The sequence below is a fragment of the Herbiconiux sp. 320_LB genome (assembly GCF_059691755.1).
Genome location: NZ_JCAWAD010000006.1, coordinates 115,343 through 171,750 on the forward strand (window position 1 = coordinate 115,343; position 56,408 = coordinate 171,750).

Annotated in this window: 52 protein-coding genes and 1 pseudogene (1 of these 53 cut by a window edge); 29 read left to right on the forward strand and 24 right to left on the reverse strand. The window is 72.1% G+C overall.

Annotated elements, in window-relative coordinates:
• Positions 1-773: the 3' portion of an NAD(P)-dependent alcohol dehydrogenase gene (locus AC59HU_RS15865; RefSeq protein ID WP_497224390.1), read on the forward strand. It extends 271 nt beyond the left edge of the window; only the last 773 of its 1,044 coding nucleotides appear in the window; its start codon lies off the left edge, out of view; its stop codon occupies positions 771-773.
• 82 nt (positions 774-855) lie between these two features.
• On the opposite strand, the gene AC59HU_RS15870 is transcribed toward AC59HU_RS15865, so the two are convergent.
• On the reverse strand, positions 856-1,074 hold the full coding sequence (locus AC59HU_RS15870; RefSeq protein WP_497224391.1) for a hypothetical protein: 219 nt from the start codon (positions 1,072-1,074) through the stop codon (positions 856-858).
• A 177-nt stretch (positions 1,075-1,251) separates the two neighbouring features.
• On the opposite strand from AC59HU_RS15870, the gene AC59HU_RS15875 reads away from it, so the two are divergent.
• The 7 genes from AC59HU_RS15875 (at position 1,252) to AC59HU_RS15905 (ending at position 10,130) form a co-directional block, all read left to right on the forward strand.
• Positions 1,252-1,599, forward strand: coding sequence for a DUF3140 domain-containing protein (locus tag AC59HU_RS15875; RefSeq protein WP_497224392.1), 348 nt, complete (start codon positions 1,252-1,254; stop codon positions 1,597-1,599).
• 47 nt (positions 1,600-1,646) lie between these two features.
• Entirely contained in the window at positions 1,647-2,321 is a 675-nt protein-coding gene (locus AC59HU_RS15880; RefSeq protein WP_497224393.1) for an ABC transporter ATP-binding protein, read from the forward strand.
• A complete protein-coding gene (locus tag AC59HU_RS15885; protein ID WP_497224394.1) occupies positions 2,318-5,176 on the forward strand; it encodes an ABC transporter permease family protein in 2,859 nt (952 codons plus the stop codon). Before AC59HU_RS15880 ends, AC59HU_RS15885 begins: the two co-directional genes overlap by 4 nt.
• A 131-nt stretch (positions 5,177-5,307) precedes the next feature.
• Positions 5,308-6,489, forward strand: coding sequence for a glycosyltransferase family protein (locus AC59HU_RS15890; protein ID WP_497224395.1), 1,182 nt, complete (start codon positions 5,308-5,310; stop codon positions 6,487-6,489).
• Complete coding sequence (locus AC59HU_RS15895; RefSeq protein WP_497224396.1) at positions 6,486-7,559, forward strand: glycosyltransferase family 4 protein; 1,074 nt, start codon at positions 6,486-6,488, stop codon at positions 7,557-7,559. The genes AC59HU_RS15890 and AC59HU_RS15895 overlap by 4 nt, the downstream gene beginning before the upstream one ends.
• A complete protein-coding gene (locus tag AC59HU_RS15900; protein ID WP_497224397.1) occupies positions 7,549-9,084 on the forward strand; it encodes a glycosyltransferase in 1,536 nt (511 codons plus the stop codon). The genes AC59HU_RS15895 and AC59HU_RS15900 overlap by 11 nt, the downstream gene beginning before the upstream one ends.
• On the forward strand, positions 9,081-10,130 hold the full coding sequence (locus AC59HU_RS15905) for a glycosyltransferase family 2 protein (RefSeq protein ID WP_497224398.1): 1,050 nt from the start codon (positions 9,081-9,083) through the stop codon (positions 10,128-10,130). The genes AC59HU_RS15900 and AC59HU_RS15905 overlap by 4 nt, the downstream gene beginning before the upstream one ends.
• Before the next feature lie 137 nt (positions 10,131-10,267).
• Here AC59HU_RS15905 and AC59HU_RS15910 read toward each other — a convergent pair whose 3' ends face one another.
• Positions 10,268-10,723, reverse strand: coding sequence for an SRPBCC family protein (locus AC59HU_RS15910; protein ID WP_497224399.1), 456 nt, complete (start codon positions 10,721-10,723; stop codon positions 10,268-10,270).
• Positions 10,724-10,778: 55 nt separating this feature from the next.
• Positions 10,779-11,348 carry a DUF6328 family protein gene (locus AC59HU_RS15915; RefSeq protein ID WP_497224400.1) on the reverse strand — a complete coding sequence of 190 codons (570 nt, stop codon included), beginning with the start codon at positions 11,346-11,348 and terminating at the stop codon, positions 10,779-10,781.
• A gap of 55 nt (positions 11,349-11,403) precedes the next feature.
• Between AC59HU_RS15915 and AC59HU_RS15920 the strand changes: the two genes are divergently transcribed.
• Positions 11,404-12,213 (forward strand): NlpC/P60 family protein, encoded by an 810-nt coding sequence (locus AC59HU_RS15920; protein ID WP_497224401.1) that lies wholly within the window; start codon positions 11,404-11,406, stop codon positions 12,211-12,213.
• 4 nt (positions 12,214-12,217) lie between these two features.
• Here AC59HU_RS15920 and AC59HU_RS15925 read toward each other — a convergent pair whose 3' ends face one another.
• Positions 12,218-13,165 carry a cation diffusion facilitator family transporter gene (locus AC59HU_RS15925; protein ID WP_497224402.1) on the reverse strand — a complete coding sequence of 316 codons (948 nt, stop codon included), beginning with the start codon at positions 13,163-13,165 and terminating at the stop codon, positions 12,218-12,220.
• Positions 13,166-13,221: 56 nt separating this feature from the next.
• Between AC59HU_RS15925 and AC59HU_RS15930 the strand changes: the two genes are divergently transcribed.
• From AC59HU_RS15930 to AC59HU_RS15945, 4 genes are all read left to right on the forward strand, one after another.
• Positions 13,222-13,986 (forward strand): HAD family hydrolase, encoded by a 765-nt coding sequence (locus tag AC59HU_RS15930; RefSeq protein WP_497224403.1) that lies wholly within the window; start codon positions 13,222-13,224, stop codon positions 13,984-13,986.
• 173 nt (positions 13,987-14,159) lie between these two features.
• Entirely contained in the window at positions 14,160-14,591 is a 432-nt protein-coding gene (locus AC59HU_RS15935) for a response regulator transcription factor (RefSeq protein ID WP_497224404.1), read from the forward strand.
• On the forward strand, positions 14,569-14,937 hold the full coding sequence (locus AC59HU_RS15940; protein ID WP_497224405.1) for a response regulator: 369 nt from the start codon (positions 14,569-14,571) through the stop codon (positions 14,935-14,937). Before AC59HU_RS15935 ends, AC59HU_RS15940 begins: the two co-directional genes overlap by 23 nt.
• Entirely contained in the window at positions 14,937-16,727 is a 1,791-nt protein-coding gene (locus AC59HU_RS15945; RefSeq protein ID WP_497224406.1) for a PAS domain-containing sensor histidine kinase, read from the forward strand. The genes AC59HU_RS15940 and AC59HU_RS15945 overlap by 1 nt, the downstream gene beginning before the upstream one ends.
• An 81-nt stretch (positions 16,728-16,808) precedes the next feature.
• Here AC59HU_RS15945 and AC59HU_RS15950 read toward each other — a convergent pair whose 3' ends face one another.
• The 4 genes from AC59HU_RS15950 to AC59HU_RS15965 form a co-directional block, all read right to left on the reverse strand.
• The gene (locus AC59HU_RS15950; protein WP_497224407.1) at positions 16,809-17,765 is read right to left on the reverse strand and encodes a manganese catalase family protein; all 957 of its coding nucleotides are present in this window, start codon (positions 17,763-17,765) and stop codon (positions 16,809-16,811) included.
• A 168-nt stretch (positions 17,766-17,933) separates the two neighbouring features.
• A complete protein-coding gene (locus AC59HU_RS15955) occupies positions 17,934-18,341 on the reverse strand; it encodes a hypothetical protein (protein WP_497224408.1) in 408 nt (135 codons plus the stop codon).
• Positions 18,341-18,733 (reverse strand): PPOX class F420-dependent oxidoreductase, encoded by a 393-nt coding sequence (locus tag AC59HU_RS15960; protein WP_497224409.1) that lies wholly within the window; start codon positions 18,731-18,733, stop codon positions 18,341-18,343. The genes AC59HU_RS15955 and AC59HU_RS15960 overlap by 1 nt, the downstream gene beginning before the upstream one ends.
• On the reverse strand, positions 18,730-19,035 hold the full coding sequence (locus AC59HU_RS15965) for a hypothetical protein (protein WP_497224410.1): 306 nt from the start codon (positions 19,033-19,035) through the stop codon (positions 18,730-18,732). The genes AC59HU_RS15960 and AC59HU_RS15965 overlap by 4 nt, the downstream gene beginning before the upstream one ends.
• 54 nt (positions 19,036-19,089) lie before the next feature.
• On the opposite strand from AC59HU_RS15965, the gene AC59HU_RS15970 reads away from it, so the two are divergent.
• Together AC59HU_RS15970 and AC59HU_RS15975 are read left to right on the forward strand one after the other, a co-directional pair.
• Complete coding sequence (locus AC59HU_RS15970; protein WP_497224411.1) at positions 19,090-19,356, forward strand: DUF3253 domain-containing protein; 267 nt, start codon at positions 19,090-19,092, stop codon at positions 19,354-19,356.
• Positions 19,357-19,509: 153 nt separating this feature from the next.
• Entirely contained in the window at positions 19,510-19,746 is a 237-nt protein-coding gene (locus tag AC59HU_RS15975; RefSeq protein WP_497224412.1) for a hypothetical protein, read from the forward strand.
• A gap of 420 nt (positions 19,747-20,166) precedes the next feature.
• Here the strand turns inward: AC59HU_RS15975 and AC59HU_RS15980 are convergent, their stop codons facing one another.
• The 5 genes from AC59HU_RS15980 to AC59HU_RS16000 all read right to left on the reverse strand — a co-directional run bounded on the left by AC59HU_RS15980 (position 20,167) and on the right by AC59HU_RS16000 (position 27,969).
• Entirely contained in the window at positions 20,167-20,736 is a 570-nt protein-coding gene (locus AC59HU_RS15980) for a (2Fe-2S)-binding protein (RefSeq protein WP_497224413.1), read from the reverse strand.
• Positions 20,729-23,092, reverse strand: a complete 2,364-nt coding sequence (locus tag AC59HU_RS15985) for a xanthine dehydrogenase family protein molybdopterin-binding subunit (RefSeq protein ID WP_497224414.1) — start codon at positions 23,090-23,092, stop codon at positions 20,729-20,731. Before AC59HU_RS15985 ends, AC59HU_RS15980 begins: the two co-directional genes overlap by 8 nt.
• Entirely contained in the window at positions 23,089-24,228 is a 1,140-nt protein-coding gene (locus AC59HU_RS15990) for an FAD binding domain-containing protein (protein WP_497224415.1), read from the reverse strand. Before AC59HU_RS15990 ends, AC59HU_RS15985 begins: the two co-directional genes overlap by 4 nt.
• Before the next feature lie 153 nt (positions 24,229-24,381).
• Positions 24,382-25,431, reverse strand: a complete 1,050-nt coding sequence (locus tag AC59HU_RS15995) for an alpha/beta hydrolase (protein WP_497224416.1) — start codon at positions 25,429-25,431, stop codon at positions 24,382-24,384.
• 21 nt (positions 25,432-25,452) lie between these two features.
• Positions 25,453-27,969: an MMPL family transporter gene (locus AC59HU_RS16000; protein WP_497224417.1), complete on the reverse strand. Its 2,517-nt coding sequence runs from the start codon at positions 27,967-27,969 to the stop codon at positions 25,453-25,455.
• Between the two features lie 68 nt (positions 27,970-28,037).
• On the opposite strand from AC59HU_RS16000, the gene AC59HU_RS16005 reads away from it, so the two are divergent.
• Entirely contained in the window at positions 28,038-28,616 is a 579-nt protein-coding gene (locus AC59HU_RS16005) for a TetR/AcrR family transcriptional regulator (RefSeq protein ID WP_497224418.1), read from the forward strand.
• 87 nt (positions 28,617-28,703) lie between these two features.
• Positions 28,704-29,468 carry an SDR family NAD(P)-dependent oxidoreductase gene (locus AC59HU_RS16010; RefSeq protein WP_497224419.1) on the forward strand — a complete coding sequence of 255 codons (765 nt, stop codon included), beginning with the start codon at positions 28,704-28,706 and terminating at the stop codon, positions 29,466-29,468.
• Between the two features lie 74 nt (positions 29,469-29,542).
• Here AC59HU_RS16010 and AC59HU_RS16015 read toward each other — a convergent pair whose 3' ends face one another.
• Positions 29,543-30,436: an AraC family transcriptional regulator gene (locus AC59HU_RS16015; RefSeq protein WP_497224420.1), complete on the reverse strand. Its 894-nt coding sequence runs from the start codon at positions 30,434-30,436 to the stop codon at positions 29,543-29,545.
• 191 nt (positions 30,437-30,627) lie between these two features.
• On the opposite strand from AC59HU_RS16015, the gene AC59HU_RS16020 reads away from it, so the two are divergent.
• A complete protein-coding gene (locus tag AC59HU_RS16020; RefSeq protein ID WP_497224421.1) occupies positions 30,628-31,344 on the forward strand; it encodes an alpha/beta hydrolase in 717 nt (238 codons plus the stop codon).
• 60 nt (positions 31,345-31,404) lie between these two features.
• Entirely contained in the window at positions 31,405-32,298 is an 894-nt protein-coding gene (locus tag AC59HU_RS16025; RefSeq protein ID WP_497224422.1) for a DUF5996 family protein, read from the forward strand.
• 60 nt (positions 32,299-32,358) lie between these two features.
• Here AC59HU_RS16025 and AC59HU_RS16030 read toward each other — a convergent pair whose 3' ends face one another.
• Complete coding sequence (locus AC59HU_RS16030) at positions 32,359-33,090, reverse strand: DUF6578 domain-containing protein (protein WP_497224423.1); 732 nt, start codon at positions 33,088-33,090, stop codon at positions 32,359-32,361.
• Positions 33,077-33,679, reverse strand: coding sequence for a DUF1707 SHOCT-like domain-containing protein (locus AC59HU_RS16035; RefSeq protein WP_497224424.1), 603 nt, complete (start codon positions 33,677-33,679; stop codon positions 33,077-33,079). The genes AC59HU_RS16030 and AC59HU_RS16035 overlap by 14 nt, the downstream gene beginning before the upstream one ends.
• A 228-nt stretch (positions 33,680-33,907) precedes the next feature.
• On the opposite strand from AC59HU_RS16035, the gene AC59HU_RS16040 reads away from it, so the two are divergent.
• Positions 33,908-34,762 carry a FadR/GntR family transcriptional regulator gene (locus tag AC59HU_RS16040; RefSeq protein ID WP_497224425.1) on the forward strand — a complete coding sequence of 285 codons (855 nt, stop codon included), beginning with the start codon at positions 33,908-33,910 and terminating at the stop codon, positions 34,760-34,762.
• Between the two features lie 2 nt (positions 34,763-34,764).
• Positions 34,765-35,991 (forward strand): annotated as a pseudogene (locus tag AC59HU_RS16045) (alpha-hydroxy acid oxidase); the annotation flags it as partial.
• A 510-nt stretch (positions 35,992-36,501) separates the two neighbouring features.
• On the opposite strand, the gene AC59HU_RS16050 reads toward AC59HU_RS16045, so the two are convergent.
• Positions 36,502-37,593 (reverse strand): PfkB family carbohydrate kinase, encoded by a 1,092-nt coding sequence (locus AC59HU_RS16050; RefSeq protein ID WP_497224426.1) that lies wholly within the window; start codon positions 37,591-37,593, stop codon positions 36,502-36,504.
• Positions 37,594-37,782: 189 nt separating this feature from the next.
• Between AC59HU_RS16050 and AC59HU_RS16055 the strand changes: the two genes are divergently transcribed.
• Positions 37,783-38,634 carry a DUF3097 domain-containing protein gene (locus AC59HU_RS16055; protein WP_497224427.1) on the forward strand — a complete coding sequence of 284 codons (852 nt, stop codon included), beginning with the start codon at positions 37,783-37,785 and terminating at the stop codon, positions 38,632-38,634.
• 196 nt (positions 38,635-38,830) lie between these two features.
• Here AC59HU_RS16055 and AC59HU_RS16060 read toward each other — a convergent pair whose 3' ends face one another.
• The 3 genes from AC59HU_RS16060 to ddaH all read right to left on the reverse strand — a co-directional run bounded on the left by AC59HU_RS16060 (position 38,831) and on the right by ddaH (position 41,957).
• Positions 38,831-39,505, reverse strand: coding sequence for a GntR family transcriptional regulator (locus AC59HU_RS16060; RefSeq protein ID WP_497224428.1), 675 nt, complete (start codon positions 39,503-39,505; stop codon positions 38,831-38,833).
• A 221-nt stretch (positions 39,506-39,726) separates the two neighbouring features.
• Positions 39,727-41,025 carry an ornithine--oxo-acid transaminase gene (gene rocD / locus AC59HU_RS16065; protein ID WP_497224429.1) on the reverse strand — a complete coding sequence of 433 codons (1,299 nt, stop codon included), beginning with the start codon at positions 41,023-41,025 and terminating at the stop codon, positions 39,727-39,729.
• On the reverse strand, positions 41,022-41,957 hold the full coding sequence (gene ddaH / locus AC59HU_RS16070) for a dimethylargininase (protein WP_497224430.1): 936 nt from the start codon (positions 41,955-41,957) through the stop codon (positions 41,022-41,024). Before ddaH ends, rocD begins: the two co-directional genes overlap by 4 nt.
• Positions 41,958-42,138: 181 nt before the next feature.
• Between ddaH and AC59HU_RS16075 the strand changes: the two genes are divergently transcribed.
• Both AC59HU_RS16075 and AC59HU_RS16080 read left to right on the forward strand, forming a co-directional pair.
• Positions 42,139-42,567 carry an Lrp/AsnC family transcriptional regulator gene (locus AC59HU_RS16075; RefSeq protein ID WP_497224431.1) on the forward strand — a complete coding sequence of 143 codons (429 nt, stop codon included), beginning with the start codon at positions 42,139-42,141 and terminating at the stop codon, positions 42,565-42,567.
• Positions 42,564-42,983 carry a GntR family transcriptional regulator gene (locus AC59HU_RS16080; RefSeq protein WP_497224432.1) on the forward strand — a complete coding sequence of 140 codons (420 nt, stop codon included), beginning with the start codon at positions 42,564-42,566 and terminating at the stop codon, positions 42,981-42,983. Before AC59HU_RS16075 ends, AC59HU_RS16080 begins: the two co-directional genes overlap by 4 nt.
• Before the next feature lie 345 nt (positions 42,984-43,328).
• On the opposite strand, the gene AC59HU_RS16085 is transcribed toward AC59HU_RS16080, so the two are convergent.
• Positions 43,329-47,351 carry a proline dehydrogenase family protein gene (locus AC59HU_RS16085; RefSeq protein WP_497224433.1) on the reverse strand — a complete coding sequence of 1,341 codons (4,023 nt, stop codon included), beginning with the start codon at positions 47,349-47,351 and terminating at the stop codon, positions 43,329-43,331.
• A 150-nt stretch (positions 47,352-47,501) separates the two neighbouring features.
• Complete coding sequence (locus tag AC59HU_RS16090) at positions 47,502-48,056, reverse strand: acyl-CoA thioesterase (protein ID WP_497224434.1); 555 nt, start codon at positions 48,054-48,056, stop codon at positions 47,502-47,504.
• 134 nt (positions 48,057-48,190) lie between these two features.
• Between AC59HU_RS16090 and trhO the strand changes: the two genes are divergently transcribed.
• Positions 48,191-49,126 (forward strand): oxygen-dependent tRNA uridine(34) hydroxylase TrhO, encoded by a 936-nt coding sequence (gene trhO, locus AC59HU_RS16095; protein ID WP_497224435.1) that lies wholly within the window; start codon positions 48,191-48,193, stop codon positions 49,124-49,126.
• A 9-nt stretch (positions 49,127-49,135) separates the two neighbouring features.
• The gene (locus AC59HU_RS16100) at positions 49,136-49,951 is read left to right on the forward strand and encodes an isocitrate lyase/PEP mutase family protein (RefSeq protein WP_497224436.1); all 816 of its coding nucleotides are present in this window, start codon (positions 49,136-49,138) and stop codon (positions 49,949-49,951) included.
• Here AC59HU_RS16100 and AC59HU_RS16105 read toward each other — a convergent pair whose 3' ends face one another.
• On the reverse strand, positions 49,952-51,412 hold the full coding sequence (locus tag AC59HU_RS16105; RefSeq protein ID WP_497224437.1) for an LssY C-terminal domain-containing protein: 1,461 nt from the start codon (positions 51,410-51,412) through the stop codon (positions 49,952-49,954).
• A gap of 186 nt (positions 51,413-51,598) precedes the next feature.
• Between AC59HU_RS16105 and AC59HU_RS16110 the strand changes: the two genes are divergently transcribed.
• The 3 genes from AC59HU_RS16110 to AC59HU_RS16120 are packed head-to-tail and all read left to right on the forward strand — an operon-like array spanning position 51,599 to position 54,362.
• Complete coding sequence (locus AC59HU_RS16110; protein WP_497224438.1) at positions 51,599-52,501, forward strand: ABC transporter ATP-binding protein; 903 nt, start codon at positions 51,599-51,601, stop codon at positions 52,499-52,501.
• Positions 52,498-53,304 carry an ABC transporter permease gene (locus AC59HU_RS16115; protein WP_497224439.1) on the forward strand — a complete coding sequence of 269 codons (807 nt, stop codon included), beginning with the start codon at positions 52,498-52,500 and terminating at the stop codon, positions 53,302-53,304. Before AC59HU_RS16110 ends, AC59HU_RS16115 begins: the two co-directional genes overlap by 4 nt.
• A gap of 56 nt (positions 53,305-53,360) precedes the next feature.
• A complete protein-coding gene (locus AC59HU_RS16120) occupies positions 53,361-54,362 on the forward strand; it encodes an MDR family oxidoreductase (RefSeq protein ID WP_497224440.1) in 1,002 nt (333 codons plus the stop codon).
• 43 nt (positions 54,363-54,405) lie between these two features.
• Here AC59HU_RS16120 and AC59HU_RS16125 read toward each other — a convergent pair whose 3' ends face one another.
• Positions 54,406-56,397 (reverse strand): cell wall-binding repeat-containing protein, encoded by a 1,992-nt coding sequence (locus AC59HU_RS16125; protein WP_497224441.1) that lies wholly within the window; start codon positions 56,395-56,397, stop codon positions 54,406-54,408.
• Between the last annotated feature and the right edge of the window lie 11 nt (positions 56,398-56,408).

Genomic DNA, 56,408 nt, shown 5'->3' on the forward strand with positions numbered 1-56,408 from the left:
GCCCCTGGGGCTGCGGCCGCTGCCACAACTGCGCACAGGGCAAGGAGAACTACTGCACCAACGCCCAGGCCGAGGGCATCAAGCCGCCCGGCCTCGGCGCCCCGGGCTCGATGGCCGAGTACATGATCGTCGACGACGCCCGGCACCTGGTGCCGCTCGGCGACCTCGACCCGGTGCAGAACGTGTCGCTGACGGATGCGGGGCTCACCCCGTACCACGCCATCAAGACCTCCCTGCCCAAGCTGGGCGCGGGCACCTTCGCCGTCGTGATCGGCACCGGCGGGCTCGGCCACGTCGCGATCCAGATCCTCCGCGCGCTCTCGGGCGCACAGGTGATCGCGCTCGACGTCACCGACGAGAAGCTCGAGCTGGCCCGCGAGGTCGGAGCCCATCACACGGTCATCAGCGACGCCTCGGCGGCGGAGAAGATCCGCGAGCTCACCGGCGGGCTCGGCGCGAACGCCGTCTTCGACTTCGTGGGCGCGAACCCGACGATCGCCACCGCCACGGCGGTCGCGGCGGCCGAGGCCGATGTCACGATCGTGGGGATCGGCGGGGGCACGGCCCACGTCGGCTTCGGGTCGATCGCCTTCGACGCCGCCCTCCGGGTGCCGTACTGGGGCACCCGCGGCGAGCTGATCGAGGTGCTCGACCTCGCGCGGTCGGGCCAGGTCGGCGTCGAGATCCAGACCTACTCGCTGGACGACGGGCCCCAGGCCTACGAGGCGCTGGCCGCGGGAACCGTACGCGGTCGCGCCGTCATCGTGCCCTAGCCGCGGTCGCCTGGGGGGGTGCCGTCTGGGCGCCGTCGTCCCCGAGTCGCAGCGCCCCTGGCCATCAGGTCGCCCGGCTCGGTCACCCGCCGAGGGTACCCGACTCGTCGACCGTGGTCGGGACCGGCGTGCCGGTCTCGCTCGGGGTCGGCGACACGGTCTCGGAGCCGGGCATCGTGCTGTCGGGGTAGGTCTGCGCCCCGCCGTCGCAGCCGGCGAGACCGAGCACGGCCCCGGCGGCGAGGAGCGTGCCGGCGGCGAGGGTGCGGAGGCGAGCGGGTGTCAGGGATCGGTTCGTCATACTCCGAGCCAACCCCTGACAGCCGCGGATCGGACAGGGGTTGCGCGAACTCCCCGACCGCGCTCCCCCGACCGCGCGGCCACGACGGAGATTCCCTGACCGATCCCGCACCGCCCTATCGGCGCACCCGAGCCGCCGGGCGTGCCGATCGCCCCCTCCCGGCCTAGGCTCGCCCGCATGAGCGCCGACCACGATGACGACGACCGCAAGGCCACCCGGGACGAGTTCCGCCAGGCCGTGAACATGACAGCCTCCGAACTGCGCCGCTGGCTCGACACGGAGGAGTCGAAGGCGGTCGGGCAGAAGCCCTCCGGCGGCGGCGAGTCGACCGGTCACGAGAGCGGACGGCACATCATCCGCATCCTCGAGAAGAAGCAGGCCGACTACACCGACGCCGACTACGCGCACATGCGGAAGGTCGTCGGGTACGTCGCCCGCCACAGCGCGCAGCGACCCGACGGCGACATCGAGGACACCGCCTGGCGGAAGTCGCTGATGAACTGGGGCAACGACCCGACGAAGTAACCCGCCCGGAGGCCGCGAGGCCGTTCAGATCAAATATGATCGACGGCGTGATAGCCACCGTCGGTTCGCCTCCTGCTCCCCTCTCCGTGCGGGAGGTCGCGATCCGGTTCGAACGGAGCGGCGAACCCGACCTGGTGATCGTGGAAGGGCTGTCCTTCGACGTCGTGGCGGGTCAGATGCACTGCCTCGCCGGGCGGAGCGGCTCGGGCAAGACGAGCATCCTGAAGGCGACTGCCGGCCTGGTGCGGCCCACCGCGGGCGACATCGCCTGGTCGGGGACGAGCATCGGCAGCCAGAGCGACGACCGGGTCACCGCCTTCCGGCGCCGCCACGTCGGCTACCTCGACCAGGGCGGCGTGCTGATCGGCGGACTCACCGCCCTGGAGAACGTGCTCCTCCCCGCTGTCCCCGACCGGCAGACCCGCGACCGCGGCCGCAAGGCGCGCGACCTGCTGACCCGGCTCGGGGTCGGCGGGCGGATGCGCTCCAAGCCCGAACAGCTCTCCGGCGGCGAGCGGCAGCGAGTCGCGCTGGCCCGCGCCCTGCTCTTCGAGCCGCAGCTCCTCGTCGTCGACGAGCCCACCGCGAGCCTGGACCGCACCAACGCCGACGCCGTCATCGCCCTGCTGCGCTCGATCGCCGACACCGGCACGGCGGTCGTCGTCTCCGCGCACGACCAGAACCTGATCGACGCCGCCGACACCGTCACGGTCATGGCGTGAGCCGGCCCGACCGCGTGCCCGGCCCGCTGCGCCGCTTCGGCCGGCGGGGGCTGCGGATCGTCGCCCTGGGCCTGATCGGGCTCGTGCTCCTGGCCGCCTCCTTCCTGCAGTCCACGGCCGCCGAGCAGCTGAGGCAGACGCTGGACGCGAACTGGCGCGGCGACTACGACATACTGGTCACCGCCGCCGACGCCTCGCCCCTGGTCGACGGCGAGGAGACGCTGCTGCCCTCGGCCGCCCTGACCGACGCCTCGCTCGGCCACATCCCCGACGACCTGGTCTACCGGGTCGAGGGTCTCGAGGGTGTCGACGTGGCGGCGCCGATCGGCGAGATCTCGACGACGACCACCGGGGTGTCGAAGGTCACCCTGACCATTCCGCTGGACGGCTCGGCCGGCCCGCGCGCCTACCGGGCCACGACCTCGCTCACGATCGACGACGGCATCTCCCCGCCGCGGATCGTCGACCAGTCGGTCGACTTCGTCATCGACCAGTCCTCCTGGGAGGGCTTCCAGCCGGTGGGCGAGGACCACCGGAACCGGCCGGTCCGCGTCGTGAGCTCGGACGGGACCGTCGGCTACGGTCTCGAGACCGACATCACGAAGAACATCGACTTCGTCTACGGCGACAACGAGTCGCCGCAGCAGCCGCCCGCCGGCGAGGGCGTCGCCGCGCTGACCCTGCCGGTGCAGGCCGTCAAGACCGCGCACATCGTGCTGGTCGACCCGGTCGCCGAGAAGGCTCTGCTCGGCGACGCCGGCACGCTGATGGATCCGCTCATCGCGACCAGCAACCTGATCGGCCGGCTCGGCGGCACCTTCTTCACCGCCTCGAACCCGCCGGTCGAGGGCGACGACCTGTCGACCCTGTTCGACAAGGGCATCGCGCCGATGCCCACCCCCGTGCTCACGCGCACGGTCGAGACGCCGTCGTCGCAGCTCACCGTGCAGCTCGCCCCGCTGGATGCCCCCCAGTCCGCGACGGCGGCGGCCCTGCAGGGGATCGAGGACGACCAGTACGGCGTGCGCGGCGTCGACCTGTCGCAGGTCTCGGCCGCCCCCGCAGGACCCGCCACGACGATCTACTCCGGTGCTCCCGGCGACGCGCTCTCGCCCCTCAGCTTCGACGCGGTCGACATCCCGTGGCCGGGCTGGACCATCCCGGCACAGCCCTCGTACGCGCGGTACCCGCTGTTTCGCCTGACCGGGTCGCCCATCCTCTCCTCCGTCACCCCGATGGCCGACTCGATCGCCCGGCCCACCGTCGTGCCCTCGGGCTCCGACGATCCGGATGCGCCGCCCTCGGTCGAGCTGACGGCCACGGGGACGGACGACGGCGAACTGCTCTTCGACACCCAGACCCCGATCCCGAGCTTCGAGGCGAGCGGGCTCGGACCGATCGAGACCAACACCTGGCCGGTCGGGTCGTTCTCGCCCGCCGACCTGCACCCCTCGGGGGCCGGACTCGGGCAGATCGGGCTGGGGTACGACGCCGCCGATCCGCGGGTGCTGAGCGGGAGCCGCGCCGACGGATCCTATCCCGACGGGCCCGGGGCCGTTCCGCCGTCGTGGTCCGGGCTCGGGCTCAACACCGCGGGAGCCCTGGCCGTCGCCGACCTGCAGAACGCCCAGGCCCTCGCGATCGACGACCCGGTGTCGTCGATCCGGGTGCGGGTCGCCGGCGTCTCGGGGTATTCGCCGGAGGCCCAGACGCGCATCCTGGAGGTGGCGAACCGCATCCGCGATCTGGGGCTGACCGCGACGGTGGTCGCGGGGTCGTCGTTCGAGGCGGTGCCCGTGACGCTGCGGGCGCCGGCGGGGGACGCGGACGCGGCGGGCGCGGGCGCGACGGATGCGGCCGGCGCGGGTTCAGGTGTGACGGATGCGGCCGGCGCCCGTGCGACGGGCCCCACCGCTGAGGGCGCCGCGCCCGTCGTCGCCCTGGAGTACTCCCGCCTCGGTGCCGCGGCGAGCGCCGCTCAGGGCGTCTCGGCCACGAACCTCGCGCTGCTGGTGATGGCGATGCTCGCGGCCTCCGCGCTGCTGATCACGGTGCAGCTGAGCTCGATCGCCGCGCGTCGCACCGACACGGTCGTGCTGCGGCAGATCGGCTGGCCGCGGGCGAGGATCCGACGCTGGCTGCTGGCCGAGGAGGCCGTGCCCCTGGTCGTGCTGGTCGCCGTGGGCGCGGGGGCCGTCTGGCTCTCGGCGGTGAAGGACGTGACCTGGCCGCTCGTCGTGCTGGCGGTCGGGTCGAGTCTGCTGACCTCCGCGGTGCTGATCGAGCGGGGCGCGCACCCGCCCGCCCCGCCCCGCACCGGGCGCACGACCAGCCGGCGCACCCGGCTCGGCTCGCCGGCGGCGCTCGGGCTGCGACAGGCATCCACCTCTCGCGCCTCGACCGCGACGCTGGCGCTCGCCTTCGCTCTGGTCTTCCTCGCCTCGGCGACGGCCGCCGCCGTGCTGCTGGAGGGCCGGAGCGCGGCCGGCCCCTCGCGGCTCGGCGCCTTCGCGACGGCCTCGGCCCTGGTGCCGCAGGGCATCCTGATCGGGGTCACGCTCGCCTCGAGCTGCGTGCTGATCGTCGTGGTGCGGCGGCTGGGCCTGGCTCGACGCACCGCGCAGACCGGGGCACTCCGCGCCATGGGCTGGCAGCGGCGCCACCTGGGTCGCGCCGCCGTGGCCGAGGTGCTGAGCTCGGCGCTGCCCGGCTTCGCCCTGGGCGCGGCGTTCGCGGTGGTCGGCACGCTGCTGGTGCTGCCGCACACGCTGATCGCGGCCGTGCTGGCGGGCGCGGTGGTGACGAGTCTCGTGACGGCGGTGGTCATCCGGGCGGGCTTGCCCTCTCGGCGGTGACCGGGCGGCGGCGTCGGTGACCGCGCCGGCGGTGACCGCGCCGGCGCATGCGGCGCGGGACTCGCCTCTACTCGGTGCCGGGCGATCCGGCAAGTGGTTGCGTCTTTTCCGCGACCCCGTTGACTGGCAAGGTGAAGACGATTATCGCCCGGGCAGCGGAACGGGCAGCGGAGCGGACGACGGAGAAGGAGACGGCGCGTTCCCACGCACCGATCCGCGTGGCATCGGTGCCCTCGGGGCACGTCTACGTGCGGCACCTGTCGCCGGAGGGCGAACAGGATGCGGCGGGTAGCACCGAGGCGACTCCGGCCGTCATCCGCCTGGACGATCCGCATCCCGACGACCCCCGCCGCTCGGCCGTGTCGCGCTGGTGGCCCCCGGTCATGCTCGACCCCGAGTGGATCCACGATCACGCGGACGAGTTCGACGTCTTCCACCTCCAGTTCGGCTTTGACGCCCGCACGCCGGAGGAGCTCCTGGCTCTCGTCGAGGCACTCCGGGCCGAGGGCAAGCCGCTGGTCTACACGGTGCACGACCTGCGCAACCCGCATCACGCCGAGCGCGAGGCGCACGACGCCCAGCTCGACGTGCTCGTGCCCGCCGCCGATGCGCTGGTCACCCTGACGACCGGGGCGGCCGACGAGATCCGCCGGCGCTGGGGGCGCACCGCGCTCGTCGTGCCGCATCCGCACGTCGTCGACGCGGACACCATGCGGCGGGTGCAGGACTCGCCCCGTTCATCCGACGCCCCCTTCCGCATCGGCGTGCACGTCAAGAGCCTGCGGGCGAGCATGGATCCGTTGCCGGTTATCGAGACCATCGCCCGCGCGATCGAGGAGGGGCGGTTGGGAACGGCCGTGCTGCAGGTGAACGGGCACGCCGACGTGCTCGACCCCGAGGGCGCCCGGTACGACGCCGCGCTCGCCACGTTCCTCCGCGACGCCGAGGCGCGCGGAGTCCTCGACCTGTACGTGCACGACTTCTTCACCGACGACGAGCTGTGGACCTACCTCTCGTCGCTCGACGTCTCGGTGCTGCCCTACCGCTTCGGCACGCACTCGGGCTGGCTCGAGGCCTGCCGCGACCTCGGTACGGCGGTCGTCGCCCCCGACATCGGCTACTACGCCGACCAGGGCCCGGTGCTGTCGTACCACCGCGAGGGTGAGACCCTCGACGGCGAGTCCCTCGTCGCAGCGCTACTGGCGGCGGCGAGCCGCCCCCGCCCCGAGGCGGCCGACCTCGGCGAGCGCCTCCGTCAGCGCGACGAGGTCGCCGCCGCCCACCTCGAGCTGTACCGGGCGCTGCTGTCATGAAGGCGCTGCGGATCTGCCTGATCGCGTCGAGCCGGTTCCCGGTGCGTGAACCGTTCGCCGGGGGTCTCGAGGCGCACACCCACTCCCTCGCCACGGCGCTGGCGAAGCGCGGGCACGAGGTCACGCTCTTCGCCGCCCCGGGCAGCGACCCGGCCCTGGACGCGCGCGAGCTGACCATCGAGCCGTTCGAGTTCAGCGCCGCAGCACGCAACGACGTCGCCGCGCCGCCCGAGCACTGGATGCAGGAGCACCACGCCTACCTCGGCCTGATGCTGGAGCTGTCGAGCTCGGCCGGAAGCCGCTTCGACGTGGTGCACAACAACAGCCTCCACCACCTGCCGGTGGCGATGTCCGAGACGCTCCGGGTTCCGCTCCTGACCACGCTGCACACCCCGCCGACGCCGTGGCTCGAGTCGGCCATGCGGCTCACGCCCTCGGCGCGGTTCGTCGCGGTGAGTCGGTTCACGGCCGAGCAGTGGCGGGCGAGCACGGATGCGGAGGTCATCCTGAACGGGGTCGACACCACCCGCTGGCGGCTGGGAACCGGGGGCGAGGGGGCGATCTGGTCGGGGCGGCTCGTCGCCGAGAAGGGTCCGCACCTCGCGGTGGAGGCGGCGCGGATCGCCAGCATGCCCTTGGACCTCGCCGGCCCGATCTACGACCACGACTACTTCGACCGGTTGATCGCGCCCCGGCTCGACGACCGCATCCGGTATCTCGGCCACCTCGGCACCACCGAGCTGGCGGAGCGGGTCGGCCGCGCGGCGGTGGCGGTCGTGACGCCGCAGTGGGAGGAGCCGTACGGGCTGGTGGCGGCCGAGGCGATGGCGTGCGGCACGCCGGTGGCGGCGTTCGCGCGCGGTGCGCTGCCCGAGATCGTGCGGCCGGAGGGCGGGCGGCTGGCGCGGCCGGACGACCCGGATTCGCTGGCGGAGGCGATGCTCGCGGCCGCGCGGCTGCCGAGGGCGGAGGTGCGCCAGTACGCCGAGGAGCACTGCTCGCTCGAGGTGATGGTGCGGGGGTACGAGGCGCTGTACGAGGCCGCGGTCGAGCCTGCGCGTGCGGCCTGAGCCCGTGGCCGCGAGCGACCCCTCGGCCCCTGACGCGGTGACCCCTGACGCGCTGGGCTCTGACGCGGTTGGCCCCGACGCGGTGGGCCCCGACGGCCCGCCCGAGCGTCTCGGGACGGCGAAAGAGCGGTCTGACGCGGTGATCATCGTGGGGTACTACGTGCATCACGTGGGCAGCGGGCACCTCTCGCGGGCGGGAGCGATCGCGACGGCACTCGCGGGCCGTGCGGAGGTGACGGGTCTGTCGTCCCTGCCGCGTCCGGACTCCTGGGCCGGCGACTGGGTGACCCTCCCCCTCGACGCCGACGAGCATCCGGTCGAGCCGGCCGAGCCGGCCGAGCCTGCCGAGGCTGCCGAGGCTGCCGAGGCTGCCGAGGCTGAGGCTGCCGGAGCAGGCGAGAATCGCGGGGTGGCCGGGTCCATCGAGGCAGCCGAGGCAGCCGGATCCGGCGAGGCCCTCGAGGCGGCCGGGTCCGCTGACGCCCCCGACGTGGCCGGGGCCGGCGTAAATCCCGAGACCGGCGGTCGCGCCGATGTCGTCGCGCGCGACGTGAGCGCGGGCGGGCGGCTGCACTGGGTGCCGGTCGGGCACGACGGGCTGCGCGATCGGATGGCACGGATCTCGGCGTGGATCGGGGCCGCGCGCCCGGCGGTCGTCGTCTCGGACGTCTCGGTCGAGGTCGCCCTGCTCGCCCGACTGCACGGCATCCCGGTGGTCACGATCGCCCTGCCCGGTCGCCGCGACGACGAAGCGCACCGGCTCGGCTTCGCGGTGTCGTCGGCGATCGTCTCGGCCTGGCCGCCCTCCGCCGAGCACATGCTCACCGGCCTCGACCCGGACGCCCTGGCCAAGCACACCCCCATCGGCGCGATCGCCCGCTTCGCGCCCGCCGACCCTTCCCGCGCCACCCCCGCGGGCGCGACCTACCGCCTCCCGGCCGCGGACCCGTCGCCCAGCACCCCCGTGGGCCCGACCGTCACGGCCGGCGGGGGCGGGCGGCCTCGGGTGCTCGTGCTCGCGGGCAGCGGTGGCGGCGGGATGTCGGCGGCCGCGCGCACCCGCGCCGAGGCGATGTCACCGGACTGGGAGTGGGACGTCATCGGAGGCCCGGCCGGGCGGTGGGTCGCGGATCCCTGGCCGCTCATCCGCGCCGCCGACGTCGTCGTCACCCACGCCGGGCAGAACGCGATCGCCGAGGTGGCCGCGGCGCGGGTGCCTGCAGTGGTGATCGCGCAGGATCGCCCACACGACGAACAGCACCACACCGCCCGGGCGCTCGAGCGCGGGCCGTGGCCGGTGGTCACCGCCGAGTCGTTCGAGGATGCGGACTGGCCCACTCTGCTCGCCGCGGTCGCCCCCGAGAACGGGGCCGCCTGGTCGACCTGGAACGACGGCCAGGGCGCCGCACGCGCCGCCGCCGTCATCCTGAGCATCGCGCGCCCCGACCCCCGCGCCGATGTCCACGACGAGCCGGCTGCCGAGTCGAGCAACGCGCCGGTGCGCCGATTCGGGGTGGCGGGGTGAGGGGCGGCGAGGATGCGGCGGGGCCCGTCACCGCCCTGATCACAGTGGTCCACGGTCGCCACGATCATCTCCGCCGGCAGCTCGAGGCGGTGGCGCTCTGCGATCCCCGTCCCGACCACCACGTGATCGTCGCGATGGACGACCCCGCCATCGAGGCCCTCCTCCCCGCCGGCCCGAACCGCCCCCACCTCGTCACCATCGACCGCGCCCCCGCGGCCCCCGAGCAGCACGGCTCAATGGACCACCGGCCAGCCGCCGACGCCGCCGACGGTTCCCGCGGCAACGCGGGCGGAGAATCGCACGGCAGCGGCGGGGCACTGCCGCTGGCGCGCGCTCGCAACCTCGGCGCCGCGACGGCGCTGGAGCTCGGGGCCGAGGTGCTGATCTTCCTCGACGTCGACTGCCTGCCCGCCCCCACCGCGATCGGCGCCTACGCCGCCGCGGGCGCCCCCACCACCTCGGATACCTCCTCGGCGGATGCCGTCGCCGGAGCCAACGCGGAAACCTCGGAGCGACTGCTGTGTGGGCCCGTGACGTACTTGCCGCCGGCTCCGGCCGGGGGCTACCGGCTGGAGGCGCTGGGCGAACTCGACCGCCCGCATCCCGCCCGCCCCGCACCCGCGCCGGGCGAGATCGAGCTCGGCGGCGCCCACGAACTGTTCTGGTCGCTGTCGTTCGCCCTGAGCGCCGACGTCTGGCGACGGATCGGCGGCTTCGCCGAGGAGTACGTCGGCTACGGCGGCGAGGACACCGATTTCGCCTTCACCGCACGCAGTCGTGACGTCGAGCTCGCCTGGGTCGGGTCAGCGCGCGCCTACCATCAGCACCACGCCGTGTCCTCGCCCCCGGTCGAGCACGTGGCCGACATCGTGCGGAACGCCCGCGTCTTCCGTGCCCGCTGGGGCACCTGGCCGATGCAGGGCTGGCTCGACGCCTTCGAGGAACGCGGGCTCGTCACCCGCACCGACGCGGGCGGGTACGAGGTCGCCCTCGCGAACCCTAAGGCCGCCGATCCGTCACTCGTTGTCGCTACGCCCACTGCATAGCGGCAACAACTGACGGGTCGGCGACAGTGACGACCGAAGCGACGGCTAACACCAGGCACCGGTGCGCCGAGAACCCAGGCACCAGCGCGCCAAGACCCCAAGCACCGGTGCGCCGAGGCGCCAGCCGGAACCCGGGCTCAGTTCTCGACGTCGCCGCGCCAGGCACCCGTCTCGGAGCCCTGCTTCTCGATGAACTCCTTGAAGTTCTCCAGATCCTTCTTCACGGCGTGCTTGCCGAGACCCAGCGCCGCGCCCGCCTTCTCGAGGAGCCCCTCGGGCTCCCAGTCGAGCTGCACGGTGACCCGCGAGGTGTCGTCGGTGAGCTTGTGGAAGGTGACGACCCCGGCGTGCTCGGTGTCTCCGCCGACGCTGTTCCAGGCCACGCGCTCGTCCGGGTGCTGCTCGGTGATCACGGCGTCGAACTCGCGCTCGACCCCGCCGACCTTGACCTTCCAGTGCGTGTGGGTGTCGTCGCTCTGCGTGATCGACTCGACCTCGTCGAGGAAGTGCGGGAAGCTCTCGAACTGGGTCCACTGGTTGTATGCCGTGTTCACGGGCACGTCCACGTCGACCGTCTCGATGATCTGAACCATGATGCTCTCCTCGTAGTGCTAGTCGTTCGGGCCCACGACGGGGCCGCCTCGTCTTTCAGTCCACGCCCGATCCTCGCCGCCCACCACCGCTTGACAGCGGGCTTTCAGACGACTCACCGGAACCGTCGACCCGGCGGCGGGCCGAGCGCACCAGGGCGGGCCCGACGAGCCAGATCAGGATGACGAGCACCAGCACCGAGGCCGCCGCCCAGAGACCGGCCTGCGGCGAGATCACGAAGTCGAAGACGAACAGCACGATGCCGATGAACAAGACGGATGCCGCGGCCAGACAGACGATCAGGATCGCGCTGGAGGCCTGCACCAGCTCCTTCTTCGCCTTCTGCCGGAACAGCAGCCGGTGCAGCGTGACCGGCGTGAGCGCGAGCAGCGTCAGCACCACGGCCAGCACGACCAGCCCCAGGTAGAGCCCGTGGTCGAACCGGCCGAGCTCGGTGAACCGCTGCTGGAACGGCAGGGTCAGCAGGAAGCCGGCCAGGATCTGCGTGCCCGTCTGGAGCACCCGGAACTCCTGCAGCAGCTCGGACCAGTTGCGGTCGTACCGCTCGTTGGGCGATTCGTTGCGCCCGTCGGTGGGGTCGGCGTCCGGGATGTCGTCGTCGGTCATACCCCATGAAATCCCGGAGGACACCGGCCTGCAATAGTGGACGGGTGATGTGTGGATGACCGACGCCGACTACGACTCCCCGTACCGACTCCGCTTCCGCACGCCCACCGCCGACCGGGAGGCCGGGTTCGACGAGACTCCCTGGAACTCCCCCGACGCCCAGGCCGTCATCCCACGCCACGACTGGTACTCACCCGAGACGGAACGGCGCTGGGGATCGTGGGGCCCTCGCGCCCTCGCGTATCCCGCCCCTGCCGGGCGGTTCGACGGCGACCTCGCCCGCGAGCGCCTGCTGGGGGTGGCCGGTGGCCTGATCGGCCTCGACTACCAGCACCACCACATCCCCGCCTGGGATCCGCCGGCCGGCTGGCCCCACCGCGAGGTGCGCTCGGGCCGCACCGGTCCGGGCCTCGACTGCAGCAACTTCGTCGCGTTCGTCCACTCCTACGCCCTCGGCATCACCCTGCCGACCGCGGTGGGCGAGCAGGCCGAGCTGCACCGCACGGGCCCGCTGCTCGGGCCGCGGCACCACGAGGTGCGGGTCGTGCCCTCGACGGACTACGACGACTTCACCGCGCGCCTCCTCCCGGGCGACATCCTCTACCTCCGCTCCGACCGCGGCCCGATCTCGCACTGCGTGCTGTGGCTCGGCGAGGTCGGCGAGGGCCCCGACGCCACCCCGCTCGTGCTCGACTGCGCGAGCGAACCGCGGCTCGACGCCCGCCGCGTGCCCATCCCGGCCGGCGTGCGCATCCGCCCCTACCGCCGCACCGGGTGGTACGCCCGCAGCACCTCGCACGCCCACCGCATCATCGCGGGCAGCCCGGCCGAGCGACGCCCTACCGACCGCCGCCCGGCCGACTGACGCCCTACCGACCGCCGCCCTGACGACCCGCGCCCTCCCGGCTGAAGTCGAGCGACGGCTCGTCGCTCACCGCCAGCGTCAGCACCGCCCGCCCGATCAGCTCCTCCTGCTGCTCGAGCTCCCCCTCGAGCCGCCGCAGCTGCCGGGCCACGCCGTCCTCCGGCCCGTCGCCGACCAGGTCGACGGCGGCCACCACGAACAACTCTCCCGGCCCGCTGAACTCCAGGTACAGCGCGGTCACCCGCTGGATCTCGGGGTGCGCGAGCAGCGCCCGCCCCAGCTGCGCGCGATAGGCCGGGCTCGGTGCCGCCCCCAGCAGGTAGCGCCGGTTGCGGCTGATCAGCAGCAGGGCCACCCCACCGAGCAGCACGCCGATCGCGATCGAGCCCAGCGCATCCCAGATCGGATCGCCCGTCGCCTGGTGCAGACCGATGCCGGCGGCCGCGATCACGAGGCCGAGGAGCGCCGCGGTGTCCTCGAAGAACACTGAGCGCAAGGTCGTGTTCGAACCGTTGACGACGTAGTCGAAGAAGCCGCGCTCGTACCGCGCCGCGTCCCTCCGGCCCTGCCGGACCGACTGCATCAGCGAGAAGCCCTCGAGCACGAACGCCACGGCCAGCACGATGTAGTTGAGCGTGTAGTCCTCGACGGCCTCGGGCGCCGCCAGGCTCTGGATGCCGTGGTAGACCGACACCACGGCCCCCACGGTGAAGATCCCGAACGCCGCGAACAACGAGAAGATGTAGGCGTCGCGGCCGTAACCGAGCGGATGCACGGGGTCGCGCTTCTTCTCCGCGCGCCGGTCGGCGATCAGCAGGAAGATTTCGTTGCCCGCATCCGCCCACGAGTGCGCGGCCTCGGCGAGCATCGACGCCGACCCCGTGAGGGCGGCCACGACGGATTTGGCCAGGGCGACGAGGATGTTCGCGACGAAGGCGATGACGACGGTCATGGGTCACGACGATACGCCCGGGTGCCGACCGGGGCGATCGGTGGTTCAGTGGGGCCATGGCTACTCAGAGCGTTCGCGCCGTCCTGTTCGACATCGACGGGACGCTCGTCGACTCCAATTACCTGCACGTCGACGCCTGGGCGCGCGCCTTCGCCGACGTCGGTCACCCGGTCGACGCCTGGCGCGTGCACCGGTCGATCGGGCTCGACTCGGACAAGCTCCTCGAGGATCTGCTGGGCGACGACGAGGAGCGTCTGGGCGAGCAGGCGAGCCAGAAGCACACCGAGCACTACGAACCGCTCGTCCCCCGGCTGCGCCGGTTCGATGGGGCGCGCGAGCTGATCCAGGCGCTGCACGACGCCGGGGTACGGGTGGTGCTCGCCACCTCCGCGCCGCCGGAGGAGTTCGAGGCGCTCTCGCGGGTGCTGGATGTCGACGACTTCCTGCACGCGGCGACCACCGCCGACGACGTCGAGACCGCGAAGCCCGAGCCCGACATCATCGGCACCGCCCTCGAGCGGGCCGGGGTGAGCGCCGAGGAGGCCGTGATGATCGGCGACACGCGCTGGGACGCGGAGGCGGCCGGGCGCGCGGGCGTGCGGGCGATCGGCGTGCTCTCGGGCGGGATCGGGGCCGACGAGCTCCGCGAGGCGGGTGCCGAGCAGGTCTTCGACGACGTCGCCGCGATCCTCGAGGCGGTGCGGGCGGGCGGGCCCGAGGTGCTGGGGCCGGTCGAGTCGAGCCCGGTCGACGCGGATCGTGCGGCGACCCTCGACGGGCTGCGGTCGATCCGCGCCCTCGGCGAGAACCTGCACGGCTGACCGGTCGGGGGCGCCTGCTGCGCCCGCTGGACCGCGCGACCCACCGCATCCTGAACCTCGCGCACCCCCTCTGACTCCGCGACGCCTGTAGGCCCCGGACGCTCGGGCATGCGATGATGTGAGCGCTCGCACCCCGCACCGGTCGGCTGTGGGCGAGCGATGGGGGGAACGGGATGAACGACACCTGGACCACGTCGACCCGGCGCACCGCGCTCGTGGTCGACGACTCCGAGGAGCAGGGCGAACTGCTCCGCCACCACCTCGAGCGTCTCGGCCTCCAGGTCACCGTCGTCGGTACGGCCGAGGCCGCGATGACCTCGTACCGCCGCCTGGCACCCGCCGTGGCGATCATCGATCTGCTGCTGCCCGGCATCGACGGCTGGCAGCTCATCCGCACGATGAAGGACGACGTGCCGGAGTGCGTGCTCGTGGTCACCTCGGTGCTCGGCCTCGAGGCCTACCCCCTGGTCGACGGCGTGCTGCCCAAACCCTTCACCAAGGGCGATGTCGCGCGCCTGTTCGGAGCGCTGTTTCCAGAGGATGCCGGGGCGATCGCCGCGCCGGTGCAGAACGGGGGTCCTGATGAGGGTGCTGATCGCGGATGACGACGAGGATCTGCGCGACCTCGTGACGATCGCGGTCGAGCGCGCCGGCCACGAGGTCGTCGCCGCGGTCGGCGACGGTCTGGTCGCCTGGCAGCTCCTCGGCGCCGATGACATCGACCTGGCCATCCTCGACATCTCCATGCCCGGGATGACCGGGATCGAGCTGGTCGAGAAGATGCGGGCCGACGACGTGCTGCGCGAGCAGCACGTGCTCATCATCACCGCGAACGCCCAGCCGAGCACCGCGGAGGCCGTGCACGCGGCCGGGGCGAACGGCCTGATCACGAAGCCCTTCCAGGTTCGCGAACTCGTCGACTTCCTCCGCGGCGTCGCCGAGCGCGTGTGATGAGCGCCGGCAGCCCCGCGGGCGCCGGGAGCGCGAAGGGCCCTGGCCGCCCCGCGCTACGGCGCGGATCGGGGGCGTTCGGATCGTGGTCGCCGCTGCTCAAGCAGCTCTCCTCGCTGGTCGCCTTCCTGCTCGCGAACATCGTCGTGCTCTCCCCGGTCGTGGTCGAGGCCCTGGTCGCCCCCGTCGTCGCGGCCGACCTCATCGTGCTGGTCGCGGCCGGGTTCGCGGCCCTGCTGCCGCGCACCCGGTTGTCGCCGGGCTGGGAGATCGCCATCCCGATCGCGACCTTCGTGGCCGTCGCGCTGCTGCGGCTCGGCACCGGCGGCCAGGCCTCGCCGTTCAGCGCGCTGTACGTGCTCCCGATGGTGTGGATCGCCTCCGAGCCCGGCATCCGCAGCGTCGTCATCGCCGCCGCGGGCGTGACCGCGACCACCTCGCTGCCGTTCATCGTCGGGGTCTCGGTCATCCAGAGCGCCTCGGATGCGGTGAGGCTGGTCTTCACCCCGGTCATCCTGACCATCGCCGCCGTGCTGATCAACCAGATCGCGCGGGTCGTGAACCGGCGGGTGGTGCAGCTGCAGGAGTCGAACGCCGAGCGGGACCTGCTCGTGGCCTCGCTCGAACTCGCCAACAGCGAGGCCGGCAAGCGCGAGCGGCAGATCGTGCGGGCGAACCGCCTGCTCGACGAGGTCTGGACGGCGATCAAGGGCCACGCGATCATCGGCACCGACCTGAGCGGGCTGATCACGGTCTGGAACCCCGGCGCGGAGTCGCTGCTCGGGTATCCGGCCGCGCAGGTGATCGGGCGGCTCCGGATCACCGACCTGCACCGGCGGGAGGAGATCCGCGAGGAGTCGCGCCTCGGCGGGGCCGGCGGGGGCACCGTTGCTCCCGCTCCCTGGCAGAGCTCGAGCGAGGCGGTGTTCGAGGGGCTCGTCGAGACGGCGAGCAACGGGCTGCGCGACGTGCGCGACTGGACCTATCTCCGCAACGACGGCACGGAGTTCACCGCCCAGGTCTCGATCGCCCAGCGCCTGGACGAGCGCAGCGAGCCGGCCGGCTACATCTTCGTCGCCACCGACGAGACCTCGGCGCGCGAGATCGAGCGGTTGAAGGATGAGTTCGCGGGGCTGATCTCGCACGAGCTGCGCACCCCGCTCAGCTCGATCCTCGGGTACGTCGAGCTGCTGCGGGAGGACGAGGACGAGCCGCTGTCGCGGCAGCAGGCGAAGTACCTCGGCATCGTCGACCGCAACGCCCGCCGGCTGCTGCGCCTGGTCGGCGACCTGCTGTTCACCGCCCAGGTCGATTCGGGCCGGTTCACCGTCGCGACCTCGCCCACCTCGCTGCCGGGCATCCTCCGCGCCTCGCTGGAGACGGCCAGACCGGTGGCCGAGGCGACCGGGGTGCAGCTGCACTCAGACCTCGGCACCGAGGATCTCGTCGTCTCGGTCGACGCGACACGGCTGGGTCAGGCGGTCGACAACATCCTCTCCAACGCCGTCAAGTTCACGCCGAGCGGGGGCTCGGTGAGCCTGGGGCTGGAGCACTCGGACGGCGAGGTGCGGATCGTCGTGACCGACACCGGCTACGGCATCGCCGAGGACGAGCTGCACCGACTCGCCGAACGGTTCTTCCGCGCCACCACGGCGACCCAGAACGCGGTGCAGGGGGTCGGGCTCGGCCTCACGATCACCAAGGCGATCGTCACGGCCCACGGCGGGCGCATGGACATCCGGAGCGAACTCGGCTCGGGCACGACCATGGCGATCGTCCTCCCCCGCTGAGCCCTGGCGGTCCCCGCTCGCTGCGTCGGTGTGCGCTCCCCGCGTGCCGGGGCACTCCGGCGAGCGCCTTCGCGTGGCTGCCTACCGCTCTCCGGTGGGCCCGTAGAACGCCTCCACGTCGGCGAGTTCCTGCTCGGCGGTCGCCTGGATGAGCTTCAGCAGGTCGGGGTCGAGCCCCGGGCTGAACTCCTCGAGGCGCTCCGGGGCGATGAACGACGGGGTGCCGATCGGAGCCTGCTCGCTCGCGTCGAGATCGGTGCCGTCGTTCGAGGGCGACGCGCCCTGGAAGATCCGACCGGCCTCGGACTCGCCCTTCAGGTCGAACGAATACTGCTTGCTCTGCAGCCCGAGGTCGACCAGCTTCTTGACCTCGGGGAACCGCTCGGCGTTCGTCTTCGGGATCGGGAGGGTCTTCTTCCAGTCGACCCCGAGCGTCTCGAGCGCTTTGGCGTAGGCGTTCTCGTGGGCCTGGTCGCGCACGATCAGGTAGGCGATCGTCGAGCGCGCGGTCGCGTTCGCCGTCATCTCGTAGATGCGGCACTTCTGCAGCCGCCCGGTCGACTCGAGCATCAGGTTGTAGAGCAGATCGAGCACGAGGTTGCCCGAGTTGTAGACGTAGCTGCCGAGCCAGGGGTTGCCCGCGGCGTCGACCGGCATCGCACCCTGCGCACCGACCAGGTAGTGGTGGATGTTGCCGTGATCCAGGGCGATCTCGAGCGGCGTCGCGCCTCCCGCACCCGGGGTGTCCAGCGGATCGGTCGGCTTGCCCTGGTAGTTCGGCGAGCCGTCCAGCAGGCGGGAGATGGTGGTCCCGATGAGCTCCACGTGGCTGATCTCCTCGGTGCCGACGCCCTGGATGAGATCGCGGTACGGCTTCGCGGAGGGCCCGCGGAAGTTCATGGCCTGGAAGAGGTACTGCATCATCGTACGCATCTCGCCGAACTGTCCGCCGAGACCCTCCTGCAGGGCGTTGGCCGCGGCCGGGTCCGGCTCGTCCTCGGCGATGTCGTTGATCCATTCCTGAGCGTGGAAATACACGGTGAGCCTCCATCGACTGGGTGGCCCGCCGAGTGCGGGCCTGGTCCTCACCGTGCTCCCGGGCCCCCGATCACCCACCCCCCTTGCGCTTCCCGCTCGCCTGTGCGACACCCGTCGCCCGAGCCGCCGGGGCCGCGGGGCCGTCGGGCTGCGGGGCCGCGGGGCCGCTCAGAGTCGGTAGAAGTCGCCGACGAGGGCGAGGATGCACAGGGCGGGTGCGAGCACGAAGAGTGCGAGTCCGGCGCGGGTGAGCCAGGCGATCCGGCGGCACGCCCGCCGCGCGTCCCGGCCGCCGGGTGCGGCCGCCGCCGCGAAGGTCGCGACCATCAGCCCACCGAGCAGAGCGCCGGCCCAGAAGACCCGCTCCCAGCGATCGACGAGCACGCCGGCGAACCAGCCCGAGACGATGACGGCTCCGCAGACGATCGCCATGGTCAGTACCGCGCCGACGAAGAGGGTGGCCGCGTGGTGCTCGAGCTCGGCACGCCGCCGCACCGCGGTCTCGGTGATCCCCGCACTCTCCGGCGCGGTATCCGTGGAGGACGGATGCGGCACACCGCTCACCTGGTCGCCCATCAGTGCGGGGTGCTGATGTGCTGCGCCTCGATGACGAGGATGACCCGGGTCTGGTCGCGGCCGCCGTACCAGGGGTAGGGGCCGCCGGTGTACTTCTGGGAGAGCTTCTCGATGTGGTCGACCGCGCCCTCGGTCGCGACCTCGAGCACCCGCCCGCGCACCTGGTAGAAGAATCCCGGGTTCGCCGGATCGGAGACCGCGACGGCGACGCGGGGGTCGCGCTGGATGTTGCGCACCTTCTGGTGCGTCAGCACGCTGTTGATGATCACGTGCTCGCCGTCGGTGTCGACCCAGGTCTGGGTGAGCTGCGGGGAACCGGCGGGCATGGTGGTGGCGAGGTAGCAGAGCGCGGGGCGCTCGAGCAGGGCGACCAGGTCGTCGGGGAGGTTCATGCCCCGGTGCCGGTGCTGTCGGTACCGGTGCTCTGGGTGCCGGCGCTCTCGGTCCCCTCGGCCGGCTCGGCGTCGATCTCGCCCGCGACGATGGCGTCGGCGTAGGTGCGCACGTCCGGCCCGGGCTCGTAGTCGATGAACCGGTCCTTGAGGCGGCGGTTGAGCTCGGCGTAGACGGTGTCGGAGTCCTCCCCGGCGTGGGAGGACGCGGTCGCGAGGACCGCCTCCCGCAGCACACGGTCGGCGTCGTCGAGGATCTTCGCGCGGGCCTGCTCGTTCCAGTGGATGTCTGAGGGGTTCATGCGCTTCACGCTAGGCCCCTCGCCGCAGGCCGCAAGGGGGTGCAGACTGCGGAGATGGACGACCCGCTCGAGCGCACCATCCTCGACCTGCTGGCGAGCCGCGCCGCCACGTCGTCGATCTGCCCCTCGGATGCGGCCAAGGCCGCGGGCGGTGACGACTGGCGGCCGTTGATGGAACCGGTGCGGGAAGCCGCCCGCCGCCTGGTCGCCCGCGGCGAGGTCGACATCACGCAGGGCGGCGAGCCGGTCGATCCGGCCGACCTGCACGGCCCCATCCGCATCCGCCGCCACCGCCCCGACGCCCTCGACTCCACCGAGTAGAAAGTGGATGCACGCTCACGGCTTCCGTGCGAGCAGCCCGGGGACCCGCGATCGATCATCGATCCACGCGGCGAGTTCGGGGTCGAGGTAGTCCGCGAGGGTGAGGATGTCGACATATCGGCCACCGAGGTCGAACTACCAGATGCGGTAATGGTGGCCGGTGCGGTTGCGGGGGAGCTCCGCAATCGGGCCACGGGGTCGTGCACGGTCGCCTGGCCGCGGTTGGGGCTGTTCGGGAACGCGCCCGCCAAGTCCGGCCAGAGGAACGACTGCCGTTTCGAGACCATCTGGTGCCAGAAGCCGAAGGGCAGTTCGGAGATCACCTGGCCCGAGCTGATCGGCATGCCGTTCCGCCGGACTCGGTCGATCGCCGTCGAGACGTCGACGTAGGGCTGCCGGTGGCGCGGCAGACGGTTAACGTCCCGGCCGATCTCGCCGGCGTCGTCGAAGATCCAATGACCGGCGCGCCCCTTGCGGGCATGGATCGCGCTCATTCGGTCGTCGATCGCATTGCGAAGGGCTACCTCGAGGAAGCACAGCGACTCCCAGAACGCCGCCGACACCGCGGCGTTCCACTCGTACAGACGTATTGCCGCCACCCGGTCGCCGGCATACTCGGACAGGTAGTGTTGCAGCCGAGCAGCCGCGAAGTGGTGTTCGTAGAACGACCAGGGCGTCGGGTTGACCGCCATTCACCACCCGCCTAAGGTTGTCATTAACACCCCGGATCCGTCCCTGTAGTCCTCCTCGGAGGACCGATCACACGGCCGGGGTTTTGCTTTGCCCAGTCTGACAGAAATCGAGCAAGTCTCAATCGGTTCGGTCGTGGTTGGAGCCCTGCTCGGCGGCGACGTGCTCGATGGCCGCGATGATGTTGGGGTACGCCGCACAGCGGCAGAGGTTGCCGCTCATGAACTCCTGGATCTCGCCCGCCGACGAGGTGCGTCCCTGCCGGAGGCAGGCCACCGCCGACATGATCTGGCCCGAGGTGCAGTAGCCGCACTGGAAGGCGTCGTGCTCGACGAAGGCGGCCTGCACCGGGTGCAGCGGGGCGGCGGAGTCGGACGAGGAGTCGCCGTCCGCAGCAGCGCCCGCATCCGAAGCGGCGCCCACGCCCGATGCCGCATCCGCATCCTGCAGCCCCTCGATCGTGCGGATGTCGCGCCCGTCGGCCATCACCGCCAGCGTCAGGCACGCCAGCCGCGGCTCGCCGTCGACGTGGATCGTGCAGGCGCCACACTGGCCGTGGTCGCAACCCTTCTTGGTTCCGGTGAGCTGCAGCTGCTCGCGCAGCGCGTCGAGCACCGTGGTGCGCGGGTCGGGCGCCACCGAACGGTCGACGCCGTTGATGCGCAGCACGAACGGGGGTGTCTCAGGCATCGTCCATCACCGTGTCCGGGGTCATCGGCAGGCTCCGGATGCGCCCGCCCGTCGCGTTGAAGACGGCGTTCGCGATGGCCGCGGGCACGCCGTTGCAGCCCATCTCGCCGATTCCGTAGGCGCCCAGCGCGCCCAACCGCTCGTCCGGCACGTCGATCGCCTCGATGGTCACGGCGGGCGAGTCGCCGCAGCTCGGCACGTGGTAGTCGGCGAGGTTGCGCACCACGGGCAGGCCCGTCGTGGGGTCGAAGACCGTCTCCTCCATCAGCGCCATGCCGATTCCGAAGATCATTCCGCCCATGATCTGCGAGCGCGCCGTGGTGGGGTTGATCATGCGTCCGAAGTCGTAGACGCCGGTGAGCCGCTCGACCCGCACCACCCCGAAGTCGGCGTCGACGCGCACCTCGGCGAAGACCGCGCCGAAGGAGTAGAAGGCGTGGTTCTCGCGCTCGGGGCCGGGCTTGCCCGAGCCCTCGGCCGTGATCGAGGGGAGACCCGCGGCGGCGAGGATCTCGGCGAAGCTCTGCGAGCGCTCCGGATGCTCGAGGTCGTACAGAGACCCGTCGCGCGACCCCACCCGCGCCGAGGGCAGGCCCGAGAGCGGTGAGCCCTCGAGCTGCCGGGCGAGGCGCTTCAGCGACTCGATCACGGCGGCGCCGGCCGCCTCGACGGCGGGTCCGACACTGGCAGTGGTCACCGATCCCGCGGTGGGCGGGGCCGAGGGCAGCCGTGAGTCGCCGAGCTCGAAGCGCACCCGGTCGAGCGGCAGCCCCACGGCGTCGGCCGCGATCAGGCGGAACACCGAGTAGGCTCCGTTTCCGAGCTCGTGTGTGGCGCTGCGCCCGACGGCGGTGCCGTCGGCGAGCAGCGTCACGCTGGCCGACGCGGCCCGCTGCTCGGCCGGGTGCATGGCCGACGACATCCCGAAGCCCACGAAGGCGTCTCCCACGCGCCGCGCGCCGGGCGTCGCGGGGCGGTCGCTCCAGCCGAACAGCTCGGCTCCCCGCTCGTAACACTCGCGCAGGTGCTTGTTCGAGAAGGGCTGCCCGGTGTCGGGGTCGGCGGTCGCGTAGTTGGCGAGCCGCAGCTGGACCGGATCGTGGCCGAGCTCGTGGGCCAGTTCATCCATCGCACTCTCGAGCGCGAAGCTGCCGGGCAGGAAGCCGGGGCCGCGCATGACGCTCGGCGAGGGCAGGTTGAGGCTCGCGAGCTCGGTCGAGTACGCCAGGTGGGGCGTCGCGTACATCATCTTCGTCATCCGCGCGCCGAACTCGGTGTAGCCGCTCACCGTCGAAGTGTGGGTGCGGGTGTCGTGCGAGACCGACTGCAGGCGGCCCTCGGCGTCGGCTCCGAGCCGCACCGTCTGGTGGGTGCCGGGGCGGTGGCCGCCGGTGGAGTAGACCTGCTGGCGGCGCCACTCGATCTTCACCGGTCGCCCCACCACCCGCGCCGCCAGCGCCACGAGCAGCGGGTTGTGGAACGACCAGGCCTTCGACCCGAAGGCCCCGCCGATGAACGTCGAGACGACCACCACGTCATCGGGGTCGAGCGAGAAGGAGTGCGCGGCGAAGTCGCGCAGCATCTGCACCCCGCGGCAGGTGTCGTGCAGGATGAGCACCGGGCCTTCGCCGTCGACTTCGGGGTCGCCCTCACCCCTTCCCGGCCCCGACCACTCGGCGATCGTGCAGAGCAGCTCGATGGGGTTGTGGTGCACGATCGAGGTGTCGTACTCGGCCTCGACGTGCACGGCCGACGAGGTCCAGGCCTCGGCAGCGCCCGCGTCGGCGCGCTGCAGCTTGTCGGTGCCGCCGAACTCCTCGGGGAACCGCCGGTTCGACGAAGCGTCGAGCACCGTCTCGGGCTCCTCCGCGTCGTACTCGAGGTGCACGAGGCCGGCGGCGTGACGCGCCGCCTCCACCGTCTCAGCCACAACCACGGCCACGGGCTGCGCCCCGTAGTGGATCCGCGGGCTCTGCAACGGCTGCAGCGCCTCGCCGAAACCGCCGTCGCCCGAGAGCGGGAAACCGGCGCCCGTGGCGGGGTAGGGCGCGAGCGTCGGAGCGTTCTCGTGGGTGACGACGGCCAACACTCCCGGCACCGCGAGGGCGGCCGTCGAGTCGATCGAGCGGATGGTGCCGCGGGAGATACCGCTCATCACGAGGGCGCCGTGGGCGAGGCCGGTTACCGGCCATTCCGCGGTGAAGGTGGCGGTGCCGGTGACCTTCTGGCGGCCGTCCGGGCGGGGCGAGGCCGCGCCGACCGCCACGAACGGGGGTGCGGCCGGTGCGGCGGCGGGGCCGGCGGGCGGGGCGGCGGCCGGTGCGACGGTGGCCGCCGCGTGCCGTGCCGCGCTCACGACGCCTCCCCCACCAGCTCGTCCCGGGGCCGGGTGGTACCCGCGAGCCCGCCCACGCTCGCCGAGAGTGCGGTGCCGGGCGGCCCGGGCAGCGGTTCGAGCCCGGCGGTCTGCGACAGGATGCGGCGCACGATCGAGCGCGAGAACGGCCGCTTGTACGAGTTCATCGAGAACGCGACGCTGCCGTCCGAGGCCCGGGCGGCCGCCTCGGCGAAGAGCTCCGCGCTCGGCGGCTCGCCGACGAGCATCCGCTCCACGGCGGGGAGCCGCCACGGCCGCGCCGCCACGCTGCCGAGTGCGATCCGGGCCCGGCTGATCCGACCGTCGCCGTCGAGCTCGAGCGTCGCCGCGCAGGAGACGAGTGCATAGGCGAACGAGGCCCGGTCGCGCACCTTGAGGTAGTGCGAGCGGCCCGAGAAGGGCGGCAGCACGATCGCCGTGATCACCTCGCCCGCCCGGAGTGTGAAGTCGACGTCCGGATGCCCCTCCGGCAATCGGAACAGCTCCTGCACCGCGATGGTGCGGGCTCCCTCCGGGCCCTCGACGAGCACCTCCGCGTCGAAGGCCACCAGCGCCACGGCGAGATCGGAGGGGTGGGCCGCGATGCACGTGGTGGCGTCGACCCCCACCGACGGGTCGTAGCCGTGGCCGAAGATCGCGTGCATCCGGTTGAAGCCGTGCACCGCGGCGCAGCCGCTGCCCGGGTCGCGCTTGTTGCACGCCTGGTCGGGGTCGCGGAAGTAGGGGCAGCGCGTGCGCTGCAGCAGGTTGCCCGCCGTGGAGGCCATTCCGCGGATCTGCTGAGTCGCGCCGGAGTGCACCGCCTCGCTCACGGCGGTGTAGCGCTCGACCACCAGCGGATGCTCGGCGAGCGCCGTGTTCGACACGAGGGCGCCCACGCGCAGAGAGCGACCGGGGCCGCCGTCACCCCCGTCGCCCGCATCGCCGTCACCGCCGAGGTGGATGCCGCCCAGCTCCAGGCGCGAGATGTCGACCAGGCGGTCGGGGCCGACACTGCCCTCCTTCAGCAGGTCGACCAGGCTGGTGCCGCCCGCGATGAGGGCGGCGCCGGGCCGGGCGGACTCGGCCACCGCATCCTGCACACTGGTGGCCCGGTGGTAGCTGAGGGGGTGCATCCGCTCTTCCCGTCTGTCGGCCTCGCCCGTGCGGGCCGGTGCAGGAGACGCTACGTCGGCGGCCCGTCGTCGCCGCCCGACATCTGTCGAGTCTTTCGACGCACGAGCGGCAGCCCGGCCCGGCCCGGTCGCGGCCAGACCCGGCAGCGCGGCTCAGCGGGTGACGCGGCCGAGGAAGTCGACTGTCGAGGCCAGCGCCGTCTGCGCCGCGTCGAGGTCGAAGTGGAACTGGTACTCGTGCGGCAGGGCGGGGTCCTGGTCGTCCGGGTAGAAGACGTTCGTGACGTCGACGCCCAGACCGCTCAGCTTCTCGGACATCGGCACCGACTGGGTCGGGGTGAGCGGGTCGCCGTTGCCGCCCGAGATCCAGGTGGCCGGGAAGTCGGCGGTCACGTAGTCGAGCGTCGACATCTGGACGCCGCCGGGGGTGTCGACCCAGTCGCGCTCCCCGAGGTACGACCACAGCGCGATCCGGAACCCCCACCCGCCGATGCCGGGGGCGTCCGGGATGCCGGAGACGTCGTAGATGCCGCAGTCGAGCACGACCCCGCGCAGCTGCTCGGGTGAGAGCGCCGGGGTCAGCCCGACCAGGGAGGCGTAGTCGGGGTTCGTGGTCACGACCGCGAGCTGGCTGGCGAGGTTGGCGCCCGCGGAGTCGCCGGCCAGCACGATCCGGCTCGGGTCGATGCGGTACTCGGCCGCGTGCGCGACGAGGAAGGCCAGGGCGTCGTTCAGCTCGGTCACGGCGGTCGGGTAGGTGACCTCGGGCGAGATCGAGTAGTTGAGCGAGACCGTCGTGTAGCCCTCGGCTGCGATCATCCGCACGTAGGGCCGCACCTCTTTCTTGTCGCCCGAGATCCAGGCCCCGCCGTGGATCCAGACGACCGTGGGCAGCGCACCGGTGCCCGTGCTGGGGCTGAACACGTCCAGACTCGTCGACGCCGCCGCCGCGGCGGTCGCATCCGGAGCGCTCGTGTCGTACGGCACGTCGAGCGTCTGGGTGATGCCGTCGACGGGGTCGAAGGGCTGCATCGTCGCCAGGGTCGAGCGCGCCCCCTGCCCGAAGAGGGCCCGGATCACCAACGCCGCCGGCCACGGACTCACCAGGAAGGCCACGACCCCGACCAGCACCACCGTGCCGAGGGCGAGCGGGATCATCCGCGAGGGGCGCCGGTACCAGCGACGACGGGAGCGTGGGGCCACGGCTCGACCCTACTGCTCAGGTCACGACGCCAGCGGCACCCCGCCGGTCTGCACGCCCGGGTGGTCGCGCTCGAGCGCGGCCCCCTCCATGTCGACGTTCGGGATGATGCGGTCCAGCCACCGCGGCAGCCACCACGCGGCCCCGCCGAGCAGGTGCATCAGGGCCGGCATCAGCAGCATCCGCACGACGAAGGCGTCCAGCAGCACGCCGAAGGCGAGGCCGAAACCGATCGAGCGGATGATCGTCGACTCCGAGAAGATGAAGCCGCCGAAGACCGAGACCATGATCAGCGCTGCCGCCGTCACGACCGACCGCCCCGCCCGGAAGCCCTGGGCCACCGCGAGCCGCGCGGGAGAGCCGTGCACGTAGGCCTCGCGCATCCCGGAGGCCAGGAAGAGCTGGTAGTCCATCGCCAGCCCGAACAGGATGCCCACCAGGATCACCGGCAGGAAGCTCAGGATGGGCCCGGTGCTGTGCAACCCGATCAGCGAGGCGCCCCAGCCGAACTGGAACACCGACACGATCAGGCCGTAGGTCGCGAACAGCGACAGCACGAACCCGCCGGTCGCGATCAGCGGCACCAGCAGCGACCGGAACACCACGATCATGATCAGCAGCGAGAGCCCGACCACCACGACCAGGTAGATCGGCAGCACGTCGGCCAGGGCCTCGGAGATGTCGATGTTGGTCGCGGCCTGGCCGGCGACGCCGAGCGTGATGCCGCCGGCCTGCTCGGGCAGGGCCCGGATGTCCTTGACGAGGGTCTCGGTCGAGAGGCTGTTCGGCCCCTCGGCCGGCAGCACCTGGAAGGCGAGGAGCGTGTTGTCGTCCGACGCCGCGACCGGGGCGACCGCGACCACGTCGGAGAGGCCCGACAGGGTCTGGGCGACACCGACCTGCGTCTTCAGCAGGTCGTCGGCGCTCACGCCGCCCGGCACCTCGGCCGTCACGAGCAGCGGCCCGTTCGCGCCGGCGCCGAACTCGTCCTCGACCACGGTGAACGCAGCCTGGCTGGTCGAGCCCTCGGGCTCGCTCGATCCGTCCGGCAGCCCCAGCCGCATCGACAGCGACGGGATGGCGACGACCAGGAGCACGACGATCGACACGAGCGCCGTCACGACCGCGCGCCCCGTCGACATCGGCTTCACGGCCGCTCCGCCCACGTGCTTCCGGCCGATCCGCGACCGGGCACGGCGGCTGAGGAGCCGGGTGCCGACCAGCCCGAGGATCGCGGGCGCGAGGGTGACGGCGACGAGCACGGCGACGGCCACGCAGACCGCGCCGACCGTGCCCATCAGGCCGAGGAACGGGACCCCGGTGATGTTGAGGGCGAGCAGCGCGACGATCACCGTCGACCCGGCGAACACGACCGCGGTGCCGGAGGTGCCGGTGGCCAAACCGATCGACTCGCGCACGGGGACGCCGCCGATCAGCTGCTTGCGGTGGCGGTTGACGATGAACAGCGAGTAGTCGATGCCGACCGCGAGGCCGAGCATCACGCCGAGCACCGGGGTGACGGAGGCCATGTCGACCACGCCGGAGAAGGCGAGCGAGCCGGTCACGCCGACGCCCACCCCGAGGAGCGCGGTGACGATCGGCAGCGCGGCGGCGATCAGGGAACCCAGCATCACGATGAGCACGATCGCGGCGAAGACGAGGCCGACGGCCTCGCCGATGCCGAAGATCTCCGGAACGCCCTGCGCGATGTCGGTGCCGAAGTCGACCTGTGCGCCGTCGACGGGGGCGTCGCGGAAGTGGGCGATCGTGGCCTGCTTGACCTCTTCGGAGAGCTCGAGGCGCGGCTGCACGAACGAGACGTTCACGATCGCGGTCGTGCCGTCGGAGGAGACCACGCCGATGCCGTCGGTGATGCCGAGGAGCGTCGAACCGAGGTCGGCCTGCTCGGCCTGGGCGTCGAGTTCGGTCTTCGACTGGTCGAGCTGGGTCTGCTGCTGCTGGAGCGCGGAGGCCTGCGCATCCAACTGGGCCTTCTGCGCATCCAGTGCCGCCAGTTCGGCCTCGCCCGCGCCCGCGGCCACGGCGGCGGATCGGGCCGCGGCCAGCTGCTGCTGGCCCGCGGCGAGCTGGGCGGCGCCGGCGTCGAGCTGGGTCTGGCCGGTCTCGAGCTGGGTGCGGCCGGCCGCGATCTGGCTCTGCCCGGAGGCGAGCTGCTCGGCCTGCTGGGCCTGCTGCGCCTGGGCCGCGAACGGGTCGACGACCGCGGCGACGCCGCCGAGGTCCTTCGCACTGGCCGCGAGCGCGGAGATGTCCTGCTTCTGCTGGTCGGTGAAGGGCTGATCGTCGGTGGTGCGATAGACGATCGTGCCGGTGCCGCCCGCCGTGTCGGGGAGCTTCTCGGCGAGCTGGTCGGTGACCGCGCCGGAGGCCGTGCCCGGGATGTCGAAGCTGTTGCTCAGCGTGCCGCCGAAGCCGAGGAAGGCGCCGACGCCGAGACCGAGGATCACGACCCAAGCGGCGATGACGGCCCATGCCCGCCGTGCGGCGAACGAACCCAGACGGTACAGCAGTGAAGCCACGTGATCTCCCTCAGACCCGCTTGATCATACGTGACGTCTCGTCTCGTACCTGGCGCTACCCTGAGTGCGTGACTGAGCATCGGAGCGGCCCCGTCCGCAGCGCCGCGGCGCGTGAGGCGATCCTCGCCGCCACGGCCCGCCAGTTCGGAGAGCGGGGCTACGACCACCTGACGATCGAGGGCATCGCGAAGGATGCCGGGGTCGGCAAGCAGACCATCTACCGGTGGTGGCCCTCCCGGGGGGCGCTCATCGCGGAGTGCCTCATCGACGGGCGGCTGTTCCCGGTCGACTTCGACATCCCCGAAGGCGGCCGCGTCGCCGACGACGTCGAGTCCTGGCTCGACGGCGTGCTCGACCTGCTGCACTCCCCGGGCGGAAGCGGGCTGCTCCGCTCCCTGGTCGCGGCCGCGGCGGAGGACGACGCGGTCGGCCGGCACCTCTCCGACGGCCTGGGGGTCGAGCAGTCGCTCGAGACCCGCTTGAGCCGTGCGGTGCGCGACGGCGAGCTGCCGGCCGACACCCCCGTGGGCGAGCTCGGCTCCGCCATCCTCGGCGCCATCATCGTGCAGGCGATCGGGCGCACGGAGGCCGACCTCGGCGGGCTCCGCCGGCTGGTGCGCTTCCTGCTGGGTGCGCGCGCGCAGTAGCCGTGCAGTGCGGCCGTACGCCTTGTGCAGTCTGGCTGAATGCGGGAGATTGGAAGGGCATCCACCGAATCGAAGGAGATTCCGCCCATGATCGATCTCACCGGAAAGCTCGCCGTCGTCACCGGAGGCGCTCAGGGCATCGGAGCGGCGACGAGCGCGCGGCTCGCGGCCTCGGGGGCCGAGGTCGTGATCGCCGACGCGCGGCTCGACGCGGCCGAGGCGACCGCGGCGGCGCTGAACGAATCGGGCGCGGGCACCGTCCACGCCCGCCCGGTCGACGTCGCCGACAGCGCCTCTGTGCGCGCCCTGGTCGACTCGGTCACCGCCGAGTTCGGACGCCTCGACATCTGGGTCAACAACGCCGGCGTGGTCGAGGACTCCCCCGCCCTCGACCTCACCGACGAGGTCTGGCAGCGCACGATCGACATCGACCTCACGGGTACCTTCTACGGGGCGCGCGAGGCCGGGCGCTTCATGTGCGCGAACGGTGGCGGATCCATCGTCAACATCTCTTCCATCGCCGCCTTCCGCGCGACCCGGCCCGAGAACCACGTGGCCTACGACGTGGCGAAGGCCGCCGTCGCCCACATGGCGAAGGTGCTGGCCTCCGAGTGGGCCGAGAAGCGGGTGCGGGTCAACGCGGTCGCGCCCGGGTACACCAACACCGAGATCCTGAAGGGGGTGGGAAGCGCCGACCCGGCGACGATGGAGCTCTGGCTCTCGCAGGTGCCCGAGCACCGGCTGATCGAACCCGCCGAGATCGCGAACGTGATCGCCTTCCTGGTGTCGGATGCGGCGAGCGCCATCACGGGCCAGGTCGTGCACGCCGACGCCGGGTACACCGCGTGGTGACGGTGCTCCGGGCCTGACCTGCTCGGCGCCCGTCAGCGCGTGCGGTGCTCTGGGCCTGACCTGCTCGGCGGCCGTCAGCGCGTGTGGTGCCGACGCCACCGCGCCGGCGTCTCGCCCTCGACGTCCTTGAACGCCCGGATGAACGTGGTCGGGTCGGGATAGCCGGCCCGCGCACCGACCGTCCGCACCGGGTCGTCGGTCGTCTGGAGCAGCATCCGGGCGCGATCGAGGCGCAGGCGTCTGACCAGCGCCCCGAGCGTCTCGGTCTCCTCCTCGAAGGCGGCATGCAGCGTGCGCACCGAGACGTGGAGGGCCGCCGCCACGGCCGCGACCGAGGAGCGGTCGGGGTACGCGAACACGCCGGCGACATGCCCCCGTGCGGCCTCGACGAGCGCGACGCGGCCGGCGCTCCCCCGCAGGGTCGGGGCGGGGGTGGGCTCGGCGACCCGCACGCCCCGGTCTCGCGCCAGCATCCGGATCGCGTCGACGAGCGCCGGAGCGACCGACGGTCCGTCGTCGGCGTGCCGGAGGTGGGCTTCGAGCAGCTGGCCGGTGGCCTCCGTGCGGGCGATCGGCCGCGCCCCCAGCTCATGCACCGCGCCGGCCGAGAGGCCGAGTCCCGCGGTGGGCACCTGCACGATCGTGGTGCGGAAGGCATCCGGGTACACGAACTCGAACGGGCGGCTGACGTCGTAGACGACGAGCTCGCCGGCGGCGACCGCGGTCTCCCGCTCGCCCTGACGGAGGATCAGCCGACCGGAGTGCACCAGCTGCACCTGGGTGCTCTCGCGCTGGCGGGCAGGCACCTCGTCGAGCCGGGCGGTCACCGTCTGGGCGACCGAGTCGATGCGGGCCATCGCCAGGTCGTCCACGGCGTACCGCGACATCCGCCGATGCGCGGGCACGTCGTGCATCGTGTGTGCGGTCATCTGCACGAGCACGCACGCCTCGTTGGAGGGCAGCAGCATCACGGTCTCCCGTCCGGGCCGGACGGCCCTGCAGGCCAGGATTCCACAGGGGCGCGCGGGGCGTTCCTCCGATCGTCGCAAAATCGGCGTTCGCTGCACGATCCGCCGATCGGGGGCGCCCCGGGCTCCCCCTGGGCCCCGGCCGACGGGCAGAGTGGAGGCCTCCCGTCAACCCGACCTTTGGAGCAGCCATGACCACCACCCCCACCATCGTCCTCGTGCACGGCGCCTTCGCCGATGCCGCCAGCTGGGCACCCGTCACGCTCCGACTCCTCGAGTCCGGTCACACCGTGCTCGTGCCGCCGGTGTTCAATCGCAGCCTGATCGGCGACTCCGCCTACATCCGCTCCTTCGTCGAGCAGATCGACGGGCCCGTGCTGCTCGCCGGCCACTCCTACGGCGGAGCCGTGATCACGGTCGCCGGTGCGGCCGAGAACGTGGTCGGCCTCGTCTACGTCGCCGGTTACGCGCTCGACGAGGGCGAGAGCCTCGGCCAGCTGCAGGGCGGCTTCCCCGACTCCGAGCTCGCGAACAACCTCGTCTACTCGCCGTACCCGGTCGAGGGCGGCGAACCCGGCACCGACGTCTCGGTGAAGATCGACGCCTTCCCGCAGGTCTTCGCGGCCGGCGTGCCCGACGACACGGCCCGCGTGCTCGCGGTGTCGCAGCGCCCGCTGGCCGCGGTGGCCTTCTCGGAGACCGCTCCGGTCGCGGCCTGGAAGACCAAGCCGTCCTGGGGCATCGTCTCCAGCGCCGACCACACGATCAACCCCGACGTCGAGCGTTTCGGCTACAAGCGCGCCGGAGCCCGCACGGTGACCGAGATCGACGCGCCGCACCTCGTGATGCAGACCCACCCCGCCGAGGTGGCCGCGGTCATCACGGCCGCGATCGCCGACCTGGGCTGAGCGGAGTCGTCGGCCGGCCCGCCCGGCGCGGCTCGGAAGCTCTCGCACTAGCGTGAAGACATGAGCGCATCCGGAACGGGCTGGCCGGCACTGGCCGCCGAGGAGTGGACCGACACCCGCACCACCCTGCACATGTGGGTGCAGATCGTCGGCAAGATCAGGATGGCGTTCGCGCCGATGCTGAACCATTGGTGGCAGGTGCCGCTGTACGTCACGGCCCGCGGCCTGTCGACCGGACCCGTGCCGTATGACCACGACCTGTTCGAGATCGAGTTCGACCTGGTCCGGCACCGCCTCGAGCTGCGTCGGAGCGACGGCCGCGACGGGGGCTTCGCGCTCGAGCCGATGGCCGTCTCGGTCTTCCACGACCGGGTGATGGATGCGCTGGGCGCGCTCGGCGTGACCGTCGCCATCCACGGTGTGCCCAACGAGGTCGACCCGGCGATCCCCTTCGCCGACGACACCGAGCACTGCTCGTACGACGCCCGGGCGGTGACCGCGTTCTGGCGGCAGCTGATCCAGGCCGAGCGGGTGCTGACCGTGTTCCGCGCCGGGTTCACCGGCAAGGCGAGCCCGGTGCACTTCTTCTGGGGGGCCATGGATCTCGCGGTCACCCGCTTCTCCGGCCGACGTGCCCCCGAGCATCCGGGTGGCGTGCCGAACTGCCCCGACCGGGTGATGGTCGAGGGGTACTCGCACGAGATCAGCAGTGCGGGGTTCTGGCCCGGCGGCGGGGCCGAGGGGGCGTTCTACTCCTACGCGTACCCGGCGCCTCCGGGGTTCGCGGATGCGCCGGTGCCGGAGGGGGCGCGGTACGACGAGGCGCTCGGGGAGTTCGTGCTGCCGTACGAGGTGGTGCGGCAGGCTCCGGATCCGGATGCGCTGGTCGCCGCCTTCCTCGAGGCCACCTTCGACGCGGCGCGCACCCTCGGGGCCTGGCCCGACCCGGCGTAGCCGGCTCGGCCTCCGGTGGACTCGACTGGAGCGGAGCCACCGGCGTGGGGGTTCGCGGGCTCAGCTCTCAGCGGGGGCGGGGGCGGGGGCGGGGTCTGGGTCTTGGGCGGGGTCGGGGGCGGGGTCTGGGTCGGGGAGGGCCGTGCCGGCGGGGACGTCGAGTTCCACGATCCAGCCGGCGAGGTGGCTCCGCTCCTCGTCGGGGCGCTCGGGGGCGACCTTCTCTCCCGCCACCGCGTACCAGTCCCCGGTCGGCGGGATGAAGACCCGGGGGTCGGACGGATCGGGTGGTGACGTGCGCGCCGGCCGCCGCGGGACGGGTGCCGGCGCGGGTGCCGACCGCTGCGAGCCGGGTGCCGGCGCGGCGGCGGATACTGCCACGGCCGCATCTCCCGGCTCGGACCTCGCACGGCCGTGCACCTGGTCGACCGGGGTCGACGTCGACTCGCCCCTCACGGTGGTCGACGGGCCGGCGGGATCGGGGCGGTGGATCCGCTGACTGACCGCACGGATGGCCACGACACGGCCGGCCACGCGCGTCAGGGCGCCGACGTCCAATCCCCCGTGGTGGGTCTCGGCCAGGTCCACACCCTCGGCCTGGTCGGGACCGAAGTCGGTCAGGATGCCGTCGCGCGCCCAGAAGACGTCCCAGGTGACGACGTCGCCGACCCGGAATCCCATCCCGCAGCAGGCCTGCTCCCACTGGGAGACGACGACGCCGATAAGGATCGTTCCGTCGTCGTCGCCGCGGGAATTCGCCGCCTCGGGGGCGGTGGGGTCAGCGGCGGTCATAGTCCCTTCGGCCGCCGGGGCCGTAGACGATGATGCCGACGATGGGCACGGCGAGCCAGACGATCCACGACCAGCGGAAACCGTCGGGCGTGAAGAAGCCCAGCAGCAGGAACACGACGAGGGCGATGAGCGGGGTGAGGCTCACGGCCACGACGCCGGCCGCCCCGCCGAGGGGGCGACGGCGGCTGTAGTCGGGGCGGTCGTCGCGGGGATCGCCGCGGTAGCCGTCTCCACGGGAGCCGTCGCCACGGAAGCCCTGGTCGTCGCGGTAGCCGGAGCCGGAGCCGGCCGCCGCCGGGGCTCCGACGGGCGCGGCGGTGAAGCCGGCCGGGGGCGCGAGGTCGGGATCGGGCGAGGGGTCGGTGACCGAGTCGATCACGCTCTCGTTCGCGGTGTCGGGCAGATCGGTGAACAGCGGGGCCAGGTCGCCGCGCGTCACGGCCGAGCGCGCCGCCGTCGAGCGCTCGAGGTACTCGTCGGCGTTCAGCCGGCCGTCGGTGTGGGCACGGGCGAGTGCCGCCACGGCCGACTCCCGGTCGCTGTTGCTCAAGCGCTGAGACGTCTTCGCCGGATCGCTGTAATCGGTCATGGTGCCACTCTGCCGTACTCCGGCGGATTCGCGGTAGACCACGCGCGTCGGCGGGCCGGGGCGGTGGTCGGGCCCGGATGCGCAGGTGGCACTCGATCCCCATCGGCTCGCGTGCTATCGTGTGGTCAGACCACATGGTCGGACCACGGGGGCACCCCGCGCGTCTCTGACCAGTCAGCATCCCTGCCAGTCAGCATCCATGCCCAGTCACCGTCGAGGAGGACGCGAGTGAGCGGACCATCCGCCTCCATCGACACCGCCAGGGCCTGGGAGACCGTGCTGCAGCGGGTCGAGTCCGATCTGCTCTCGGGCGCCCTCGGCCCCGGCGACCACCTGCCCTCCGAGCGGGCGCTGGCCGCCGACCTCGGCGTGGGCCGGTCGAGCGTGCGCGAGGCGCTCCGGGTGCTCGAGGTGCTGGGGCTCATCCGCACGCAGGCGGGGTCGGGTCCGCAGTCGGGCGCGATCATCATCTCGCGGCCGAGCGGGGGCATGTCGGCACTCGTGCGGCTGCAGGTCGCGGCCCACGGCTTCGCGGTGCGCGACGTCGTCAAGACGCGGCTCGTGCTGGAGTCGGACGTGGTGACCGAGCTCGCACGCGCCGTCGCCGCATCCGCTCACCCGCGGTCGGACCACGCCGAGCCCGTCGCCGCACCCACCGCGACCCTCGCCACCACATCGGCACCCACCGCCGCATCCGCAACCGCGCACCTGCCTGCCCTCGCCCCGGCGCTCGAGATCCTCGACGCCATGGAGCAGCCGGAGGCCGAGCTCACGCGCGACGAGTTCCTCACCCTCGACCAGGCGTTCCACCTCGCCCTCGCCCAGGCCTCCGGCAACGAGGTGATCGCGGCGATGATGTCGGGGCTGCGCGAGTCGATCGAGGCCTACGTGCGCGTCGGCGCATCCGTCCTCCCGTCGTGGGAGGCCACATCCACCCGCCTGAAAGCCGAGCACCGGGCCATCGTGGCCGCGGTCGAGGCGGGCGATCCCGAGCTCGCGCGCACGCGCATCCGCGACCACATCGAGACGTACCACGACGAGACGAACGTCTCGAGCATCCATCCCCACCGAGAGGACACCTAGGCATGGTTCAGCGCCGCATCCCCAAGATCAAAGACCTCGCCCCGCTCATGCACTTCAAGGCACCCGAGCTGAACGCGAAGAAGCGCCGCCTCGACTCGGCACTCACGATCTACGACCTGCAGAAGATCGCCCGCCGCCGCACGCCGAAGGCCGCCTTCGACTACACCGAGGGCGCGGCCGAAGGCGAGATCAGCCTGAAGCGGGCGCGGCAGGCGTTCGAGGACATCCAGTTCAACCCCGCCATCCTGCGCGACGTCTCGACGGTGAACACCGGCTGGGACGTGCTCGGCGCCCCCGTCGCCCTGCCCTTCGGCATCGCGCCGACCGGCTTCACCCGGATGATGCAGACCGAGGGCGAGATCGCCGGGGCCGGCGCGGCGGGTGCGGCGGGCATCCCGTTCTCGCTGTCGACGATGGGCACGACCGCGATCGAGGACGTGAAGGCCGCGAACCCGACGGGCCGCAACTGGTTCCAGCTGTACATGTGGAAGGACCGCCCCCGCTCGATGGCCCTCGTCGAGCGCGCGGCGGCCGCCGGGTTCGACACCCTGCTCGTGACGGTCGACGTGCCGGTCGCGGGCGCGCGCCTCCGCGACAAGCGCAACGGCTTCTCGATCCCCCCGCAGCTGACCGCGGGCACCGTCGTGAACGCGATCCCGCGCCCCGAGTGGTGGATCAACTTCCTCACCACCGAACCCCTCGCCTTCGCCTCGCTCGACCGCTGGTCGGGCACGGTCGGCGAGCTGCTCGACTCGATGTTCGACCCCACCGTCACCTTCGAGGATCTCGAGTGGATCAAGGCCCAGTGGCCCGGCAAGATCGTCGTGAAGGGCGTGCAGAGCCTGGATGACGCGCGCCGGCTCGCCGAGATCGGCGTCGACGGCATCACGCTCTCGAACCACGGCGGGCGGCAGCTCGACCGGGCGCCGATCCCGTTCCACCTGCTGCCGGATGTCGCGCGCGAGTTCGGCGGAGAGTACGAGGTGCACCTCGACACCGGCATCATGTCGGGTGCCGACATCGTGGCCTCGGTCGCGCTCGGCGCACGGTTCACGATGGTCGGGCGGGCCTACCTCTACGGGCTGATGGCCGGCGGCCGCGAGGGCGTCGACCGGATGATCGCGATCCTCGGCGAGCAGATCACCCGCACGATGCGGCTGCTCGGCGTGAACTCGCTCGAGGAGCTGAACCCCTCGCACGTCACGCAGCTCGAGCGTCTCGCGCCGCGACTGGTGGCGCCGGCGGCGGTGCAGGCGGCCGAGGCGGCGCCCGCGCGGCGTGCCCCGGCGCGCAAGCCGGCGGCGGCCGCGGGCTCTGGCGCGGCGGCTTCCTCTGGCTCGGCGGCCTCGGGCGCGCGCTCGGGCGCTTCGGGCGCGGCTGGCTCTGGCACGCGCGCGGCGGCGTCGACCCGTGCCAAGGCGGTCAAGCCGGTGACGAAGGATGAGGCGGCCACCCCCGCCTCCGCCGACGCCTGACCTCCGGCCGGCCAGCCCACCTCCGCCACCCCGCTCGGCAACGACGGAGTTCTACGCGGAACGGCGCCACCGACGGACTCACCCTCCGTCGTGACCCGCCGCCTCCGTCGTTGCCCCAGCCCCACTTCCGCGCGAACGCCCCCTCCCCCATCCGGCACCGACGGAGAACGACGCGGGATGACGGCTCGGACGGACTCTCCGTCCGTTTCCAGCCGTCGCCTCCGTCGTTGCCGACGGGGCGGGCGCCAACGGGTGGCGCAGCTGTCAGGCGGGGGTGACCTCGGCGAGGGTGGGCGGATTGGCGCCGGCGCGCGAGACCGTGGCGGCCGCGCACCGGACCGAGAAGGCGCCCAAACGCTGCAGCCCGGCGGCGTCGAAGGCCCTGCCCGAGCGCAGGTCGTCTACGGAGATTCCGCGCGAACCCGATTCAGCACCACCCGGGCCGCGCCCGGCCGCTGCGGCACCGTCGAGCAGCTCGGCCAGCGAGAAGATCAGCGCGCTCATGAACGAGTCGCCGGCCCCGATCGTGTCGGCCACCTCGACTCGCACCCCCGGCACCACGACCCGGTCGCGCGCCGTCGCCAGTACGGCGCCGTCGCCGCCCCGGGTCACGGCGACCAGCCCCGGCCCCAGCTGCAGGATGCGGTCGATCGCCTCGTCGACGGAGGCGCCCGGGAACAGCCATTCCGCATCCTCGTCGCTCAGTTTGAGCACGCCGGTGAGCGCCGCGATCGCTGCGAACCGCTCGAAGGCCGAAGCGTGGTCGGTGATGATCGAGGGCCGCATGTTCGGGTCGAAGGTCACCAGCGGCGGATGCGCGGAGCCGGCGAGCGCCGACAGCAACTCCACGATCGCCGATCCACCCGGCTCGAGGAAGGCCGCGATCGAGCCGGTGTGCACGATGCCCGGCTCGAGCTCCTCGGCGAGGCCGATCGATTCTGCCGGCAACGACCAGCGCAGATCGAAGACGTAGTCGGCGGATCCGTCCGCGCGCAACCGCGCCGTCGCGGTCGAGGTCGGCTCGGAGCGGTGCGACTCGGCCAGCACGGCGACGCCGGCCGCTTCGAGGTGGTCGGCGATCGCGGTGCCGCGCGCATCCGGACCGATGGCGGTCAGCAGCTCGACCGGGCGACCCAGCCGCGCGAGCCCGTAGGCGATGTTGAGGGGCGACCCGCCCACGTGCTCGGTCGGCGAGGTGGCGGCCGAGGTGCTCGCGCCGGCGCTCGCACCCTCGCTGGCGCTCGTGCCCGAGCTGGCGTCGCGATCAGTGCTCGCGCTGGCCCCGCCGCCCTCGACCACGTCGACCAGCGACTCGCCGACGACAAGGATGCGTGTGGTCGCGTTCTGCTCCGTCACCCCACGAGTCTATTCTGCGCGGTCGATAGGCACATGCCGCTCGAGGCGAGGCCCGCCGGGCCCGATCAGTGCATATGCCCGGAACGGAACGTACGCACCGTCGTCATTGTCCGACCGCGCCGCCCGGAGGATGGCGACGTGCCGGTCGACCGCCGCGGGCGGGGCCGGGGCTCGACGTAGCCTTGTCCGGTGCTGGATGACCCCTTCGACCGCTACGGATCCGACGTTCTCGCCGACTACAACCGCCGCGCGAAGCCGGTCGAACTGCCGCGGGTGGAAGCCGAGTTCGACCTCGTGGTCGAGGAGGTCGCGAGCGACTTCTGCGGCAGCGTCGTGCGCGTCGAGGGCCGGATGGTCGAGCTCGAGGATCGGCATGGCAAGCGCCGCGTCTTCCCGCTCGGCGCCGGATTCCTGATCGAGGGCCGGGCCGTACAGCTCGTTCCGCCTCGTGCGGGTGCCGCCGCCGGGCCGAAGCGCACGGCTTCCGGGTCGATCGCCGCGCCGCTCGAGCGCGCCCGCGTCGCCCGGCCGAGCCGCATCTACGTCGAGGGCCGGCACGACGCCGAGCTCGTCGAGAAGGTCTGGGGCGACGACCTCCGCGGTGAGGGTGTGGTGGTCGAGTACCTCGAGGGCGTCGACGACCTGGATGCGATCGTGCGCGAGTTCGCTCCGACCCGCTCGCGTCGCGTGGGCGTGCTGGTCGACCACCTCGTGCCGGGTTCGAAGGAGAGTCGCATCGCCGAGGCCGTCGCGCGCGGGCCGTTCGGGGCGAACGTGCTCGTCGTGGGGCATCCGTACGTCGACATCTGGCAGTCGGTGACGCCCAAGGCGCTGGGGATCCGGGCCTGGCCCACCGTGCCGCGCTCGATCGAGTGGAAGCACGGCATCTGCGAGGCCTTCGGCTGGCCCCACGCGTCGCAGGCCGACATCGCGCGGGCCTGGAAGCGCATCCTGTCGCGGGTGAACACGTACACCGATCTCGAGCCGGTGCTGCTCGGACGGGTCGAGCAGCTCATCGACTTCGTCACCGAGCCGGAGTAACCGACCCCCGGCCGCCCCGGCCGCCCCGGACTGTCCGCGACCCGTCACTTGTTGCCGCTATGGGCACGGTATAGCGACCACAAGTGACGGATCGAGGGCATTCTTCGGGCGGAGGGGCATTCGTCGTGCCGGGGGCACCGGAAGGCCAGGGACAGCGGGCCGGGGGTCTTCAGGGGGCCAAGGGCTCCGCGTCGGGTCAGTCGTCGCCGAGGAGGATGGCGGCCGCGGCGATCATCTCGAGCATCCGCTCGCGCATGTGCCCGATGTGCTTCTTGACCGCGGGCTCGATCGCCGCGTCGTCACCGGCGACCATGGCCTCGTAGAGCTCTTGGTACTCCTCGGCGCACGAGAGCAGGCGGCTCTGCAGGCTCGCCGCCCGGAGCCAGAACCGCTGGATGCGACGGCGCGTCTCGCGCACGGTCTCGGCCACGAGCACGTTGCCGGCGAGCGCGTTCGAGGTGCGGTGGAACAGCTGGTCGGCGAGCGCCCAGGCCGCCCGGTCGTCGTTCTCGGCGGCCTTGAACATGTCGTCGACGTAGCCCTTGAGCGTCGCCGCCTGCTCGGCCGTGAGGGTGCTCGCCGCCTTGCGGCTGATGTAGGTGTCGAGCAGCTCGAGCAGGTCGCAGGCGTCGTTGACCTCGGTCGCGGTGAGCTGCGAGACGGTGAAGCGCGCGTTGTCGGTGCGCTTGACCAGCCCCTCCTTCTCGAGCCGCTGCAGCGCCTCGCGCACCGGGGTGCGGCTGATGCCGAGCTGCGTCGCGAGCCGGTTCTCAGAGAGGGGCGAACCCGACCGCAACCGGAACCCGGTGATCTCGGCCAGGAGCCACTCGTATGCGTTGTCGACCCGCGAGCCCGCCTCGGAAACCGCCATCATCACCTGCCTTCACGCCGATCCTACCGGCGCTTCGGCGGGGCATGCCTGTGCGCATCCCACTCTGCATTCACTCACAGATACGGGGGTGCGGCATGTGGGGCCGGGGGTGGCGAACGGATGCGGCGGGCTCGCGAATCGGCGGGCCGGCTGATCCGCCGCGGTCGGCGAACGGATGCGGCGGGCCGGTCCGCCGGGACCGCCGCACCCACCGACCCGACTCAGCGGGCCGCGAGCTGCGCCAGCACCGCCTCGAGCTGGTCGACGGCCCAGTCGAGCTCCGACTGCTCGACCACGATCGGCGGGGCGAGGCGGATGGTGGAGCCGTGCGTGTCCTTCGCCAGGACCCCGCGCGCCATCAGCAACTCGCAGACCTCGCGGCCGGTGGCGAGTTCGGGGTCGATGTCGATGCCGGCCCAGAGCCCGGCGCCGCGCACCGTGACCACGCCGTGCCCGACGAGCTCGCCGAGGCGCGACTGCAGGTGGTCGCCGAGACGGGCCGCGCGCTCCTGGTACTCGCCGGTCGCGAGCATCCTGACCACCGCGGTTCCGACGGCGGCCGCGAGCGGGTTGCCGCCGAAGGTCGAGCCGTGCTGGCCGGGGCGGAGCACCCCGAGCACGTCGCGGTTCGCGACGACCGCCGACACCGGCACGATGCCGCCGCCGAGGGCCTTGCCGAGCAGGTAGACGTCGGGCACCACGCCGACCAGGTCGCAGGCGAAGGTCGCGCCCGTGCGACCGAGGCCCGACTGGATCTCGTCGGCGATGAACAGCAATTCGTTCGCGCTGCAGAGCTCGCGCACCCGCGGCAGGTAGTCGGCCGGCGGCACGATGATGCCGGCCTCGCCCTGGATCGGCTCGAGCAGCACCGCGACCACGTTCGGGGTCTCGGAGAGCACGCGCGCCAGCGCATCCGCATCGCCGTAGGGCACGCGCAAGAAGCCGGGGGTGAAGGGCCCGAAGTCGTCGCGAGCGGTGGCGTCGTCGGAGAAGCTGATGATCGTCGTGGTGCGGCCGTGGAAGTTGCCGTCGGCGACCACGATGACCGCGCGGTCCTCCTCGACGCCCTTCACGCGGTAGCCCCACGCGCGAGCCACCTTGATGCCGGACTCGACGGCCTCGGCGCCGGTGTTCATCGGCAGCACCATGTCTTTGCCGGCGAGCGCCGCCAGTTCTTCGACGAAGGGACCGAGGGCCGCCGCGTGGAAGGCGCGGCTGGTGAGGGTGATGCGCTCGAGCTGCTCGCGCGCCGCGGCGACGAGCTGCGGATGCGAGTGCCCGAAGTTCACGGCCGAGTAGGCGGCGAGGCAGTCGAGGTAGCGGCGGCCGTCGACGTCGGTGACCCAGGCGCCCTCGCCGCTCTCGACCACGACGGGGAGCGGGTGGTAGTTGTGGGCGGCGTGCTCGTCGACCTGGTGGATGAGCTGGGCGGCGCGGGCGGACGGGACGACGGGGGCGGTCGTGCCGGTCGTGCCGGTCGTCGTCTCGTCGGTGGCCGTGCGGCCGGTCGCGGCGCTCATGCTCGCAGCTCCAGCGTGCAGCACTTCACGCCGCCGCCGCCGAGCAGGAGCTCGGAGAGGTCGACGCCGATCGGGTTGTAGCCGCGGTCGCGGAGCTGCTGCTCGAAGCCGACGGCTCGCGCGGCGATCACGACGTTGAGGCCGTCGGAGATGGAGTTGAGGCCGAGGATCGAGCCGTCCTCCTCGCTCACGATGATCGCATCCGGATACAACCGCTCGAGCGTCGCGCGGCTCTCGGCGTCGAAGGCGCTGGGCAGGTAGGCGATGTTGGCGGTGACGTCGTCGGTCAGCGGATCGAGCACCGAGATCGCGGTGTCGAGGTGGTAGAAGCTCGGGTTGACCAGCGTGAGGGTGACGACCTCGCGGCCGAAGAGCTCGGCGATCTCGCGGTGGCTGCCCGAGTCGCTGCGGAAGCCGGTGCCGGCGAGGATGCGCGACCCGACGAGCAGGAAGTCGCCCTCGCCCTCGTTGACGTTCTTCGGCTCGATCACCTGGTAGTTGTGGTCGCCGAACCACTCCATGAAGGCTGGCCCCTCGGGCTGACGCTGGGGGTGGGTGAACTTCGCGCCGTAGGCGACGCCGTCGATCACGAACCCGCCGTTCGCGGTGTAGACCATGTCGGGCAGGCCGTCGATCTGGTCGATCAGCTCGATCTCGTGGCCGAGCGAGCGGTAGATGTCGTACAGGGTCTGCCACTGGCGCACCGCGAGGGAGGTGTCGGTGGGGATGGCCGGGTCCATCCAGGGGTTGATCCGGTAGGTGACCGTGAAGTGGTCGGGACGGCACATCAGGTAGTGCCGGGGGGATGCGACGCGGACGGGGGCCGCGGCGGCCTGGGTCTGGTCGGCCTGGGCCTCGCCGGTCTGGGTCTGGCCGGTCTGGGTCTGATCGGCCTGGCTCTGGCTGTCCTGGTCGAGAATCGGGGTCGACATACGGGCTCCTTGCAGCACCTTGGTGCACGAGGCGGATGGCGGACCAGCGCGCTGTCCTGGGGCCCCGAGCGGGGCACGCCGCACTCAGTGTCGCACGCGCTTTCCGCGGTTTGGTGCTACGCAAGGAGCAAATCGTGCAATGTTCACCGACCCACGCAAGAAACAGGCGTAGCATCCTGGCATGGACGCCCTGGACCACCGCATCATCGACCTGCTCAAAATCAACTCACGGAGCGGGTACGGCGACATCGGGCAGGTGGTCGGCCTCTCCGCGTCGGCGGTCAAACGGCGGATCGACCGCCTGATCGCCGACAACGTCATCACCGGCTTCACCATCCAGCTGAACCCCGCCCTCGACGGCACGGTGACCGAGGCCTACGTCGAGCTGTTCTGCCGCGGCACCGTCGCACCGGCGGAGCTCAAGCGCATCCTGGCGAGCGTGCCCGAGGTGGTCGACGCCGGCACCGTCACCGGCAGCGCCGACGCGATCGTACACATCCGCTCGCGCGACATCCCGAGCCTCGAGGATGCGCTGGAGCGCGTGCGCATCGCCCCCAACGTCGATCACACCCGCAGCGCGATCGTGCTCTCGAACCTCATCCGCCGATGACCCCGTCCGACGCTTCGGGCCCGGGTGCTGGGGCCGCGTTCGCGGCCGGGATCGGGCTGGAGGTGAACGACGGTGCCGGTGCGGCGCCGTTCGAGCAGGTGCGGGCGGGCATCCGGGATGCGATCGCGTCCGGTCGGCTCGCCGCCGGAGCGCGGTTGCCCACGGTGCGCGCTCTCGCGGCCGAGCTCGGTCTCGCGGTCAACACCGTCGCCCGGGCGTACCGCGAACTCGAGACGGATGCGCTGATCGAGACCCGCGGACGCCTCGGCTCCTTCGTCTCCGCCACCGGAGACGCCGCCCACCGCGAACTCCAGACGGCGGCCCGCGCCTACGCCGACCGTGCCGCCTCCCTGGGCATCCCGCCCGCCGAGGCCCAGGCCCTGGTGGCGGCGGCCCTCGGCGCGCCCACCCCCTAGCCCCGCACCCTAGCCCCGCCCCCTAGCCCCGCGCCCTAGCCCCGCGCTTCTAGCCGCCCCGAGCACCTCACTCGCGCACTCCTCCCGCTCGCCCCCACTCCTTCCGAGCTGCCCGCGCTCCCACCCTTCCGGATTGCCCGCGCCCACCCCCACCTCGCCGAGAAGTCACTTCTACGTGCAACGGGGTGCTTCTTGACGTGAATGTGACTCCTCGGTGATTGTCCAGGCCCCATCCGCCCCTCGAGAAGTCACCTTTACGTCCAAGAACACTCGGGTGGACGTAAAAGTGACTTCTCGGCGATGGGGTGGGGTCAGGGGTGGTGCGAGGTCACGGGTGGGGCGGGGTCAGGGGAGGAGGGTGTCGAGGAGGGGGGTGGGGGTGCCGAAGCGGTGGTTCGTGGCGCTGATGGACTGCTCGACGAGGAAGGGGAGCAGCTCGATGCGGCCCGCCCGGGTGACCTCTCCGGCGAAGACCGCGAGGTCGGGTGAGCCGTCGAGCGCGCGGGCGAGAGCCGCCGCGTCGCCGCCGATCAGACGGATGCGCGACACCGCGCCGAGATACTCCGGCGCCCGGCCCAGCCAGGCCCGGTCGTTCTCGATCGTGACCCGCACGCCGCGCTCCTTCAGCAGCGCCCGCAGCGGACGCGGGAGCTTCACCGCCGAGCTCACGGTCACCGAGGCCCGCGCCCGGGTGGCGGCGGCCAGCACCCGCACCAGGTCGTGGAGGGGCGCGCCCTCCGACAGGCGGATGACGACCGGCACCGGCAGGTAGCGGAGCACGTTGCGCTCCACGGTCAGCCCCGACACGTCGCTCGGCGCGAAGACGCTCTCCCACGCCGCCTGGTCGCTCTTGGCACCGCGGCGGGCGACGTCGAAGTCGGCCCAGTCGAGACCGCCGGTCGCCGACTCGAGCAGCTTCACCACGCGGGGGTCGAGCCCCGCCAGGCTGAGCCCGTCGCTCTCGGCACCCGGCTCGTTGCGCCAGGAACCGAGGTGCACCAGATAGTTCGGCCCGCCCGCCTTGGCGCCGGCTCCGACGGACGACTTCTTCCAGCCCCCGAAGGGCTGACGGCGCACGATCGCGCCGGTGATGCCGCGGTTGATGTAGGCGTTCCCAGCCTGGACGGTCGCGAGCCACTGCTCGATCTCCGGGGCGTCGAGCGAGTGGATCCCCGCGGTCAACCCGTACGGCACCGCGTTCTGCAACTCGATCGCGGCCTCGAGCGTCGGTGCGTGCATGATGCCGAGCACCGGTCCGAAGTACTCCGTGAGATGGAACGGCGAACCGGGCAGCACACCCTCGCGCACCCCCGGCGACCACAGGCGCCCCGAGTCGTCGAGGCGGCGCGGCTGAACGAGCCAGCGCTCCCCTGGCCCGAGCGTCGTGAGCGCCTCGGCGAGCTTGCCGGCGGCCGGCTCGATCACCGGCCCCATCTGCACCGACGGGTCGCTCGGGTAGCCGACGCGCAGGGAGGTGACCGCATCCACGAGCTGCCGGGTGAACCGCTTCGACCCGGCGACGGAGCCGACGAGGATGACCAGGCTCGCGGCCGAGCACTTCTGCCCGGCGTGGCCGAACGCGCTCGTGACGATGTCGGAGACGGCTAGATCGAGGTCGGCGCTCGGCGTGACGACGATGGCGTTCTTGCCGCTGGTCTCGGCCAGGAGCGGCAGCTCGGGACGCCAGGAGCGGAACAGCGCTGCGGTCTCGTACGCCCCGGTGAGGATGAGCCGGTCGACCCGCGGGTCGGACATCAGGCTGCGCCCGAGGTCTCCCTCGTCGACGTCGACCAGGGTCAGCACGGCGGTCGGGATGCCGGACTCCCACAGCGCCTCGACCAGCACCGCGGCCGAGCGCCGGGCCTGCGGCGCGGGCTTGATGATCACGGCACTGCCCGCGGCGAGCGCCGCGAGCATCGATCCGGCGGGGATCGCGACCGGAAAGTTCCAGGGCGGCGCCACGACCGTGAGGGTCGAGGGCTCGAAGACCGCTCCGTCGACCGCATCGAGTTCGACCGCGGTGTGGGCGTAGTACCGGGCGAAGTCGATGGCCTCGGAGACCTCGGGATCGGCCTGGCCGATGGTCTTGCCCGTCTCGGAGGCCATGACCTCGATCAGCCGATCGCGATTGGCCTCCAAGGCGTAGCCCGCGCGCCGCACGTAGCCCGCGCGCTCGGTCGCGGGCCGGGCACCCCAGGCCGCACCGGCCGTGACGGCGTCGTGGATGACCTGCTCGAGCTGCTCCGCGTCGCGCACCGTCGCCGCGTCGATGGTCTCGGTTCCGAGGGTCGAGTCGTCGACGCGGGCCAGGATGCGCGCGCCCCAGGCGCGGTTGGCCGCGAGGGACGGGTCGGTATCGGGCGTGTTGCGGAACGCCGCCGACGCCGGCTCGATCTCGCCCTGCATCCGGTTCTGGCGGCGGTTCGGCACCGGCACCGACTCGGACACCGACACCGACTCGGAGGGTTCGTCATCGTCGATCAGCCCAGACGTCGCATCCGACGCATCCGTCGCGACCAGCGCATCCGTGGCGACAGTCGCATCCGAGGTATGCGTGGCATCCGAGGCCTCCGAGCCACCCGGCCCAGCCGACGCGGACTGCTCAGTCGACTCGGGGGTCTCAGCCAGCTCAGCCAGGTCACTCGGCTCTGTCGGCTCGGTCGACTCGATCCACTCCGAATGCTCAGTCGACTCGGACGGCTCAGTCGGCTCCATCGATTCAAGCGACCCAGACGACTCGGTCGGCTCACTCGGCTCAGTCAGCTCAGACGGCTTCATCGACCCAGAAGACGCCGCAGCCGAACCTTCCGACGACGACGCAGCCGAGTCCTCCTTCAACGCGGCGAGCGACGCCAGGAACCGGTCCCGCTCCTTGGCGAACGCCGCCGGATCGGACGCCAGATCGAAGACCGACGACATGAAGTTCGCCTCGCTCGCGTTCTCCTCCAACCGGCGCACGAGGTACCCGATGGCCACGTCGAACTCGGCGGGCGCGACGACGGGCGTGTAGAGGAGCAGCTGGCCGACCGTCTTGCGCACCGCCTCGGCCTGGGCCGTCGCCATGCCGAGCAGCATCTCGAAGTCGACGCCCGCGGTGACCCCGCGCGCTCCGGCCAGGATCCAGGCCCAGGCGATGTCGAACAGGTTGTGCCCGGCGACCCCGATGTGCACGGCGTCGATGTGCTCGGGCCGCAGAGCCCAGTCGAGCACGCGCTTGTAGTTGGTGTCGGTCTCCTGCTTGCTGCCGTAGGTCGCCAGCGGCCAGTCGTGCAGCTCGGCGTCGACGTTCTCCATCGCCAGGTTGGCGCCCTTGACGATGCGCACCTTGATCGGCGCACCTCCGCGCGCGCGTCGCTCGGCGGCCCAGGCGTGCAGGCGCTCCAGGGCGGAGAGCGCATCGGGCAGGTAGGCCTGGAGCACGATGCCCGCCTCGACGTCGAGGAAGTCGGGCTCGTCGAGCACCCGCTGGAACACGGCGATCGTGAGATCGAGGTCGCGGTACTCCTCCATGTCGAGGTTCACGAACTTGCGCGCCGCCGGCTGCGCGCCGTCGGCCGGCCCGATCAGACCCTTCTTCGCCGCGATGCGGTAGAGCGGGATCAGGCTCTGCGCGACGCGTTCGACCGTCTCGTCGAACGCCCACATCGACAGATCGCTCGCGATCGACGAGACCTTGACCGAGACGTAGTCGACGTCGGGCCGCTGGAGCAGCTCCTTCGTTCCCTGTAAGCGCTTGGCAGCCTCCTTGTCGCCGAGCACCGCCTCGCCCAGCAGGTTGATGTTCAGGCGCACGTCGCCCTCGCCGGACAGCTCCCGCAGCTTCTGCACCGCGGGGCCGAAGCGCGCGGGCCGCGCGTCGACGATCAGGTGGCCGACCATCGAGCGGAGCACCCTCCGCGCGATCGGCACCACGACTCCGGGCACCACCTCACCGAGCGCCCCGCCCGCCCGGATCGCCAGGCGGAGGTGCGGTGGCAGGAACCGGGGAGTGCGCCGAGCCAGCACCTTGAGGTTCTCGGCGGCTACCCGCAGATCCTCCGGGCGCGCGACCCCGTCGACGAACCCGACGGTGAAGGCGAGCCCGTCGGGATCCTTCAACACGCCCGCGAGTCGGGCCGCGGAGGGGTCGACCGGGTTGTCGGCGCTCTCGTCGAGCCACCGCCGAGCGAGGGCGACCGCCTGGGGCCCGAGCTCGACAGCCGAGGCGGGCGCCGCAGAAGTTCCCGCCGACGAAACCGGCGCAGCCGACGTCTCAGCCGACGACTCGGCCGGCCTGGCCGACGCAACCGATGCACCCGACGACGACCCCGCATCCGACCCGGACGGCGTCGAAGACGGAGGGGCCTGGGTGTCGTTCAGCTCGGACATGCTCCGAGAATAGGTCGTCCACCCGCCGCGACCCCTCAGCACATGCAGGCTGGGGACAACTTCGTCAACCCGATCCGCTGTGGAGGAAACGACGCGAATGCGCCATATGCCCCCTCCGGCATGAGCTTGTGGCCCGCGGGCGACCGACCCTCAAGCCCACTCGCTCGGCGCGACCCCCCGGCTCGGCGGCAACGCCACGTCATCCCCCCAGCCCGCGAGCCATGCGGGCATCCGGCCGTCCTCCGGCACCGCCCCCACCCCCGGCACCGCGAGAAGATCGTCGATCGACACCGTGCCGCCCGCGCGGCTCAGGAACCGCGCCCGCACATAGGCGCGCGCGAGGATCTCTCCGCCGACCACGAAGCGCTGCTCCACGAACACCGCCTTGGCGTCGACCCCGAGCACCCGGGTCTCGACGTCGAACCTCTGCCACAGCTGAAGCGACCGCCGGAAGCTGATCGTCTCCGAGACGACGACGGGGTACCAGCCGCGCGCGCTCAGTTCCTTCCAGACCCCGCTGCGCACCATGAGGTCGAGGCGGGCGATGTCGAGGATGGAGAGGTAGACGCCGTTGTTCATGTGCCGGAGCACGTCGAGATCGGTCGGCAGCACCCGGAAGGTGCGGACGCCCACGTCCCACATCCCGAGCGGGCGACGGAAGCGGGCGAGCAGGGTCCCGAGAACGGTTCTGAAGAAGAAGTGCACAGCGCGATCGTAGGGTTCGGCAGGGCGATCGCGCACGACGACTGCGGTTTCCTACAACCGCGCCCCACATCCGCTTCGGGGCCCCGAGGCTCCGCCCAGGGCCTCCCCACACCGAGCACCGGTAAAATCGCCGGGTGGCCGTGCCGAAGATCATCCTCTACTACGTCTTCGCCCCGATCGCCGACCCCGAGGCGATCCGGCTCTGGCAGCGCGATCTGTGCGAGGGGCTGGGCCTCCGCGGGCGCATCCTGATCTCGCCGCAGGGCATCAACGGCACGCTCGGCGGCGAGCTCGACGCGGTGAAGCGCTACGTCAGGAAGACCCGCGAGTACGCCCCCTTCGCCGCCCTCGACGTGAAGTGGAGCGAGGGCACCGGCCTCGAAGAGGCCCCGGCGTCACCGCACACGCCGTACCGCGCGAGCACCGACTTCCCGCGACTGAGCGTGAAGGTGCGCGACGAGATCGTGAGCTTCGGTGCCCCGGGCGAGCTCGAGGTCGACGCCGAGGGCGTGCGCGGCGGCGGCACCCGGCTCGCCCCCGCCGAGCTGCACGAGCTGGTCGACCGGGTGGAGGCCGCCGGCGAGGAGGTCGTCTTCTTCGACGGCCGCAACGCCTTCGAGGCCGAGATCGGCCGCTTCAGAGGGGCGGTGGTTCCGGATGTCGCGACCACCCGCGACTTCGTCGCCGAACTCGACAGCGGCAAGTACGACCACCTGAAGAACAAGGACGTCGTCACCTACTGCACCGGCGGCATCCGCTGCGAGGTGCTCTCCTCGCTGATGACCGCGCGCGGTTTCGAGCGCGTCTACCAGCTCGAGGGCGGCATCGTGCGCTACGGCGAGACCTACGGCGACCGCGGGCTGTGGGAGGGCTCGCTCTACGTCTTCGACCGCCGCGGGTCGATCGCGTTCACGCCGGATGCCGCCGTGATCGGCGAGTGCATCGGCTGCGGCGGGCGCACCTCCCGCATGCAGAACTGCGCCGACCCGTCGTGCCGTGCCCAACTCGTCGTCTGCGAGGCCTGCGCCACCACCACCCCGATCACCTGCCCCGCGCATCCACCCCGCTAGGCTCAGCCCATGAGCGACCCCTACGACCCGCTGCAGGCCCACCCGAGCCACGAGCTGGTGCACGACCGGGCGGATGCGCTGCTCCGGCTGCACGAGGCGCCCGAGATCCTCACCCTCGTGAACGTCTGGGACGTCGCGAGCGCCACCGTGATGGCCGACCTCCCCGAGACGAAGGCGCTGGCGACCGCGAGCCACGCCATCGCCGCCTCGTACGGCTTCGAGGACGGCGAGCGGATCCCGGTCGAGCTGATGATCGAGGCCGTCGGGCGGATCGCGCTCTCGACCTCGCTCCCGGTCAGCGCCGACCTCGAGGGCGGCTACGGCGATCCCGCCGAGACCGTGCGCATGGCGATCGGCGTCGGCGTGGTCGGCGCGAACCTCGAGGACCAGCTGCGCCCGCACATCGAGTCGGTCGAGAACGTCGCCGAGGTGATGAAGGCCGCCGAGGAGGAGGGCGTGCGCTTCGTGCTGAACGCCCGCACGGATGCACTGCTGCGCCGCGGCGACCGCCCGCTCGACGAGGCGATCGAGGACGCGATCGAGCGCGGACGGGCCTATCTGGATGCGGGCGCGGCCTGCGTCTTCGTGCCAGGGCTCGTCGACGAACCCACCGCCATCCGGCTGGTCGAAGGGATCGGCCACCTCAAGGTCAGCGTGATCGGCGTGCCCGGCTCGTTGTCGCCGACGCGGTACCAGGAGCTCGGGATCGCCCGCATCTCGTACGGCCCCTGGCCGCAGCGGGTCGCGCTGACCGCACTGCAGCAGTCGGCCCTGACGCTCTACTCCGGCGGGATGCTCCCCGAGGGCACGCAGACCCTCACCTGATCAGCGCGCCCCCCGCACAGCCCGCCGCTCGGCGCGCGCCTGACGCCGCTCGAGCGCCCGGCGGTGCGAGAACCGCCGCGCATCCGTGCCCGACAGCGCCAGCAGCACGAGCACGTCGAAGGAGAGCCCCAGCAGATTGGTCTGCAGCGTGATCTGCGGGCCGCCGCTGAAGAAGTCGATCGCCGTGACGAAGATCGCCGCCGAGCTCAGCCCCATGGCGGCGAACCGCGCCCAGTTGTGGCCGTGGAAGATCAGGAACGCGAGCACCGAGTACAGCGCGCTGATCAGCAGCGCGGCCGAGACGAAGACGATCGCGACGAGCGACCCCAGGTAGCGGGCATCCGCCGGGGTCAACGCGCCGGTCACGGTGCGGAAGTCGAGCTCGCCGTCGCCGATCGAGAACGCGACGACCGCCGCCGCTCCGAGGGCCGCGACCACGCGCAACGCCATCAGCAGCACCCCGAGATAGAGCGAGGCGGGCCGGCGGGCGCCCTCGATCGGCTCCTCCGTGAAGACCGCGGCGGGAGTGGGGGCGACCCCCCTGTGGTGCGTCGGGTGCCCCGGTTCGGCGACCACCGCATCCGTCTTCACTTGGCGCAGGTCGACCACGGGCAGGTCGCCGTCGGTCACGATCGCGTCGCCCCCGCCGTTCACGTGGTGGTAGCCGGTGGAGAAGTTGCGGATCATCCGCACCCGCACCGCGGGGTCGCCCTCGACGAGCGTGCGCACGATGTGGTCGCGCTCCTTGTCGGTCTCCTTGTCGATGCGGTGCGTGACCTGCAGGGTGAAGAACGAGATGCCGATGCTGCGGTCGTACGTGCCCGCGGCGAGCCAGTCGGCCTTGTGGCCGCCCGGGAGCAGCCAGCCGGCGGGGCAGCGCCAGAACCGCACGTGATGGCGCTTCGAGGGGTTGCCCTCGACCTCTTGCTGGTAGGTGAAATCCTGCACCGCACCGAACAGGTACAGCCTCGAGACCGGGGCGCCCGGGTAGCTCCGGCGCAGCAGCGTGCCGCGCACCGTCCGGAGCGCCGAGGTCAGCCCCATGTCGTCGGCCAGGTGCCAGCCCGCCTCGGTCATCGCCTGGTGGATCTGCTCCTCGGTGCCGCGCAACGCGATGTTGATCGGGTCGCCGAGCAGCCCCTCACGCGTCTTCGCGCGCCCGATGAAGTAGTCGGGCACGTAGAACAGGGTCAGGATGCTGTGCACCCGCGGCAGCAACAGGTAGGCCACCACGAGCCAGAACACGAGCAGGAACCACAGCTGCTGCCAGCCGCGCGCGAACGACTCCGTGACCACGAGGTAGGCGAGCCAGCCGGTCGCGACCGTTCCGAAGAAGAAGAACGCGCTGTCGACGACCAGCCCCACGGAACCGCGGAGGCTGCGGCGCCGGATGTGGTCGACGAGTCCGGCGTCCTCCAGCTCGCCGAGGCGCGCCGCCTCAGCGGCGTCGGGCTCGGCCATCGCATCCTCTTCCGTCGACGGGCGGTCCGTCGGTCGCGGTTGTCTCGGTTGTCGCGCTTGTCGCGGTTGTCTCGGCGATTCTCGCAGGATCATCCGAATGCTGTGACAACGCCCGGCCGCCACCCTAGTCTGGAACCGCGGTGACCACCGCCTGTTCTCCCTCCGGACACCGACAGGACTGAATCGATGCCCTCAGGCGTACCCATCGAGTTCGCACAGCTCACGAAGTCGTTCGGGCACGTCGCGGCCGTGTCCGATCTGAGCCTCACGGTCGAGCCCGGGCAGGTCACCGGGTTCCTCGGCCCCAACGGCGCCGGCAAGACGACCACGCTGCGCATGCTGCTCGGCCTCGTGCAACCGACCTCCGGCACCGCGACCTTCGGCGGCACGCCGTACGCGCGCCTCAGCTCGCCGCTGGCCACCGTCGGCGCCTCGCTCGAGGCGGCCAGCTTCCATCCCGGCCGATCCGCCCGCAACCACCTCGCCGTCTACGCCCAGGCCGCCGGGCTGCCCAAGACGGCTCCGGATGCGGCGCTCGAGAAGGTGGGCCTCTCCGGCTACGCGAACCGCCGCGTCGGCGGCTACTCGCTCGGCATGAGGCAGCGCCTCGGTCTCGCCTTCGCGCTGCTCGGCGACCCGGGCGTGCTGGTGCTGGACGAGCCGATCAACGGCCTGGATCCGGAGGGCATCAAGTGGATCAGGCTCCTCCTGCGGTCGATGGCCGCCGAGGGGCGCACGGTGCTGATCAGCTCGCACCTGCTGAGCGAGGTGCAGCAGACGGTCGACGAGGTGGTCATCATCTCGCACGGCAAGCTGGTCCACCGCGGGGAGCTGTCGAGTCTGGACGTGTCGGACTCGAAGCAGGTGCAGGTGAACGCCGACGACAAGGACCGGTTGGCCGAGGTCATCCGCGGTGCCGGGTTCGAGGTCTCGAACCTGCGCTCGGGCGTGCTGGTCGAGAACGCGGAGGCGGCGGTGATCGGCCGGCTCGCGTTCGAGGCCGGCATCCCGTTGACCGCGCTGTCGCAGAAGCGCACCGGGCTCGAGGAGTCGTTTCTCACGCTCGTCGGTGAGGAGGGATCGCTGTGAAGCTCGTCGCTGCCGTGCGCTCGGAGGTCACCAAGCTCACCAGCACCCGCCTGTGGTGGGTGCTCGCGATCATCATGGTCGTCTACGTCGCGTTCTGCGCCGGCGGCCTCGGGGCGATCCTCGCCGGTGTGGGCACGCGCGCCGGCGGACCTGTGCTCCCCGACGACCAGTTGCCCCGGCTGGTCTACAGCTTCGCGACCTCGGTCGGCTACGTCTTCCCGGTGCTGCTCGGGGCCCTGGCGGTGACCAGCGAGTTCCGCTTCCAGTCGCTCACGCCGACCTTCCTGGCGCAGCCGCGACGCGGGGTCGTGCTCGCGAGCAAGGCGATCACGCTGCTGCTCGCGGGAGCCGTGTTCGGCGCGCTCGCGCTCATCGCCTCGATCGGGGCCGGTGGCGGTGTGCTCGCCGGGTTCGGCATCGACACGCAGCTCGGCACCGGCGACATCTGGGCCTTCGTCGGCCGCTCGATCCTCGCGATGGCGCTGTGGTCGGCGATCGGGGTGGGCCTCGGCACCCTCGTGCCGAGCCAGGTCGCGGCGATCGTGATCGTGCTGGCCTTCACCCAGTTCCTCGAGCCGCTGCTGCGGTTCGGGGCGAGCCTCACCGACTGGTCGGCGCAGATCGGGCAGTTCCTGCCCGGGGCGGCCAGCGATGCGCTGGTGGGCGGGAGTGTGTTCACGATCGCGGGCGCATCCACCGGGGTCGAACTCGAGTGGTGGCAGGGCGGGCTCGTGCTCGCGGCGATCGCGGTCGTCGCGACCGTGATCGGGTACGCGACGAGCTGGCGCCGGGACGTGTCGTAGGGCGCCGGTTCGGATGCGCGTCGAGGCGCGCACGTGGGAGAAGTCGAGGAGGACGCATGACCAGAGCGATCGTGGTGACGGAGAAGGGCGCCGGGGGCCGGCTGCTCGAGATCGACGACGACGAGTTCTTCGAGGGCACCGGGGGTGATGAGGCCGTCGACCTCGACGTGCTGTTCTCGAGCGTCAACTACAAGGACGGCATGGCCCTCACCGGCCGCCCGGGCGTCGTGCGCGCGTGGCCGCTGATCCCGGGGATCGACATCGTCGGCCGGGTCACGGCCTCCCGCTCGCCGCGGTTCGCCGAGGGAGACCTCGTCGTGCTGAACGGCGACGGCATCGGCGAGGATCGGCACGGCGGTCTGGCCGATCGGGCCCGGGTGCGGCCGGATGCGCTGGTGCAGCTCCCGGCGGAGTTCGCGTCGGCGCCCGCCCGAGCGGCAGCCATCGGAACCGCCGGGTTCACGTCGATGCTCGCCGTGCTGGCGCTCGAGGATGCGGGGGTGCGGCCGGAGGACGGCGAGATCCTGGTCACGGGCGCGGCCGGCGGCGTCGGCTCGATCGCGATCTCACTGCTGGCCGGTCGCGGCTACCGCGTCGTGGCCTCGACAGGCCGGGCCGACGAGCTCGGCGGCTACCTCGAGGGGCTGGGCGCGGCGCGGGTGGTCGATCGCGCCGCGCTCGGCGAGGAGGGTCGCCCGCTGCAGAGCCAGGCCTGGGCCGGGGCGATCGACTCGGTCGGCAGCCGCACGCTCGCGAACGTGCTCGCGCAGACGAACTACGGCGGAACCGTGGTGGCCTGCGGGCTGGCGCAGGGGCCGGACCTGCCCGGTTCGGTGCTGCCGTTCATCCTGCGGTCGGTGACGCTCACCGGCGCGAACTCGGTCGAGGCTCCGCTCGCGCTGCGGGAGCGGGCGTGGACGGATCTCGCCCGCGAGATCGACGTCGAGCTCCTCGACTCGCTGACGACGACGGTCTCGCTCGAGGACTCGCTCGACGTGGCCCCGCGCATCCTCGACGGTCAGGTGCGCGGCCGTACCGTGGTCGACCTCGCCCGCTGACCCGCCCCGGGCGCCACCAGGCGTCACCCGGCGGTGCCTGGCGTCACTCGGCGAGGAACTGGTCCAGCGCCGAGACGGTCGCGTCACTGACGGTCGCCGGGCCACCGAGTACGACGATCCGCAGCGGGCGGATGCGGCGCAGTTCCACCGCCACCTGGTCGGGGACGCCGGCTGGCGACAGCAGCAGCACGGGGGCGCCCGCCAGGCCCGCGGCCGCCGAGGCCGAGAGCGCATCCGGGAAGACCGCACCGGAGGCGAGATAGACCGTGCGGGGAGGCACCGGGTAGGTGGCCGCCGAGACGACGACCGAGGTCTCATAGCGGTCGTTCCCGGCCTGCCGGCCGACCGGCGCGATCCCGGCCACCGCATCCAGCACGGGCTGGGACACGGTCTGCGGGCCGCCGAGGACGACGATGCGGGCGGGCGCGAGTCGGCGGAGCTCGGTGAGGACCTCGTCGGTGATCGACCCGGCCCGGGTCAGCAGCACCGGACCACCGAGGTGCCCGCCCGCCGCCGCTCCCGCCAGGGCATCCGGGAACGACTCCCCGGAGGCCAGGAACACGACCGGGAGGGTGTCGCCGTACATTGCGCGGGAGACCGCGACCGAGCCCGAGTACCGGTCGGCTCCGGCGATCCGCGTGACGTTGTGCGAGTAGTCGCCGAGCTTCTGCACGACGCTCTCGTCGATCGACGACGCACCGCCGAGCACGACGATCGTCCTCGGCACCAGGCGGGTCAGCTCGGCCGCGACCGGATCCGGGATGGCGCTCCGGGTCACGAGGAGCACGGGCGCGCCCTGTACCCCGGCCGGCGCCGACCCGGTGAGGGCGTCGGCGAACTGCTCGCCCGAGGCGATGTAGGCGATCCCGACTCCCGGGTCGTGGCTGCGCGCGGAGATCGCCGCCGACACCGCGTATCGGTCGACACCGCCCACTCGCGTCACCGCCGGGGACTCGAACATCGTCACCCGAGCACCGCCGACGGTGAAGGTCTCGGTGGCGAAGACTCGGTGCCGAGCCGGATCGACCGCGATCTGTCCGTAGAGGCGGCCGGTGGCGGCCGTCGCCCGGGGTGCGTGGGTACGCGCATCCAGCGACTGGATCCCGGCACGACCGAACGCGGCGTACGCCAGGAATGCCGTGCCTGAGGTCGCGTCCACCGCTAAGTCGTTGGGCTGGCCGGGGAGGTCCGGCGAGGAGTCCGTGAGCGCGCCGGTGACCGGATCCGCCGACTCGAGCCGGAAGACTGGCGCGCCGGACGAGGATTCGGTCACGGCCAGGAGTGTTCCGTCGTTCCAGGCGAGCTCGCGCGGTGCGCGATCGGTCGTCACCGAGGCGGTCGTGACGCCGGAGACGGCGGTTCCGCTGATCGTGGTGAGCTGGGAGCGGGTCGTCCCGGCCACGACGACCCGGCCCGATGCCGGATCGACCGCGATGTCGGCGGGGCCGCCCGGGATGGGTGCCGAGGCGTGGGATCCCGAGGGGATGTCGATCACCGAAATGTCCTCGCTCACGTCGTTGGCGACCAGGACGGTGTTCGCGTCCTGGGCGACCACCGCGATCGGCCCGCGACCCCCGGTGGGGATCGAGGAGAGCACCGTGCCCGCGGTGCTTGATCCGGCGCCGATGTCGACGACGTGCAGCTGATCCGTCGTGTCGTCCGCGACGTAGAGCCGGTGCACCGCCTCGTCGAGCGCCAGCGCGACGGGTGTGTCGAACCCGGTCGTGATGCTGCCGGACGACTCGAAGCCGTCGCCGGTGACGTCGTAGATCTCGACGCTGTTATGGCCTCGGTCGATCACGTACGCGCGGCCCGCGACGGAATCGATCACGGGACCTCCGACGAGCTGGGACGCCCCCGGCGCGACGGAGGCCACCTCGACCAGCCGGGACGACGACGGTTCCGCCGCCGTGGCGGCGCTCGAACCCGCACCGGTGCCGGCGGGCACGGCCACGACCAGGCATCCGGCGAGCATGACGGAGAGCAGCAACGTGCCCTGCGGGAAGGATCGACGAAGATGTGAAGACCAGAGCATTGTGTGAGGAT

Bases quoted from the DNA above. Each gene is read 5' to 3' on its own strand.
- AC59HU_RS15870 (WP_497224391.1), bottom strand. From the start codon at position 1,074: ATGACGAACCGATCCCTGACACCCGCTCGCCTCCGCACCCTCGCCGCC.
- AC59HU_RS15875 (WP_497224392.1), top strand. From the start codon at position 1,252: ATGAGCGCCGACCACGATGACGACGACCGCAAGGCCACCCGGGACGAG.
- AC59HU_RS15895 (WP_497224396.1), top strand. From the start codon at position 6,486: ATGAAGGCGCTGCGGATCTGCCTGATCGCGTCGAGCCGGTTCCCGGTG.
- AC59HU_RS15910 (WP_497224399.1), bottom strand. From the start codon at position 10,723: ATGGTTCAGATCATCGAGACGGTCGACGTGGACGTGCCCGTGAACACG.
- AC59HU_RS15915 (WP_497224400.1), bottom strand. From the start codon at position 11,348: ATGACCGACGACGACATCCCGGACGCCGACCCCACCGACGGGCGCAAC.
- AC59HU_RS15920 (WP_497224401.1), top strand. From the start codon at position 11,404: ATGACCGACGCCGACTACGACTCCCCGTACCGACTCCGCTTCCGCACG.
- AC59HU_RS15925 (WP_497224402.1), bottom strand. From the start codon at position 13,165: ATGACCGTCGTCATCGCCTTCGTCGCGAACATCCTCGTCGCCCTGGCC.
- AC59HU_RS15930 (WP_497224403.1), top strand. From the start codon at position 13,222: ATGGCTACTCAGAGCGTTCGCGCCGTCCTGTTCGACATCGACGGGACG.
- AC59HU_RS15935 (WP_497224404.1), top strand. From the start codon at position 14,160: ATGAACGACACCTGGACCACGTCGACCCGGCGCACCGCGCTCGTGGTC.
- AC59HU_RS15940 (WP_497224405.1), top strand. From the start codon at position 14,569: ATGAGGGTGCTGATCGCGGATGACGACGAGGATCTGCGCGACCTCGTG.
- AC59HU_RS15945 (WP_497224406.1), top strand. From the start codon at position 14,937: ATGAGCGCCGGCAGCCCCGCGGGCGCCGGGAGCGCGAAGGGCCCTGGC.
- AC59HU_RS15955 (WP_497224408.1), bottom strand. From the start codon at position 18,341: ATGGGCGACCAGGTGAGCGGTGTGCCGCATCCGTCCTCCACGGATACC.
- AC59HU_RS15960 (WP_497224409.1), bottom strand. From the start codon at position 18,733: ATGAACCTCCCCGACGACCTGGTCGCCCTGCTCGAGCGCCCCGCGCTC.
- AC59HU_RS15965 (WP_497224410.1), bottom strand. From the start codon at position 19,035: ATGAACCCCTCAGACATCCACTGGAACGAGCAGGCCCGCGCGAAGATC.
- AC59HU_RS15970 (WP_497224411.1), top strand. From the start codon at position 19,090: ATGGACGACCCGCTCGAGCGCACCATCCTCGACCTGCTGGCGAGCCGC.
- AC59HU_RS15980 (WP_497224413.1), bottom strand. From the start codon at position 20,736: ATGCCTGAGACACCCCCGTTCGTGCTGCGCATCAACGGCGTCGACCGT.
- AC59HU_RS15990 (WP_497224415.1), bottom strand. From the start codon at position 24,228: ATGCACCCCCTCAGCTACCACCGGGCCACCAGTGTGCAGGATGCGGTG.
- AC59HU_RS16010 (WP_497224419.1), top strand. From the start codon at position 28,704: ATGATCGATCTCACCGGAAAGCTCGCCGTCGTCACCGGAGGCGCTCAG.
- AC59HU_RS16015 (WP_497224420.1), bottom strand. From the start codon at position 30,436: ATGCTGCTGCCCTCCAACGAGGCGTGCGTGCTCGTGCAGATGACCGCA.
- AC59HU_RS16020 (WP_497224421.1), top strand. From the start codon at position 30,628: ATGACCACCACCCCCACCATCGTCCTCGTGCACGGCGCCTTCGCCGAT.
- AC59HU_RS16025 (WP_497224422.1), top strand. From the start codon at position 31,405: ATGAGCGCATCCGGAACGGGCTGGCCGGCACTGGCCGCCGAGGAGTGG.
- AC59HU_RS16030 (WP_497224423.1), bottom strand. From the start codon at position 33,090: ATGACCGCCGCTGACCCCACCGCCCCCGAGGCGGCGAATTCCCGCGGC.
- AC59HU_RS16035 (WP_497224424.1), bottom strand. From the start codon at position 33,679: ATGACCGATTACAGCGATCCGGCGAAGACGTCTCAGCGCTTGAGCAAC.
- AC59HU_RS16060 (WP_497224428.1), bottom strand. From the start codon at position 39,505: ATGGCGGTTTCCGAGGCGGGCTCGCGGGTCGACAACGCATACGAGTGG.
- rocD (WP_497224429.1), bottom strand. From the start codon at position 41,025: ATGAGCGCCGCGACCGGCCGCACGGCCACCGACGAGACGACGACCGGC.
- ddaH (WP_497224430.1), bottom strand. From the start codon at position 41,957: ATGTCGACCCCGATTCTCGACCAGGACAGCCAGAGCCAGGCCGATCAG.
- AC59HU_RS16075 (WP_497224431.1), top strand. From the start codon at position 42,139: ATGGACGCCCTGGACCACCGCATCATCGACCTGCTCAAAATCAACTCA.
- AC59HU_RS16080 (WP_497224432.1), top strand. From the start codon at position 42,564: ATGACCCCGTCCGACGCTTCGGGCCCGGGTGCTGGGGCCGCGTTCGCG.
- AC59HU_RS16085 (WP_497224433.1), bottom strand. From the start codon at position 47,351: ATGTCCGAGCTGAACGACACCCAGGCCCCTCCGTCTTCGACGCCGTCC.
- AC59HU_RS16100 (WP_497224436.1), top strand. From the start codon at position 49,136: ATGAGCGACCCCTACGACCCGCTGCAGGCCCACCCGAGCCACGAGCTG.
- AC59HU_RS16105 (WP_497224437.1), bottom strand. From the start codon at position 51,412: ATGGCCGAGCCCGACGCCGCTGAGGCGGCGCGCCTCGGCGAGCTGGAG.
- AC59HU_RS16110 (WP_497224438.1), top strand. From the start codon at position 51,599: ATGCCCTCAGGCGTACCCATCGAGTTCGCACAGCTCACGAAGTCGTTC.
- AC59HU_RS16120 (WP_497224440.1), top strand. From the start codon at position 53,361: ATGACCAGAGCGATCGTGGTGACGGAGAAGGGCGCCGGGGGCCGGCTG.
- AC59HU_RS16125 (WP_497224441.1), bottom strand. From the start codon at position 56,397: ATGCTCTGGTCTTCACATCTTCGTCGATCCTTCCCGCAGGGCACGTTG.